This window comes from Ruegeria sp. HKCCA4008, assembly GCF_013033125.1.
Taxonomy (GTDB): domain Bacteria; phylum Pseudomonadota; class Alphaproteobacteria; order Rhodobacterales; family Rhodobacteraceae; genus Ruegeria.
On the sequence record NZ_WQDM01000012.1, the window covers coordinates 53909 to 109261 of the forward strand.

Annotated in this window: 58 protein-coding genes (2 of these 58 only partly in view); 36 read left to right on the forward strand and 22 right to left on the reverse strand. The window is 59.5% G+C overall.

Annotation, left to right across the window (positions count from 1 at the left end; genetic code table 11):
* From GOW60_RS19445 to GOW60_RS19460, 4 genes are all read right to left on the reverse strand, one after another.
* Positions 1-1133, reverse strand: partial view of a 3-deoxy-D-manno-octulosonic acid transferase gene (locus GOW60_RS19445; protein ID WP_171230588.1) — the 5' portion only. It extends 106 nt beyond the left edge of the window; 1133 of the gene's 1239 nt are visible here — the first part of the coding sequence; it begins with the start codon at positions 1131-1133; its stop codon lies beyond the left edge, outside the window.
* Positions 1130-1930 (reverse strand): 3'(2'),5'-bisphosphate nucleotidase CysQ, encoded by an 801-nt coding sequence (locus GOW60_RS19450; protein ID WP_171230589.1) that lies wholly within the window; start codon positions 1928-1930, stop codon positions 1130-1132. The genes GOW60_RS19445 and GOW60_RS19450 overlap by 4 nt, the downstream gene beginning before the upstream one ends.
* A complete protein-coding gene (locus GOW60_RS19455; protein ID WP_171230590.1) occupies positions 1917-3263 on the reverse strand; it encodes a TldD/PmbA family protein in 1347 nt (448 codons plus the stop codon). Before GOW60_RS19455 ends, GOW60_RS19450 begins: the two co-directional genes overlap by 14 nt.
* Positions 3264-3435: 172 nt before the next feature.
* A complete protein-coding gene (locus tag GOW60_RS19460; RefSeq protein ID WP_254444039.1) occupies positions 3436-4983 on the reverse strand; it encodes a DUF2125 domain-containing protein in 1548 nt (515 codons plus the stop codon).
* A 107-nt stretch (positions 4984-5090) separates the two neighbouring features.
* Here GOW60_RS19460 and GOW60_RS19465 point away from each other — a divergent pair, with 107 nt between their 5' ends.
* From GOW60_RS19465 to GOW60_RS19475, 3 genes are read left to right on the forward strand one after another with little or no spacing between them, the layout of a single operon-like run.
* Positions 5091-5834, forward strand: coding sequence for an SDR family oxidoreductase (locus tag GOW60_RS19465; RefSeq protein WP_171230591.1), 744 nt, complete (start codon positions 5091-5093; stop codon positions 5832-5834).
* Positions 5831-6439, forward strand: coding sequence for an enoyl-CoA hydratase/isomerase family protein (locus GOW60_RS19470; protein ID WP_171230592.1), 609 nt, complete (start codon positions 5831-5833; stop codon positions 6437-6439). Before GOW60_RS19465 ends, GOW60_RS19470 begins: the two co-directional genes overlap by 4 nt.
* Positions 6436-7173 carry a VOC family protein gene (locus GOW60_RS19475; RefSeq protein ID WP_171230593.1) on the forward strand — a complete coding sequence of 246 codons (738 nt, stop codon included), beginning with the start codon at positions 6436-6438 and terminating at the stop codon, positions 7171-7173. The genes GOW60_RS19470 and GOW60_RS19475 overlap by 4 nt, the downstream gene beginning before the upstream one ends.
* Here the strand turns inward: GOW60_RS19475 and GOW60_RS19480 are convergent, their stop codons facing one another.
* Positions 7174-7470 carry an HNH endonuclease gene (locus GOW60_RS19480; RefSeq protein ID WP_171230594.1) on the reverse strand — a complete coding sequence of 99 codons (297 nt, stop codon included), beginning with the start codon at positions 7468-7470 and terminating at the stop codon, positions 7174-7176.
* Positions 7471-7518: 48 nt separating this feature from the next.
* On the opposite strand from GOW60_RS19480, the gene GOW60_RS19485 reads away from it, so the two are divergent.
* Positions 7519-8703: a TIGR03862 family flavoprotein gene (locus tag GOW60_RS19485; RefSeq protein ID WP_171230595.1), complete on the forward strand. Its 1185-nt coding sequence runs from the start codon at positions 7519-7521 to the stop codon at positions 8701-8703.
* Between the two features lies 1 nt (position 8704).
* Here the strand turns inward: GOW60_RS19485 and holA are convergent, their stop codons facing one another.
* From holA to GOW60_RS19505, 4 genes are all read right to left on the reverse strand, one after another.
* Positions 8705-9733, reverse strand: coding sequence for a DNA polymerase III subunit delta (gene holA, locus GOW60_RS19490; protein ID WP_171230596.1), 1029 nt, complete (start codon positions 9731-9733; stop codon positions 8705-8707).
* Positions 9730-10221 (reverse strand): LPS assembly lipoprotein LptE, encoded by a 492-nt coding sequence (lptE, locus tag GOW60_RS19495; RefSeq protein WP_171230597.1) that lies wholly within the window; start codon positions 10219-10221, stop codon positions 9730-9732. The genes holA and lptE overlap by 4 nt, the downstream gene beginning before the upstream one ends.
* Complete coding sequence (gene leuS, locus GOW60_RS19500) at positions 10208-12745, reverse strand: leucine--tRNA ligase (protein ID WP_171230598.1); 2538 nt, start codon at positions 12743-12745, stop codon at positions 10208-10210. Before leuS ends, lptE begins: the two co-directional genes overlap by 14 nt.
* Before the next feature lie 72 nt (positions 12746-12817).
* Positions 12818-13300, reverse strand: coding sequence for a DUF3576 domain-containing protein (locus tag GOW60_RS19505; protein WP_171230640.1), 483 nt, complete (start codon positions 13298-13300; stop codon positions 12818-12820).
* A 285-nt stretch (positions 13301-13585) separates the two neighbouring features.
* On the opposite strand from GOW60_RS19505, the gene GOW60_RS19510 reads away from it, so the two are divergent.
* Both GOW60_RS19510 and GOW60_RS19515 read left to right on the forward strand, forming a co-directional pair.
* A complete protein-coding gene (locus GOW60_RS19510) occupies positions 13586-14635 on the forward strand; it encodes a porin (protein ID WP_171230599.1) in 1050 nt (349 codons plus the stop codon).
* A 101-nt stretch (positions 14636-14736) separates the two neighbouring features.
* Positions 14737-15396, forward strand: a complete 660-nt coding sequence (locus GOW60_RS19515) for a YggS family pyridoxal phosphate-dependent enzyme (protein WP_171230600.1) — start codon at positions 14737-14739, stop codon at positions 15394-15396.
* Here GOW60_RS19515 and GOW60_RS19520 read toward each other — a convergent pair.
* Together GOW60_RS19520 and ribA are read right to left on the reverse strand one after the other, a co-directional pair.
* Complete coding sequence (locus GOW60_RS19520; protein WP_171119912.1) at positions 15380-15880, reverse strand: L,D-transpeptidase family protein; 501 nt, start codon at positions 15878-15880, stop codon at positions 15380-15382. The two genes, GOW60_RS19515 and GOW60_RS19520, sit on opposite strands and share 17 nt — an antisense overlap.
* Complete coding sequence (gene ribA / locus GOW60_RS19525) at positions 15877-16968, reverse strand: GTP cyclohydrolase II (protein WP_152459261.1); 1092 nt, start codon at positions 16966-16968, stop codon at positions 15877-15879. Before ribA ends, GOW60_RS19520 begins: the two co-directional genes overlap by 4 nt.
* A 162-nt stretch (positions 16969-17130) precedes the next feature.
* On the opposite strand from ribA, the gene GOW60_RS19530 reads away from it, so the two are divergent.
* Entirely contained in the window at positions 17131-17817 is a 687-nt protein-coding gene (locus GOW60_RS19530; RefSeq protein ID WP_117872957.1) for a response regulator transcription factor, read from the forward strand.
* 217 nt (positions 17818-18034) lie between these two features.
* Here GOW60_RS19530 and GOW60_RS19535 read toward each other — a convergent pair whose 3' ends face one another.
* Positions 18035-18853 carry a DUF2189 domain-containing protein gene (locus GOW60_RS19535; RefSeq protein WP_171230601.1) on the reverse strand — a complete coding sequence of 273 codons (819 nt, stop codon included), beginning with the start codon at positions 18851-18853 and terminating at the stop codon, positions 18035-18037.
* 242 nt (positions 18854-19095) lie between these two features.
* On the opposite strand from GOW60_RS19535, the gene GOW60_RS19540 reads away from it, so the two are divergent.
* The 4 genes from GOW60_RS19540 (at position 19096) to GOW60_RS19555 (ending at position 21725) form a co-directional block, all read left to right on the forward strand.
* On the forward strand, positions 19096-19884 hold the full coding sequence (locus GOW60_RS19540) for an exodeoxyribonuclease III (RefSeq protein WP_171230602.1): 789 nt from the start codon (positions 19096-19098) through the stop codon (positions 19882-19884).
* A gap of 75 nt (positions 19885-19959) precedes the next feature.
* Complete coding sequence (trxA, locus tag GOW60_RS19545; protein ID WP_171230603.1) at positions 19960-20874, forward strand: thioredoxin; 915 nt, start codon at positions 19960-19962, stop codon at positions 20872-20874.
* 27 nt (positions 20875-20901) lie between these two features.
* Positions 20902-21543 (forward strand): LON peptidase substrate-binding domain-containing protein, encoded by a 642-nt coding sequence (locus GOW60_RS19550; RefSeq protein ID WP_152459257.1) that lies wholly within the window; start codon positions 20902-20904, stop codon positions 21541-21543.
* Complete coding sequence (locus GOW60_RS19555; protein ID WP_171230604.1) at positions 21540-21725, forward strand: Trm112 family protein; 186 nt, start codon at positions 21540-21542, stop codon at positions 21723-21725. Before GOW60_RS19550 ends, GOW60_RS19555 begins: the two co-directional genes overlap by 4 nt.
* On the opposite strand, the gene GOW60_RS19560 is transcribed toward GOW60_RS19555, so the two are convergent.
* A complete protein-coding gene (locus GOW60_RS19560) occupies positions 21722-22948 on the reverse strand; it encodes an FAD-dependent monooxygenase (RefSeq protein WP_171230605.1) in 1227 nt (408 codons plus the stop codon). The genes GOW60_RS19555 and GOW60_RS19560 overlap by 4 nt on opposite strands.
* A gap of 88 nt (positions 22949-23036) precedes the next feature.
* Between GOW60_RS19560 and GOW60_RS19565 the strand changes: the two genes are divergently transcribed.
* The 4 genes from GOW60_RS19565 to GOW60_RS19580 all read left to right on the forward strand — a co-directional run bounded on the left by GOW60_RS19565 (position 23037) and on the right by GOW60_RS19580 (position 29227).
* A complete protein-coding gene (locus GOW60_RS19565; RefSeq protein ID WP_171230606.1) occupies positions 23037-24365 on the forward strand; it encodes an amidase in 1329 nt (442 codons plus the stop codon).
* 108 nt (positions 24366-24473) lie between these two features.
* On the forward strand, positions 24474-25655 hold the full coding sequence (locus GOW60_RS19570) for an aminotransferase class I/II-fold pyridoxal phosphate-dependent enzyme (protein WP_171230607.1): 1182 nt from the start codon (positions 24474-24476) through the stop codon (positions 25653-25655).
* Positions 25656-25669: 14 nt separating this feature from the next.
* Positions 25670-28591 carry a DNA translocase FtsK gene (locus tag GOW60_RS19575; protein WP_171230608.1) on the forward strand — a complete coding sequence of 974 codons (2922 nt, stop codon included), beginning with the start codon at positions 25670-25672 and terminating at the stop codon, positions 28589-28591.
* A gap of 39 nt (positions 28592-28630) precedes the next feature.
* Entirely contained in the window at positions 28631-29227 is a 597-nt protein-coding gene (locus tag GOW60_RS19580; protein WP_170345603.1) for an outer membrane lipoprotein carrier protein LolA, read from the forward strand.
* 14 nt (positions 29228-29241) lie between these two features.
* On the opposite strand, the gene GOW60_RS19585 is transcribed toward GOW60_RS19580, so the two are convergent.
* Together GOW60_RS19585 and GOW60_RS19590 are read right to left on the reverse strand one after the other, a co-directional pair.
* On the reverse strand, positions 29242-29823 hold the full coding sequence (locus GOW60_RS19585; RefSeq protein WP_171230609.1) for a lytic transglycosylase: 582 nt from the start codon (positions 29821-29823) through the stop codon (positions 29242-29244).
* A 61-nt stretch (positions 29824-29884) separates the two neighbouring features.
* Positions 29885-30766 (reverse strand): AEC family transporter, encoded by an 882-nt coding sequence (locus GOW60_RS19590; protein ID WP_171230610.1) that lies wholly within the window; start codon positions 30764-30766, stop codon positions 29885-29887.
* A gap of 79 nt (positions 30767-30845) precedes the next feature.
* On the opposite strand from GOW60_RS19590, the gene hspQ reads away from it, so the two are divergent.
* Entirely contained in the window at positions 30846-31172 is a 327-nt protein-coding gene (hspQ, locus tag GOW60_RS19595; RefSeq protein ID WP_050604943.1) for a heat shock protein HspQ, read from the forward strand.
* 35 nt (positions 31173-31207) lie between these two features.
* Here hspQ and GOW60_RS19600 read toward each other — a convergent pair whose 3' ends face one another.
* The 3 genes from GOW60_RS19600 to GOW60_RS19610 all read right to left on the reverse strand — a co-directional run bounded on the left by GOW60_RS19600 (position 31208) and on the right by GOW60_RS19610 (position 33811).
* Positions 31208-32785 (reverse strand): gamma-glutamyltransferase family protein, encoded by a 1578-nt coding sequence (locus tag GOW60_RS19600; protein WP_171230611.1) that lies wholly within the window; start codon positions 32783-32785, stop codon positions 31208-31210.
* A gap of 216 nt (positions 32786-33001) precedes the next feature.
* Positions 33002-33451, reverse strand: a complete 450-nt coding sequence (locus tag GOW60_RS19605; protein ID WP_152459248.1) for an ATP-binding protein — start codon at positions 33449-33451, stop codon at positions 33002-33004.
* A gap of 21 nt (positions 33452-33472) precedes the next feature.
* On the reverse strand, positions 33473-33811 hold the full coding sequence (locus tag GOW60_RS19610) for an STAS domain-containing protein (protein ID WP_171230612.1): 339 nt from the start codon (positions 33809-33811) through the stop codon (positions 33473-33475).
* A 102-nt stretch (positions 33812-33913) separates the two neighbouring features.
* Between GOW60_RS19610 and GOW60_RS19615 the strand changes: the two genes are divergently transcribed.
* The 13 genes from GOW60_RS19615 (at position 33914) to rarD (ending at position 48037) form a co-directional block, all read left to right on the forward strand.
* Entirely contained in the window at positions 33914-35086 is a 1173-nt protein-coding gene (locus tag GOW60_RS19615) for an acetyl-CoA C-acyltransferase (RefSeq protein WP_171230613.1), read from the forward strand.
* Positions 35087-35159: 73 nt separating this feature from the next.
* On the forward strand, positions 35160-35615 hold the full coding sequence (locus tag GOW60_RS19620; protein ID WP_171205288.1) for a GAF domain-containing protein: 456 nt from the start codon (positions 35160-35162) through the stop codon (positions 35613-35615).
* A gap of 141 nt (positions 35616-35756) precedes the next feature.
* Positions 35757-36506, forward strand: coding sequence for a hypothetical protein (locus tag GOW60_RS19625; protein ID WP_171230614.1), 750 nt, complete (start codon positions 35757-35759; stop codon positions 36504-36506).
* Positions 36507-36839: 333 nt separating this feature from the next.
* Complete coding sequence (locus tag GOW60_RS19630; RefSeq protein WP_171230615.1) at positions 36840-37409, forward strand: XRE family transcriptional regulator; 570 nt, start codon at positions 36840-36842, stop codon at positions 37407-37409.
* Positions 37409-38032 (forward strand): LysE family translocator, encoded by a 624-nt coding sequence (locus tag GOW60_RS19635; RefSeq protein ID WP_171230616.1) that lies wholly within the window; start codon positions 37409-37411, stop codon positions 38030-38032. Before GOW60_RS19630 ends, GOW60_RS19635 begins: the two co-directional genes overlap by 1 nt.
* A gap of 4 nt (positions 38033-38036) precedes the next feature.
* Positions 38037-38417 (forward strand): GFA family protein, encoded by a 381-nt coding sequence (locus GOW60_RS19640; protein WP_171230617.1) that lies wholly within the window; start codon positions 38037-38039, stop codon positions 38415-38417.
* Between the two features lie 15 nt (positions 38418-38432).
* Positions 38433-40880, forward strand: coding sequence for an FAD-dependent oxidoreductase (locus tag GOW60_RS19645; RefSeq protein WP_171230618.1), 2448 nt, complete (start codon positions 38433-38435; stop codon positions 40878-40880).
* A gap of 16 nt (positions 40881-40896) precedes the next feature.
* Entirely contained in the window at positions 40897-41373 is a 477-nt protein-coding gene (locus GOW60_RS19650; RefSeq protein ID WP_171230619.1) for a cupin domain-containing protein, read from the forward strand.
* Positions 41374-41385: 12 nt separating this feature from the next.
* The gene (locus GOW60_RS19655) at positions 41386-42438 is read left to right on the forward strand and encodes an alcohol dehydrogenase family protein (protein WP_171230620.1); all 1053 of its coding nucleotides are present in this window, start codon (positions 41386-41388) and stop codon (positions 42436-42438) included.
* Between the two features lie 11 nt (positions 42439-42449).
* Positions 42450-43343: a homocysteine S-methyltransferase family protein gene (locus GOW60_RS19660; RefSeq protein ID WP_171230621.1), complete on the forward strand. Its 894-nt coding sequence runs from the start codon at positions 42450-42452 to the stop codon at positions 43341-43343.
* Between the two features lie 5 nt (positions 43344-43348).
* The gene (locus GOW60_RS19665) at positions 43349-44326 is read left to right on the forward strand and encodes a GlxA family transcriptional regulator (RefSeq protein ID WP_152459236.1); all 978 of its coding nucleotides are present in this window, start codon (positions 43349-43351) and stop codon (positions 44324-44326) included.
* An 89-nt stretch (positions 44327-44415) separates the two neighbouring features.
* Positions 44416-46869 (forward strand): FAD-dependent oxidoreductase, encoded by a 2454-nt coding sequence (locus tag GOW60_RS19670; RefSeq protein ID WP_171230622.1) that lies wholly within the window; start codon positions 44416-44418, stop codon positions 46867-46869.
* Between the two features lie 262 nt (positions 46870-47131).
* On the forward strand, positions 47132-48037 hold the full coding sequence (gene rarD, locus GOW60_RS19675) for an EamA family transporter RarD (RefSeq protein WP_171230623.1): 906 nt from the start codon (positions 47132-47134) through the stop codon (positions 48035-48037).
* On the opposite strand, the gene GOW60_RS19680 is transcribed toward rarD, so the two are convergent.
* Both GOW60_RS19680 and GOW60_RS19685 read right to left on the reverse strand, forming a co-directional pair.
* Complete coding sequence (locus GOW60_RS19680) at positions 48028-48738, reverse strand: SGNH/GDSL hydrolase family protein (RefSeq protein WP_171230624.1); 711 nt, start codon at positions 48736-48738, stop codon at positions 48028-48030. The genes rarD and GOW60_RS19680 overlap by 10 nt on opposite strands.
* Positions 48739-48740: 2 nt before the next feature.
* Positions 48741-49151 (reverse strand): nuclear transport factor 2 family protein, encoded by a 411-nt coding sequence (locus GOW60_RS19685; RefSeq protein WP_152459232.1) that lies wholly within the window; start codon positions 49149-49151, stop codon positions 48741-48743.
* Between the two features lie 96 nt (positions 49152-49247).
* Here GOW60_RS19685 and GOW60_RS19690 point away from each other — a divergent pair, with 96 nt between their 5' ends.
* Entirely contained in the window at positions 49248-49895 is a 648-nt protein-coding gene (locus tag GOW60_RS19690) for an RluA family pseudouridine synthase (RefSeq protein WP_171230625.1), read from the forward strand.
* A 2-nt stretch (positions 49896-49897) separates the two neighbouring features.
* On the opposite strand, the gene GOW60_RS19695 is transcribed toward GOW60_RS19690, so the two are convergent.
* Positions 49898-50089 (reverse strand): hypothetical protein, encoded by a 192-nt coding sequence (locus GOW60_RS19695; protein WP_171230626.1) that lies wholly within the window; start codon positions 50087-50089, stop codon positions 49898-49900.
* A gap of 106 nt (positions 50090-50195) precedes the next feature.
* Between GOW60_RS19695 and GOW60_RS19700 the strand changes: the two genes are divergently transcribed.
* The 4 genes from GOW60_RS19700 to GOW60_RS19715 all read left to right on the forward strand — a co-directional run bounded on the left by GOW60_RS19700 (position 50196) and on the right by GOW60_RS19715 (position 53168).
* On the forward strand, positions 50196-50888 hold the full coding sequence (locus GOW60_RS19700) for a YafY family protein (protein WP_171230627.1): 693 nt from the start codon (positions 50196-50198) through the stop codon (positions 50886-50888).
* 126 nt (positions 50889-51014) lie between these two features.
* A complete protein-coding gene (locus GOW60_RS19705) occupies positions 51015-51686 on the forward strand; it encodes an OmpA family protein (RefSeq protein WP_171230628.1) in 672 nt (223 codons plus the stop codon).
* A gap of 132 nt (positions 51687-51818) precedes the next feature.
* Positions 51819-52361 carry an NADPH-dependent FMN reductase gene (locus tag GOW60_RS19710; RefSeq protein ID WP_171230629.1) on the forward strand — a complete coding sequence of 181 codons (543 nt, stop codon included), beginning with the start codon at positions 51819-51821 and terminating at the stop codon, positions 52359-52361.
* Between the two features lie 15 nt (positions 52362-52376).
* Positions 52377-53168, forward strand: a complete 792-nt coding sequence (locus tag GOW60_RS19715) for an acyl dehydratase (RefSeq protein WP_171230630.1) — start codon at positions 52377-52379, stop codon at positions 53166-53168.
* Here the strand turns inward: GOW60_RS19715 and GOW60_RS19720 are convergent.
* Positions 53160-54194 (reverse strand): FAD-binding oxidoreductase, encoded by a 1035-nt coding sequence (locus GOW60_RS19720; protein ID WP_171230631.1) that lies wholly within the window; start codon positions 54192-54194, stop codon positions 53160-53162. The genes GOW60_RS19715 and GOW60_RS19720 overlap by 9 nt on opposite strands.
* Positions 54195-54249: 55 nt before the next feature.
* On the opposite strand from GOW60_RS19720, the gene mnmD reads away from it, so the two are divergent.
* Positions 54250-54915, forward strand: coding sequence for a tRNA (5-methylaminomethyl-2-thiouridine)(34)-methyltransferase MnmD (gene mnmD / locus GOW60_RS19725; protein WP_171230632.1), 666 nt, complete (start codon positions 54250-54252; stop codon positions 54913-54915).
* Positions 54912-55353: the 5' portion of a DMT family transporter gene (locus GOW60_RS19730; RefSeq protein WP_171230633.1), read on the forward strand. Its footprint extends 428 nt past the window's final position; 442 of the gene's 870 nt are visible here — the first part of the coding sequence; its start codon is at positions 54912-54914; its stop codon lies beyond the right edge, outside the window. The genes mnmD and GOW60_RS19730 overlap by 4 nt, the downstream gene beginning before the upstream one ends.

Below are 55353 nucleotides of genomic sequence, written 5' to 3' on the forward strand. Positions count from 1 at the left end.
AACGCCATGTCGGCAGCTTGATCCGGCGCCAGAAGCTGCACAACGGCGTCGCCCAGTTCGGTTGCCGTCTTAACCTCTTTGGCGGCGTTCACCTGTTGCAGGCTGGAATAGAATTCCTGATGGCGGTGCACATATGGTCCGAACATGATCGCAGACCCCAGCGCGATTGCTTCGGACGGGTCCTGACCGCCAGCGCCGCGTTCCAGCGAGCTGCCCATGAATGTCACTGGTGCCATGCGATGCCACAGGCCCAGGTTTTCGGGGTCCGATGTCAGGACGACCTGAGTGGTGTCTTCAATCATGTCCCCTTCATCCCAGTTGATGCAGCGCAGGTCCATCGATTCCAGCCGCCGTCTCAGCGGCGTGACTTCCGGCTCGTTTGCCACGTGCAACACCAGAACCAGCCGATGCAGCATCCGCAGCGCCTGACGGTGGGCTGTCAGAACCGAGATGAACTCCTTGTCCTGAACCCATGCTGCCAGCCAAACCGGACGCCCGGCAAGTGTATGAGTGGTCTCGATAAGTTCGTCTTCTGGCCAGGGCCGGGGGTTGGGGCTGATCCGCAAAGGCGGTGATTCCGCAACTTTTCCGGATTGGATTCCGAGGCGGCGGATCTGTCGAGCCGTCTCGGCGGATGGCGTGAGAATCTTGTGGAAACAGTCAAAGGTCACCCGTGTGATGTCCGGCAGCCAACGGGCGTTCCGGGACAGAGTGACGCTGAATTGGGCGTCGAACAGGACCAGCGGGATCGCCTTTTCGTCAGCGCGCGTGACAATGTTGGGCATCAGATCGCCACCGACCCACAACCCCATGTTCGGACGCCAGTATTCGATAAACTCGCGGGCGGCGCCACTCTGTTCCTGTGGCAGGTTGATCAAGGGGAACCTGCTGTCCGGCCAGTTGGACAGATCCTCATCCGGGGGGGCTGTCAGCAGGAAATTCAGCTTGCCCCTGATCTGCGACAGTCGACGGCAGAAGTCGGTCACAGCCCGCAGCCGATCCGGGGTGGCAACATGGATCCATAGCAACTCACCTTCGGGGCGCGGCAGGTTGGATTGCGGCGCAACCCCGTTGCGCAACCCCCATGACAACACCCTGTAGGCGGCCAGGCTGAGTGAGCGCGGTTTGCTCATGTTCCGATTCTCGGCCCGGCCGGATCCAGCAGTGCCGACAGTTGCTGATGAATCGAGGCGCTGGCGGCGATCACGCCGTTCAACCTGGGATGCAAGTTGTTGAAGATCAGCCGTTGACCCGTACGGTCGGAACACACGCCGCCGGCCTCTCGGATGATCAGGTCGCCGGCGGCAATATCCCATTCCCAACTGGGGCGCAGGGTCAGCATGCCATCGAACCGACCCTGCGCAACCAAAGCCATGCGATAGGCAAGTGACGGGCGATACGCGCGTTCGAATTCTGGCGCCTGCGCGTCGCGCCAATGCCGCGCGTCAAGATTTGGCTTGGCGGCCAGAATTTCTGATTGCAAAAGCTCTGCGGTGTCCGAGGTCGTTATCGTCTTACCATTGAGAGACGCGCCCTGACCCTGGGCCGCCGTGTACAGCAAATCCCGCATCGGCAGGTAAATGACCGCCGCCGTCACCATGCCGTTATCGGCGACGGCTATGGAATGTGCCCAGGTGCGCGCGCCTTCTGCAAAGCTTCGGGTGCCGTCGATCGGGTCGATGATGAAAGTGCTGCTGCGGTCCAGCCGGTCGGTGGAATCCTCGGATTCCTCACTGAGCCAGCCATAGCCCGGTCGCGCCGAACACAACCGCTCCTCCAGCATCGTGTTCACGGCAAGATCTGCCTCGGTCACTGGCCCGGCGCCATCGGGTTTGTCCCAGCGCTGCGCTTGCGTGCCGGAATAGCGCGTGGCGATCTTGCCGGCCTCCAGCGCCGCCTCGATCAGCAGGGGCAGATCAGTTGCCGGCAAGTGTCATTCCTTCGATCAGAAGCGACGGAACCACGCGCGACAGGTATGGGCGGGCATCGTTCGCCGGGATGATCCGGCGCAGCATGTCCCGCAGATTGCCCGCGATGGTGCATTCATTGACCGGATGCGTGATCTCGCCATTCTCGACCCAGAAGCCCGATGCACCCCTTGAATAGTCACCGGTATTGGGGTTGATCGTCGATCCGATCATGGATGTGACCAGCAACCCGGTCCCCATATCGCGCAGCAGGTCGGCGCGGCTTTGGTCACCTTGTGTCAGGCTCAGGTTCCAGTTGCTGGGCGATGGCGGGCCCGAGACCCCACGCGCCGCATTTCCCGTGGACGCCATATCCAGTTTTCGCCCGCTTGACAGGTCCAGCGTCCAGCCGGTCAGAACGCCGTTTTCCACGATTGCCCGGCGTTGTGTCGGCAAACCCTCGGCATCAAATGGGCGCGAGCCCGAAATGCGCGGGCGATGCGGGTCTTCGATCAGGGACAGGTGCGCGGGCAGAACGCCCTGCCCCAAGCAATCCTTGAGCCAGGATGCGCCCCGTGCGATCGCCGCGCCATTGCTGGCGGCCAGAAGGTGGCCGATGAGCGAGGACGAGATCCGTTCGTCGAAGAGCACCGGAAAACTTCCTGTCTCAGGTTTGCGCGCACCAACCTGTTGCACGGCGCGTTCACCTGCTGTGCGCCCGATTTCCTCCGCGCTGCGCAGGTCGGATTGGAACGTCCGGCTGTCGCCGTCATAGTCCCGTTCCATCCCTGTGCCTTCGCCCGAGATCGCAACACAGGAAACCGACCGGCTGCTGCGCGCGTACCCGCCAGTGAACCCGTTTGTCGCGGCCAGATGCACATGGTGGGTTCCATAGCTTGCGGCCGCATCCGACACCTGGGTAACGCCGGCGACGGCCAGTGCTGCGGCCTCGGCCGTCAGAGCATCCTGCATCAGGGCTTCGGCAGACGGGGCCGGGGCGGGGTCTGACAGTTCCAGTGACTCTATGTTCCAGTCTGTGACCAGCTGGTCCTTGTCAGCCAGCCCGGAAAACGGATCTTCGGGGGCCTCCCCGGCCATCGCGACAGCTCGTTCCGCCATGGCGCGCAGGGTTTCAGGGCGGCTGTCGGAACTGGACACAATGGCGGATCGTTTGCCCAGAAACACCCGCAATCCCAGATCAGTCCCTTCCGAGCGTTCGGCATGCTCCAGCGCGCCGCCCCGCACTTCGACGGAAACAGAGGATCCGTCGATAACGATGGCATCCGCCGCGTCCGCGCCTGCCTTGCGGGCCACGTCAAGCAAGTGATGGCTGATTTCTTCTGGTGAGCAGGTCATGAGGCCTCCGGGTTGATTGCCAAGGACCTAGCCTTGGACCGCCCGTCTCGCAAGACCTGTGACCAGATTGTGCGTTGAGGATCGCGGTGAACCCGCGCCGTTTCAGTGGTTTGGGCAGGGACTGGCAGGACAGAGAAAGGGCCGCATGTTGCGCGGCCCTTTCCGTTGATTGTCACTTGATACGTTGACCATTCGCCAGGATCTGGCCGTCTTCGGTGAACTCGATCTTCGAGTTCAGTGTGTCCGGTTCTTCGCCCGGCACTGCCATCAGACCCATCATCATGCGGGCACCCAGCGCGTCTTCGTCCGAGATGATTCCCATGCCGATCAGGGTGTCGATCAACTGGTTGGCGCCCACCAGCTGAAGGTTCGCCACGCCGCTTGGGCTGGGCAGGCCATCAAACTCTTCGGTATTGGTGTTGTCGAAAGCAAAATCACCGTTACCGGTCAGTTTGGCACCAACCAGCGAAACCAGCAGTTCGTTGATCTTCAGAGAGTGCAATTCCCCCGGCGCTTCGTCGGATTCGACGTCGATTTCAGGATCGAAGATATTCATCAGCACTTTCGCGGTTCCCGTCGCATCCAGCGCAATCGTCGCCGGATCACGCGGCAACGCGCCCGCAGGGTCGAAAATGCCCCACAATATGTCCGACATGGTGAAATCGGTCAGGTTCAGCCCAAAGCCGAAGGGTTGAACCTCGTCCGATTGCTGGATGGGGAATTCGAAGTTCAGGCCCGCCTTGGCCATCGAAAGTTCGATCGGGAACGGCAGGCCCGCCGTGGTAACGGCCATCTTCGTGCTGTTCTGGTCAATGTCATAGACGATACGCTCTGCATCGATGCTGGCTGCAAAACGCCCGCCTTCGGACGTGCTGTTCATCGAGAACGCCTGACCTTCGCTGGTCCCGCTCAGATCCGTGCTGCCCGCGGCATAGGTGAAGGTGCCGTCAAAGGAAAAACCGGCTTTGTAAAAGGCTTCTGGGTCCGAAAAGTCAAAATCCGGCGGGACGACGTTGGTGCCCTCGAATGCCAGTTGATCCAGTTGACCGTTGATCAACCCGTTTTCGCCGCTTTCAGGATCCTGAAAGTTCAGATCATAGGATAACGTGGCTGCGTTGAACGTCTGGCTGATGTTCCGATTGTCACCGATCTGCATCCGCGAGCTGCCGGACAGATCGCTTGCTTGGACATCGATACCAAACACATCATTGGGCAGAGCCTCACCATCGACTTCAATCGAATCCAGTTTCACGCCCAGATTGTCAGCCTTGTAGTCATAGGTCATGTCGTCCGGTGTACCTGACACGACCATGTTAAGTTGGCTATGGGAATAAGTGACAGTGGCTGCGAAGTTTTCGTCTTCGGCCTGACCGGTGATTTCCATGGGAAAGCTTTCCGGCAGGTCAATGGTAACGGTCCCGTCACCATTTTCGGTCAGTGTCATTTCCGGCATGACCATCTGAAACTGTCCGTCCTCTTCGGGAAGGGCAACTGAAAGTGTCATGTTGGAAATCGTGGTGACGTCGCCCGAGGTGCTTTCGTCTCCTGTGACGGTGTAACCCATCGAGGTGAAATAGCTCTGCCAATCGGACCAGACGTCATCGGCCGACAGATCGGCAAACGCCCCTTGGGTGGCAACGGCATAAGCCAGGGCAGCGCCGCAGCTGCGGCGAAGGAAAACGGACATAAGGTAACCCTTCTTGATCAATTTGTGGCGCATGGTCGGTTTTGTGGCGGGTATCGTCAAGGGGGCAAGGGCTGGACCCTTTCCCCGTTTACGCGCTACGGCTGTAGCCGACAGAGATTACAATGCGTGAGGAAGGGCAAATGCAGGGAAAAACTGTTCTCATAACCGGGGCCAGCCGAGGAATTGGGGCCGAGGCAGGGCGCGTTTTTGCCGCAGCCGGCGCCAATGTCGCATTGGTGGCTCGCAGCAAGGACCAGATTGACGCTCTGGCGGCCGCATTGGGCGATCAGGCCATCGCATTGGCCTGTGACGTCAGCGATTTCGCGCAGGTGGAACAAGCCGTGGCCACATGCGTGGACCGGTTCGGTGGGTTGGATGTTCTGATCGGCAACGCGGGTGTGATCGATCCGATCTTTCATCTCTCGAATGCTGACACCGAGGCGTGGAGCAAGGCCATCGACATCAACCTGAAAGGTATTTTCTACGGGATGCGCGCTGCGTTGCCGGTGATGCGGGCTGCGGGAGGGGGGAGCATTCTGACGATCTCGTCCGGTGCAGCATCGAACCCGGTCGAAGCCTGGAGCCATTATTGCGCCTCGAAGGCCGGGGCCAAGATGCTCACGGAATGTCTGCATCTGGAAGAAGCCCATAATGGTATTCGCGCCATGGGCCTGTCACCGGGGACGGTGGCCACCGATATGCAGCGGTCGATCAAGGCCAGCGGCATAAATCCCGTCAGTCAGCTGGACTGGGATGTGCATATCCCTGCGGACTGGCCCGCACGGGCGCTGTTGTGGATGTGCTCGGATGATGCCGATGAATTCCTTGGCACTGAAATTTCGCTGCGGCTTGAAGACATTCGCAAACGGGCCGGGCTGATATGATCGATTTGACCAAAGAGGACGGCCTGTGGACCGTCACGATCAACAATCCCGGCAAGGCGAACGCCCTGACCGGGGCCATGCTCGCGGAACTGGCCGAGATCGCCGAATCCGCGACAGAGGCCAAGGCGTTGATCCTGACCGGCGCGGGCAAAGTGTTCAGCGCTGGGGCAGATCTGGACGAAGCGCGCGCCGGTCTGGCCAAATCGGATGTCTGGGAAAGGCTGTCCGGCGCCATTGCCGCGTTGCCCTGTCTGACCGTTGCCGCACTGAACGGCACTTTGGCAGGCGGGGCCAACGGTATGGCACTGGCCTGCGATCTGCGCATTGCCGTGCCATCGGCCAAGTTCTTCTATCCGGTGATGAAGCTGGGGTTTCTGCCACAACCGTCCGACCCCGCGCGGCTGGCGGCTCTGGTCGGACCGGCAAGGGCCAAGTTGATCCTTTTGGCGGGTCAGAAAATCACCGCGCAGGAGGCGTATGAATTTGGCCTCGTGGACCGAATTGTGGATCCCGATCACCTGATGCAAACCGCACGTGATCTGGTGGCCGACAGCGTGAACGCCGACCCCGAGATCGCGGCGGGAATCGCAAGGTTGTGCTCATGAGGCTGTCTGCACTGCGCCTGCGGGTCGCCGACCCGGATCGGCTGGCCGCGTTTTATCGCGACATTCTGGGCATGTCCGTTGGCCCAGCAGAAACCGGCCACCGTGTCGGCTATGACGGTGCAGACGCAGAAATTGTGTTGCTGCCGGGTGGAGGAGGGTACACCCACGACACGGGGCAGCGGTACTGGAAGATAGGAATCACCGTGCCGGATGTCGATCTTGCTGCGGCTCATCTGCGCAGGTTCGACGTTCCAGTGAGCACGCCGAACCAGTTTCTGGACATCGGCTACATGTGCCATCTTGCGGATCCCGAAGGGTTCGTCATCGAGCTGCTGCAACATGATTTCGAAGGCAACCGGCCGCCGCATGCAGCAGACCCCGACGCGCCTTTCGCGCAGGCTCGGATCGGTCAAATTACCCTTCGAACCGGCGATATTGCCGCCGAAGACACGTTCTGGCGCGCCCGGGGCATGTCGTTGCTGTCAATGCAGGAGGTCGCCCCTTACGGCTTTGACCTGCATTTCTATGCCTTTACCAACGAAACCCCGCCCAATCCTGACCTTTGGGCTGTTGAAAACCGCGAATGGCTGTGGAAACGCGCCTATACGACGTTGGAATTCCAACATGTTGCGGGCGCACAATTCGCCCATGTGCCGGACTTTCAGGGTATCGAGATCGAAGGTCTGTCCGAACCATTGACGGATATTGTCGGCGGCCAGATCCTGCCGGGCTGATCAGCGCCCGCGCCGCTTGCCCGGAACTTTCGAACGAAACCCGGGTGGGCGTTTGCGGACCCAAGTCAGAAATTTCTCGAGCCTTGGATGCGCACGCAGGGCCGCGACCGTGTTGAAACTGCGTGCCAGTTCGGCTTCGGTCAGGGTGGCGTGCACCTCTTTGTGGCAGATCTGATGCAGCAGAACGGTAGGTCCGCCCTTGCCTCCTTTGAGTTTTGGGATCAGATGATGCAGGCTGCCAGCCCCGTCGGGGATCGGGCGGCCGCAAAGCGGGCAGATCGGATCGCTGTTCGTCATGATGATGTGAAACTTGCGCCTGTGACGGGCGAAGGCAAGAGGGTGCGAATGGCGCAGGCAGTGGTGATCGGAGCAGGCCCCGCCGGGTTGATGGCGGCCGAGCAGTTGGCCGCAGCCGGGCATTCCGTGTTGGTGGCCGAGGCCAAACCTTCGGTCGCGCGCAAGTTCCTGATGGCCGGGAAATCGGGGCTGAACCTGACCAAGGACGAGCCGCTTGACGACCTGATCCGCGCCTATGGTGAAGCGGCAGATTGGTTGCGTCCGATCATGTCTGACTTTGATGCCGAAGCTGTTCAGCACTGGGCGCGCGGGTTGGGGCAGACGCTGTTTGTCGGTTCGACGGGGCGCGTGTTTCCCCAAGCTATGAAGGCCTCGCCCTTGTTGCGGGCCTGGTTGGCAGAATTGGGCAAGGCCGGGGTCGAGATCAGGACCCGCTGGCGTTGGACTGGCTGGGAAAGTGATGCGCCGGTGTTCGACACTCCGGACGGGCGGCGCAGTGTTTCGACGGATGTCACCGTGCTGGCACTGGGAGGTGCAAGCTGGGCCCGCCTTGGCTCGGATGGTCACTGGGCGCAGATATTGGCCGGAAAAGACGTGGCTTTAGCACCCTTTGAACCCGCGAACTCAGCCATTTCCGTTGATTGGAGCCCACATATGCAGCCCCATTTCGGGGCCGCATTGAAATCGATCCGATGGATGGCAGGCGATTTGGAAAGCCGAGGAGAGGCAGCGATTTCCAGAACCGGTCTGGAAGGCGGAGGGCTGTACTCGCTGACACCGGCGTTGCGCGCGGGGCAGCCATTGTTTGCTGATCTGACGCCTGATCTGGACCAACAGGCTCTGCTGGCGCGGTTGTCCGCGAAACGGTCGAAAACAACGCTGTCCCAGTGGATGAGAAAATCGCTGAACTTGTCTGCTCAGAAAATCGCCCTGTTTCATGAAATGGCAAAACGCGGCGGACACTCTCAATCCGTGCAGGTGAGCATGTTGAAAAAGCTGCCTATCCGGCATGCCGGCCTTCGCCCGATGGACGAAGCCATTTCGACCGCAGGTGGTGTCAAACGGACAGCGCTGGATGACCGGCTGATGCTGACGGCCCTACCGGGTGTGTTTTGCGTTGGGGAAATGCTGGATTGGGAAGCCCCGACCGGGGGCTATCTGCTTACGGCTTGCCTGGCGACCGGGCGCTGGGCCGGTCGGTCTGCCGCGGACTGGCTGGAAAAGGCTGAGTGACCTAGCGGGATCGCGCCAACATCGCCAAACGGATCATCGCGCGTTCCACCAGCGCCATTGCGGGGGCTGTCTGCCCCGCAGACCGCAGCGCCAAATCCGTATCGGTCAGAACCGTCAGCGCGGTTTGCAGCTTGGCCGACCCCCAACCTTGTGCCTGCCGCAGGATACGGTCACGCCGTTTGCCGTAAACCGGCGGACGCAGCTTGCCGATGCCCTGCGCAGCACCACCGGGATCAGAAGCGCAGGCATAGAGTGTCCGAAAATGCCGCATCGCTCCGATACACAGAGTCACGCCATTGGTGCCCTGCGCCTGCAATCTCCGGATCAGCGGCCCGATCTCACCGGCGCGGCCTTCGGCAACGACGTTGAGAACATCATCCAGCGCCGCCTCGGTCGAGCGCGGGGCGCAGGCCTCGATATCTTCGATTGTCAAATCAGTGCTGTCACCGCGTTTGTAAAGAGACAGTTTTTCAATCGTTTGGGCGAAATCACCGGGGCTGAGGCTTACTGCCAATTCGCTGATTGCAGACATGACATCACGGGGCACGTTTTTCATACCCGACTCGGCAAGAACCCGTTCCACTTCGGCGCGTGAGGGAGGGTCGTCATAAATGCCGACGGCATAGGCGGCGGGGTGGCCTTCGAACGCCTTGCGGATCTTCGAGCTGGGTTTCAATTGCCCCGCGGTCACGATGATCTGGGCGTCTCCGGGGGCCCAATCTTCGAGCGCGGCCAGAATTGCCAGCGCCGCGGTTTCGGTTGCGTCTTCCACGAAAACGGCACGTGGACCGGGAAAGAAGCCGACCGCCTTGACCGCGTCCAGCAGCAGGGCGGGATCACCACGCAGATCGCCACCGGGCATGCGGGTCAGGCGCATTTCTTCTTCGGCTTGGGGGCCAAGCAGAGCGGCCAGCACCTGCTGCCGCTTGAGCGCAACCCGCATCGCATCCGCGCCATAGATAAGCAGCCCGGTCTTGTCCGCGTCCGGCTTGGCAAAATACCCCTCAGCCTCGCGCGGGCTCAGCTTCATGCGGCCAGATCCGGTGTGGCGTAAAGTCGGTTCATGATCTGACCCGACAGAATCATCATCAGCCGTCTCTTGGCATCGCGCTCATCCGCCAATGTGGAAACGGTCGATCCTGCGGCAGAATATGACACAAAATCCGCCACCGAGCCCGAGGCGATGATCTGACCGGTTGCGTTGGACCGCAGGTTGTATTGTGCGCTTCCGTCGATGGTGTAGCGCTGCGTTTCGTTTGTGGTGGTGATTGCTGCGCCACGCGTTACGGTCGAAACCTGAACATCCAGCTTGTAATCGTTCACCGACCCGACGCTTCGCCCCAGTTGTTGTTCCAGATTTTGGACCAGCAAATAGCTTTCCACGGTGTTGGGCGCCGACACCTCGACGCGGCCATACAAGGCCGAACCCGATCCGCCAGGTGCATAGACGGGCTCAAAGCCGCAGGCGGCCAGCGCCAGCGGCATCAGCAAAAACGTTCTGCGATCAAACGACAACATTCACAATCCGGCCCGGAACGACGATCACTTTCTTCGGCGCATTCCCTTCCAGCGCCTTTTGAACAGCTTCGGTGCTGAGCGCAATTTTTTCAACCTCGGCTTTGTCCAGATCCTGGGCCACGCTGATTTCCGCGCGACGCTTGCCGTTGATCTGAACCGGCAAGGTGACAGTGTCATCAACCAGCATTGCCTCGTCGGCGACGGGCCATGGCGCAACGGCCACAAGGCCCTCGCCGCCCTGATGGGCCCAAATATCTTCCGCCAGATGCGGTGTCATCGGCGACATCAGCTGTGCCAGCGTTTTGATGGCCTGCTTTTTGGCCGCAGCACCTGCCTTGGATTTCGCCAGGGTGTTGGTGAAGGCATAAAGCTTGGCGATGGCCGCGTTGAAGCCAAAGCTTTCAACACCCAATGTCACATCGCGGATGGTTTTGTGCATCTCGCGCAGCAGTTCCTCATCGCCTTCACCCGTGGCGTTCGGGTCCATGGCGCCGATCTTGTCGCAGAGATTCCAGACACGGTTGAGATGCTTGTACGCGGCCTCGGCCCCCGCAGCCGTCCATTCCACGTCCCGTTCGGGTGGCGAATCGGACAGCACGAACCAGCGCGCGGTATCGGCGCCGAAGGCCGAGATGATGCTGACCGGGTCGACAACGTTCTTCTTGGACTTTGACATTTTGGCCGATGGGATGATCTCGACCTCTGTGCCGTCAGCCAGTTTTCCGTCCGTGACCTCTTCGGGCAGGTGATAGACCGGACGACCGTTGGCATCGCGCGTCTGGTAGATCTCGTGCGTCACCATGCCCTGCGTGAACAACGCGTCGAAGGGTTCGATTGCTTTGTCCGGCAAATGCCCGGTGATGTTCATCGCGCGTGCGAAGAACCGCGAATACAGCAGATGCAGAATCGCGTGTTCGATCCCGCCGATATACTGGTCTACATTCATCCAGTATTCCGCCTCGGCCAGATCGGTGGGCGTTTCCGCGCGCGGAGCGGTGAACCGGGCGAAATACCATGACGAATCCACGAATGTGTCCATCGTGTCGGTCTCGCGCTTGGCAGGGGCGCCACAGTTTGGGCAGGCGCAGTCGCGCCAGGTCGGGTGGCGGTCCAGCGGGTTGCCCGGTTTGTCGAAGGTGACATCATCGGGCAGGCGAACCGGAAGGTTCTCTTTCTTTTCAGGGACCACACCACAGCTTTCGCAGTGAACGACAGGAATCGGACAACCCCAATAGCGCTGACGGCTCAAGCCCCAGTCTCGCAGGCGATATTTCGTGACCCCTTCGCCCCAACCGGCTTTTTCGGCGAAATCGATGGTGGTGTTGATCGCTTCTTCTCCGGTTGCTTCGGTCAAGCCTGCGAAATGGTTCACCCAGCGGACTTTCTCGGTCTTTGGCGGGACAAAGGCGATCTTGTCGACCGGCGTGTCGTCGTCCAGCGCAAAGAACGTATCGATCACCGGCAGATCGTATTTGCGGCAGAAATCAAGGTCGCGCTGGTCATGTGCCGGGCAGGCAAAGATCGCACCGGTGCCGTAATCCATCAGGATGAAATTGGCGATCCAGACAGGCAGTTCCCAGTTCGGGTCCAGCGGGTGCTTGACGCGGATGCCGGTATCGAAACCCAGCTTTTCGCCAGTTTCGATGGCCTCTTCTGTGGTGCCGCCCTTGCGGCATTCGGCAACGAATTCAGCGACTTCCGGGTTTTCGGCCTCAAGCTGTTTGGCGATCGGGTGATCGGGCGAGATCCCAACGAAAGATGCGCCCAGCAGGGTGTCGGGGCGCGTCGTGTAGACAGTGATCGGTTCCCCACCATCGGTGCGTTCGAACCCGAATTGAAGGCCGCGTGACTTGCCGATCCAGTTTTCCTGCATCAGCCGAACCTTGGCGGGCCAGTTTTCCAGAGTGTCCAGAGCGTTCAGCAGTTCTTCGGAATAATCCGAGATCTTGAAGAACCACTGCGTCAGCTCGCGCCGTTCCACCAGCGCGCCCGAGCGCCATCCCCGCCCGTTTTCCACCTGTTCATTGGCCAGAACGGTCATGTCGACCGGATCCCAGTTGACCACGGCGTTCTTGCGATAGACCAGCCCGGCCTCGAGCATGTCGAGGAACAGCGCCTGCTGCTGGCCATAGTATTCCGGATCACATGTGGCGAATTCACGGGACCAGTCGATCGACAGGCCCAGTGGCTTCATCTGGGCGCGCATGTCGGCGATATTGCCGTAAGTCCACTCTTTGGGGTGGCCGCCGATCGCCATGGCAGCGTTTTCCGCCGGCATTCCGAACGCGTCCCAGCCCATGGGATGCAGAACATTGTGCCCGGTGGCCAGCTTGTGCCGCGCGATGACGTCGCCCATCGTATAGTTGCGCACATGCCCCATATGGATTCGGCCGGACGGGTAGGGGAACATCTCAAGCACATAATATTTCGGCTTGTCCGCCTTGTGGTTGGCGGTGAAGATTCCTGCCTTGTCCCAGGCTTCTTGCCATTTTGCTTCGATTTCGGTGGCCGAATAGCGCGACATTGTGCGGTCCTTCGTGAATGAAAACGCCGGGTAGGAACCCGGCGTGGTATTAGTGTGATTTTCGGCGGAGTGCTAGAACTTGTTGTCCGCGATGCGCAGCTGACGCGCGCGGGACAGAATCGCATCCTCCACCGCGCGGGTTGTTGCCGCGCTTACCGGGGCGCCTCCGCTGGATTGCAGGGCGACGGACAAAGACCGCGCCGCAAGCGCCGGATCACTGATGTGTACGGTCGCCCTGTATGACCGTCCTCCGCCCGGAGGAGTGCCGTAACCCGTTACGATCACTCCGGTAAACGGATCGACCTCCTGCACAGGCAAGAAGTTCAATATGTCCAGAGAAGCTGCCCACAAGTACCGGTTTACATTGGTGGTCTGCTCGGCCGTGCTGCGATCGAAAATGTCCCACAGCGTCGAACGTTCAGGATCGTTCAGCTCGCGTTCATCGGAATTACCGCTGGCGGGATTGGGGGAATATGTCGAAGTGCTTCGATTCTGCCCGCATGCCGCAACAGTGGTGGTCAGCATGATTAATCCCAAAATCGTAGGCAGGCGCATTGTCAGCAGGTCCTGTTTCACTTGTTGTGCAGTATTCAGGGCATACTCCTAGCCAAGGACCCTCGCTGCAACAAGCCTATTCTTCTGAAATGTAAGCGTGTCAGCCTGATCCGGGCAAAAAGGAACTGTGGCATCCTTGCACCAATCTGACCCCAATGACGTGACCGGGTTTATGCCAAGCTTGCGCAATGGGGGCAAAAAGAGCGAAACGGTGTCCGTGCTGAGACATATGCCGAGGCATGTGTCGAGTAGATAACTCTTTTGAATGAAACCGAGGGAAACAAGATGAAAAAAGTTCTCTTCGCATCGACGGCGCTGATCGCGACCGCAGGCGTTGCAGCAGCTGAAGTTAACTTCAGCGGTTACGGCCGTTTTGGTATTGGCTACGTTGAAGACCGTACCGCAACCACAACCGTGAACGGACCTGGCGCAGACGGCCTGATGGGCACAGCCGATGACGTCTCCGCAACTTCGACCGCACAGTCTGACGACGCTATCTTGGTCTCGCGCTTCCGTCTGAACATCGACGGCATCGTAGAAACCGACGGCGGCGTTCGCTTTGAAGGTCGTGTTCGTCTGCAAGCTGACGAAGACGCCAGCACCGGTGAAGCAAACTCGGCCGGCCTGAACGGCGCACGCTTCTCGGTCATCTACGGCGGTCTGCGTGTTGACGCGGGCAACGTCGCAGGTTCGTTTGACAACCTGGCAAACTACTATGGCAACGAAGTTGGTCTGGAACTGTTCGCAGGTCAGTACTCGGGCGTTGACTATAGCTTCCTGGCTTACTCGTCGACCGGTTCGGGCGCGAACGCTGTGTTCTTCCAGTATTCGGTTGGTGACTTCTCGTTTGGTGCATCTTATGACCAAGCGCAGGTTACAACTGTTGCAGCTGGTGGTACCACTTCGACCACCGTTGACGCAGACCGCTGGGACATCAGCGCAACCTACACCTTCAACAACATCACTGCCGCTCTGGCCTATGGTCAGACCGACGGTGGCGCAGGCAGCGATCCGAGCCTGACCGTTCTGACCCTGGGTGGCGAATGGGGTGATTTCTCGGGTACTCTGTTCGTTGCAGACGACAAAACCCGAGTCGCAGCAACTGACGGCACCGCATGGGGTCTGTCGGCTGCCTACAACCTGGGCGCTGCAACCACCCTGCTGTTCACCTACGGTGACGGTAACGCCTCTGCTGACACTCAGCAGGTTGCTATCGGTGCGATCTACGACCTGGGTGGCGGTGCATCGCTGCGCGGTGGTATCGGCCGTGACGATTGTGACAGCTGCGCAAGCGACACAATCCGTGCCGACTTCGGTGCTCAGTTCAACTTCTAAGCTGATCTGAACCGTAAGGTTTAAGGGCGGGTCTTCGGACTCGCCCTTTTCTTTTCTGGCGACTTGGTGTTTTTCTGCGCCAAAGACAGATTGAGGGCCCCATGTCGTTGCAAGAAATCACCGCACGCATTGCAAATGCCGAAGCCAGATCGGACCGCCCTGCCGGTTCCGTCAAACTGATCGCTGTATCCAAAGTACAACCGAATGAGCGGGTTGAGGCGGTGCTGGAGCAGGGCCACAGGTGTTTTGGTGAGAATCGCGTACAGGAGGCGGCCAGCAAATGGCCCGCTTTCAAAGAGCAATTCGATGCCGTCGATCTGCATCTCATCGGCCCGTTGCAGACCAATAAGGCCAGGCAGGCGATGGAACTGTGCAATGCGATCCATTCGGTCGACCGCCCCAAACTGGCCAAAACCTTGGCGCGGCTGGCGCAAGAGGTGGGACACTGCCCCGACCTGTTCATTCAGGTCAATACGGGTGAAGAAGCGCAGAAGGCAGGCGTTCTTCCTGCGGATGCGGACGGGTTTATCGCGGAATGCCGATCGCTGGACCTTCCGGTGCGCGGATTGATGTGCATCCCGCCGGTCGATGAAGAACCCACTTTGCATTTCGCCCTCCTAGCCAAGATCGCCGCACGCAACGGGCTTGAGGGGTTGTCGATGGGGATGAGCGGTGATTTCGAGCAGGCCATCGCCTTGGGCGCAACCCATGTTCGTATCGGGTCGGCCATTTTTGGCGAGCGGGTCAAACCTCAGGGATGATCAGGCGCGTTCCAAGGGCAATTCGCCCTGCAATCCAGTGCAGATGGTCCCGACGGAAGGCAATGCAGCCCTCGGTGGGGTAGCCGGGCCTGCGCCACTGGTGCAGAAAAATCGCCGATCCCTTGCCGGGAACGGCATTCGGCCAGTTCCAGTCGGTCAACAGGACCAGATCATAAAGCGGATCAGCCCGGCGCAGTTTCTCATGACTGAACGCATAAGGGGCCGGCACCATGTGATTGTAGTGGCCGTCCTCGACGTCATCCGACCACAAGTCCTGCGGTCCAATCGGGATCGCCCAGAAGTTGGGGGCGACCAACCGGTCGGGCCGGTAGAGCATGCCGACGATTCGATGGCATCCGGTAGGCGTCGCCCCGTCACCCTCGTGTTTCGTGTTGCTCAATCCGCCTTTGCCAATCGAGCAGGGGAACGTCCTGCCAAGAAAGCGAACGCCACGCGGGGTGAGCACAAGATCGTCTGGGGTCACAACAGGTGCCCGGATTTCGCGGCTTTCGTGGCCAGGTATCCGCGGTTATGCGCGGTTTCACCCACTTTCAAGGGAACGCGCTCGGTCACGGCGATCCCCGTGCGTTCCATCATCGAGATCTTGGCAGGGTTGTTCGTCAGCAGGCGCACCGAGTTGAAACCCAGAGATTTCAGGATATCCGAGCCGAGTCGGAAGTCGCGCTCATCATCCTCGAAACCCAGCCTGTGGTTTGCTTCTACCGTGTCAAAACCCTGATCTTGAAGAAAATAGGCGCGCATCTTGTTGGCTAGCCCGATACCACGCCCTTCCTGGTTCAGATACAGAAGAACGCCAGCCCCTTCGGCCCCCATTTGTGCCAGCGCGCCGCGCAATTGCGGACCGCAGTCGCATTTCAGGCTGCCCATCAGATCGCCCGTGAAACAGGCGGAATGCAATCGGGCCAGCACCGGTTTGTCCCGATCCGGGCGGCCTATTTCGACCGCGTAATGTTCTTCTCCGCCATCTTCGGGGCGGAAAACATGCAGGCGACCGGCCTCGGATACTTCCATCGGAAGACGTGCGGCAACCACCTCATGCAGGGCGCTGCGGTCCGCCAGATGCGGGGCGGCGCGCGTGTGGTCAATGCAGGTCAGGCCGTGCGATACGGCAAAGGCCCGACCGTCTTCGACCGGCACGACGACCGCGGCGGGAAGAATGCGCGCGGACTTGGCCAACGCAATCGCGATGCGGTGCAAATTGGCGTTGCCATGGCGCTCGGTCATCAACGGACCTTTCATCGGCGCGTTCAGATCGTCAGAGGGATCAGCAACCGCCTGCACCCAAGTGATATCTGCATCGGCGGGAATCGAAACGCGCGCGAGATCGCCGTCATAGGCCCGCGCCTTGAGTGTTTCGGCCCGCCGCCCGGTAATGGCCACCACCGGGTCTCCGAGCTTTTTTAGATCGGCCAAGCGCTGCGGGTTGAGCGTTTCCGCAGAGATCGCCACAACGCTAAAGCCACTGTCATCGGTCAGCACCACTGGAACGCCCATGCGCAGATCGGCCCGTGCCCGGGCAAGAAGTTCGGTGATATCGGGAATGAGGCTCATCTATGTTACCCTATAACGCTCAGCCCTTCTCCTAGCTGTTTCGAAAGGAAATGTGAAACATTTCTGCCAACTCTGACACGAAGGCGTGAAACCGTTGCAGCAAATCTTGTTGATTGCATATTCCGCGCGCAAGTGATGGAAAAGCGTTTGGAGGATCGGGAAATGGCTCAACTCAAGAAAATCCTGTTGGTGGACGATGACGAGGATCTGCGCGAGGCGCTCAGCGAGCAACTTGTCATGACCGAAGACTTTGACGTTTTCGAAGCGTCAGACGGCCAGTCCGCGATGGAGCGTGCACGCGAAGCGATCTATGATCTGGTCATTCTTGATGTGGGTTTGCCGGATACCGACGGGCGGGAACTGTGCCGCCTGATGCGCAAGCAGGGCGTCAAAAGCCCGATTCTGATGCTGACCGGTCATGACAGCGATGCCGACACGATCCTGGGCCTGGACGCCGGCGCGAATGACTATGTCTCCAAACCGTTCAAATTTCCGGTATTGCTGGCCCGTATCCGCGCTCAGCTGCGGCAGCACGAACAATCCGAGGACGCGGTATTTGTTCTTGGCCCCTATACGTTCAAGCCGGCGATGAAGATGCTGATCACGGAAGAAGACCGCAAGATCCGTCTGACCGAGAAGGAAACCAACATCCTCAAGTTCCTGTACCGATCAACCGACGGTGTCGTGGCACGGGATGTGCTGTTGCACGAAGTGTGGGGATACAATGCCGGGGTCACGACCCACACGCTGGAAACCCACATCTATCGCCTGCGTCAGAAGATCGAGCCCGATCCGTCCAATGCGCGCCTTTTGGTCACAGAATCGGGTGGATATAGGCTCGTGTCTTAACTGGTTGTGGATTGATGTGGATCAAAGTGATACTCTGCACTCATAATTAGGTTACTCCCAACCCGTGCATGTCCGGGTTATGACATGTACCTCCCTGTTGGACTGCCGGGCCGAATGGCCCGGCTTTTTTTCGTTGCTGAGGGGCGGTTTCCACACGAAGGCAGACAGCAGCACTGACCGGTATTCGACCAATGGTGGAGGTGAGTTCTGCCGCGGTTCACCCTTCCGCCGGGGCAACGGCGCGCTGGTAAAGGTGCCACGTGGTGTGGCCTAAGATCGGAAGGGTAAAGATCAGGCCCAGAAACGCCGGAACCAGCGACAGCAGTATGGTGACCGAGATGATCGCCGCCCAGCCGAGCATGACCGCCGGGCTTTCGGATACGACGCGCAATGAGGTCAACATGGCAGAGATGAAGTTGGTGTCCCGGTCCAGCAGCAAGGGCATGGCGACGACGGTCACCGAAAACAGCACGGCTGACAGGAACGCGCCGACACAGGTGCCTACGGCAAGGAAGATCCAACCCTGCGGCGTAAAGAAAACAGTGTTCAAAAACCCGTCGAAGTCCGAGAAGGATGCGTTCTGGAGGATGATCGCCAGCCAAAGCCGAACCTGGTAGATCCACACCCAGAAAATGAAAAGTGTGACAAAGGCCATCCAGCCCAATTCACGTTTGCGTTGATTGGCCATGACGCTGAGGATTTCAGCCCAGCCAAAGCTTTCGCCTTTCTGCAAGCGGCGCGACATTTCATAAAGCCCGGCGGCGGCGAAAGGTGCGACCAGCGGAAAGCCGACAATGGCGGGAATGACCATCCAGATCTGGCCAAGCCAGATCAGAGCCCAAACCAGCAGAATTCCGAACACTGCATAGAACAGACCGAAAAAGCCGCTCAGGACAGGGCGGGCCAGAAAGTCGGAAAACCCGGCTTTCAACGACGCCCTGATGTCATCCGTCGTGATCTTGTTGACCTGCGGCATGTCCCGCTGCTGCGGCGTCAGATTCTCCGGTGGCGTGGAACCTGCGGTCTCGGATGCCATGACACACTCCTCCCAAAGCATGGTGCCGGGCCGGTCTGTTCGCGAACAGACCCAGCGGTGAAACAGACATTCCTCATTCGCAGACAAGTCTGCATCAGGCGAGATATCAGGGCAAGGGAAAGCACGAATGTGACGCCCGCCTAACTGCCGGCCTGTGGTCCTGGCGTCGGGCCGCCTTTTCTCGTGGCAACTGGCGTTGTGCCACGCTAACCTGCGCCAATCGCGACAAAGGAATCCCCGATATGCCTTTCACCCTTGCCACCTGGAACATCAATTCTGTTCGCCTGCGCGAGCCTATCGTGCTGAAATTGCTGCAAGAAGAAGCCCCTGATGTATTGTGCCTGCAAGAGTGCAAATCACCGGTTGAGAAAATCCCGACCGAAGGGTTTTCCGAGCTGGGCTACACCCACATGATCGCGCGCGGGCAGAAGGGGTATAACGGTGTCGCCATCCTGTCGCGCCTGCCGATGGAAGAGGTGGGCGACAGGGATTTCGCGGGTCTCGGACATGCTCGCCATATTGCCGGGCGGTTGGAAAATGGTGTCACGATCCACAATTTCTATGTCCCGGCGGGCGGCGACGTGCCGGACCGGAACGTAAATGAGAAATTCGGCCAGAAGCTCGACTATCTGACTGATATGCGCGATTGGTTCCGTGCGGAAAAGCCGGCTAAATCCATCCTTGTCGGCGACCTGAACATCGCCCCGCGCGAGGATGATGTGTGGTCACACAAACAATTGCTGAAGGTCGTCTCGCACACGCCCATCGAGGTCGAGCATCTGGCCGAGACACAGGAAGCAGGCGGCTGGGTCGATATCACCCGTCAGGACATCCCGGAAGGTCAGCTTTACAGCTGGTGGTCCTATCGCGCCCGGGATTGGGATGCGGCGGACAAGGGGCGCCGGCTGGACCATATCTGGGCCACGGCCGATATCTCGAACGCGGGCCATTCCAGCCGCATTCTGCGGAACGCCCGTGGATGGGAAAAACCCAGCGATCACGCTCCGGTCTTTGCCAGTTTCGACGTCTGATCCGCAACTCAGCCCTTGGTTTCCGCGGCAAGCGGCTGCATATAGGGCGCAAGTTCGAACGAAAGAGTGATTGCCATGGACCTTCTGAACGGCGGAAACGCCCCAGCAACCGATCTGATCAAAGACGGGACCGAGGCCACTTTCATGGCCGATGTGGTGGAAACCTCGCAGGAAACACCTGTGATCGTCGATTTCTGGGCACCTTGGTGTGGCCCGTGCAAAACCCTTGGGCCGATGCTGGAAGAGGCTGTGACAGCCGCGAAAGGCGCGGTGAAGATGGTCAAGATCAATGTGGATGAGGCGCAGACAATTGCCGCGCAAATGCGCATCCAATCGATCCCGACCGTCTATGCCTTTTTCAAGGGGCAGCCTGTGGACGGGTTTCAAGGCGCGTTGCCGGGATCCGAGATCAAGGCTTTCGTGGACCGTGTGATCGAAGCCGCAGGGGGGGAAAGCCCGGGGGGCCAACTGGATGATGCCGTGCAGGCTGCCGAGGAAATGCTTGCCGAAGGCGCGGCTGCGGACGCGGCTCAGACCTTTGTCGCAATTCTGGGCGAAGATCCGAACCACGCCGCGGCGTACGGTGGGCTGGTGCGGGCGCATATCGCCACCGGTGATCTGGAGCAGGCAGAAGCGATCCTGAACGGCGCTCCGGCCGAGATCTCCACATCGGCCGAGCTGGAGGCCGCACATGCGCAGCTGGAGCTTGCCAAGCAGGCGGCAGATGCCGGCCCCGTCGCCGAGCTGACGGCAGCGGTCGAGGCGGATCCGGACAACCATCAGGCCCGCTTTGATCTGGCGCAGGCGCTGCACGCGAACGGCAATGTGGAAGAAGCCGTGGCACAATTGCTGGAACTGTTCCGCCGGGATCGTGAATGGAATGAAGGCGCAGCCAAGACACAGCTTTTCACCATCTTCGATGCGCTCAAGCCCAATGACCCGATTGTTCTGAACGGACGTCGCAAACTCAGTTCTATGATATTTGCCTAATCTCTCATCAGAGCTAGAGTCGGGAACATGATGCATCCCGCCGACCTGCCGGAAACGGTATCAGTTTTTCCCTTGCCCGGGGCGCTGCTGCTCCCGCGTTCGCGCTTGCCGCTTCACATATTCGAGCCGCGCTATCTTCAGATGCTGGACGACGCGCTGAAAACCAAGGAACGGTTGATCGCAATGGTTCAGCCGAATCCTTCGGTCAATGACGAAGACAAGTTGCACCGTATTGGATGCGCAGGGCGGGTGACGCAGTTTTCGGAAACCGAAGATGGCCGGTACCTGATCACGTTGACCGGTATATCCCGGTTCAGGGTCATGTCAGAGCTGGACTCGTTCACGCCCTACCGGAGGTGCGCGGTCTCGTGGGACGGGTTCGACCGTGATCTGGGAAAGGCCGAGAAAGACAACGGGTTTGACCGCAACGCGTTCCTGACACTGTTGGAGCGTTTCTTTTCATCCCGTCAATTGTCCACCGACTGGGATTCGCTCAAGGACGCAGAGGATGAGCTTTTGGTGAATTCCCTGTCGATGCTTCTGGATTTCGACCCCGAGGACAAACAGGCCCTGCTGGAAGCCCCCTGCCTGCGCACCCGGCGCGAAACGTTGGTGACGCTGATTGAATTCGCCTTGCGCGGCGGATCAAACGAGGAAAAACTGCAATGACCGACCCTCAACACGCCTTTGATCGCCACATGCTCGAGGCGATGATCTGCCCGAAGACACATACGACCCTGCACTATGACGCCGAAAAGCGAGAGCTTGTTTCAAAAGCGGCGGGTTTGGCTTTTCCCATCCGCAACGGCATTCCGGTCATGCTGGTCGATGAGGCCCGGCAGCTGGATTAAATCGGGCGCCCTTGCAACAGCTTGGGCAGATCACCGGTCAGCCCGGCCGCTTCGCGAACGAAACCGCGACGGAGGCCGGGCAAAGCACCGACAACCCCCATACCAATGTCACGTCCAAGCCGCAGCAGCGGGTTGTCGTTGGAAAACAGCTTGTTGAAGACATCCGTCGCCATCGCCAGCGAGGCCGTGTCGAAACGGCGCCATTCCTGATAGCGCTCCAGTACCATCAACGAGCCGATATCCTCGCCGCGCCGTCCCGCCAAAGTCAGAACCTCAGCCAGAGCGCCGACATCGCGCAGGCCAGCGTTCAGGCCCTGACCGGCAATGGGGTGCATTCCGTGCGCGGCATCCCCGACCAGCGCCATGCGATCGCTGATGAAGGAATTGGCGATGGTCAGGTTCAGCGGATAAGTGAAACGATCACCCGCCAGACTGATTTCACCAAGAAAATCGCCAAATCGCGGGCGCAGCACTTGCACGTAGTCGTCCTCGGGCAGGGCGTTGATGTGCTGTGCGGTGTCGGTGCGTTCGCTCCAGACGATGGAACTGCGATTGCCGGTCAACGGCAGAATCGCCAGCGGACCCGGTGGCATGAAAAACTGATGCGCAATGCCATTATGCGGCAGCTCATGTTCGATGGCGCAGACCAATGCCGTCTGGCCATAATCCCAACCGGTGCGTTTGATGCCGGCCCGAGACGCGGTTCCGCTGCGGCGACCGTCACAGCCAACCAGCAGGATGCCGCCCAGGGTTGTGCCGTCATCCAACGTCACGGTCACGTTGGCAGTGTCGGCCTGTTGCGAAACGACGGATTTACCGCTTACCTGGGTGATGCGCGGCTCTTCGGCCATCGCGTCCAGAAAAGCACGGCGCAGGTGGCGATCCTCGACCATATACCCCATCGGGCCTTCTTCGATCTCGGCATGGTCGAAATGCATAAAAAAAGGCGATGGCCCCGTTCCGGCATGGCCATCTGTGACCTTGATTTCCAGCATCGGTTGGGCGTGCTGCGCGACGCGGTCCCAAATGCCGATGGCATCCAACAACCGCTGTGAGGCCAGAGCCAGCGCATAGGCGCGCCCGTCGAATGCCGCGTCCTTGCGCACCTTTTCGGCCAGCGCATCGATCACCGTGACCGAATGACCGGTTTGTGCCAGTGCCAGCGCCAAAGCAGGGCCGTTCAACCCGCCGCCCACGATCAGAATGTCAGAAGCCTGTGTCATGCCCTGCAATATGCGCGCCCTTTCGGGATTGTCCATGTGCAGTCCTGTCGCTACCGTCACCCAAAGCCGAAAAACCAGGAGGGATGAGATGCAGGATTGGTTGACAATGACCGCGTGTGATTTGGGCCGTGGCATTGGCATGGGTCAGATCGATCCGGTCGAACTGACGGAAACCTACCTGTCCGCTATTGACGCTCATCCGCATCGGGACCGCATCTATGCCCGCGTCACCGATGACCGCGCCCGGGCCGAGGCTGAAGCCGCTCGGCAACGCGCGCAACTGGGCCTGCGCCGGTCGTTGCTGGACGGGGTTCCGATCAGTTGGAAAGACCTGTTCGACACCGCCGGCACCGTGACCGAGGCGGGTTCGGCTCTGCTGAAGGATCGCGTGCCGGATGCGGATGCGCTGGTGCTGCGCAATGCGACTCAGATGGGCACCGTTTGCCTGGGTAAAACACATATGAGCGAGCTGGCCTTTTCCGGCCTTGGGTTGAATCCGATCACCGAAACCCCGCCCTGCATTCATGACGAGGCAGCAGTGCCCGGGGGGTCGTCTTCGGGGGCGGCGGCCTCGGTCGCCTGGGGGTTGGCGGCGTGTGGCATCGGCTCGGACACGGGTGGTTCGGTGCGTATCCCGGCGGCTTGGAATGATCTGGTGGGGCTGAAAACCACTGCGGGGCGGCTCAGCCTGGAAGGTGTGGTGCCGCTGTGCCTGCGTTTCGACACGGTTGGACCTGTGGCGCGTTCGGTCGAGGACGCGGCGCATGTGCTGGCTCTGCTCGAGGGGGGAACGCCTGCCGATCTGCGTGGCGCTTCGCTGAAAGGACGCCGTTTTGCCGATTTGCAGAACATTGCCAAGGACGACCTGCGCGACACACCGCGCAAGGCGTATGACGAAGCCGTAGCCAAACTTGCGGACGCGGGGGCCGAGATCGTGCCGTTGGAAGTGCCCGAGTTGAACGAGGCCATGACGTTGACCAGCGTCGTATACACGACCGAGGCCTATGGGCTGTGGCGCGATGTCATCGAAGCCAATCCCGAGGCAATGTATCCCGAGATTCTCGAACGCTTCCGCATTGGCATGGGCTATTCGGGCCCCGACTATGTGGCGGCCTGGGCCAAACTCAAGGCATGCCGCAGCGCCTGGGACGCGGCAACCGCCGGGTTTGACGCGGTTCTGGCGCCGACAGCGCCGATTTTACCGCCCAATCTGGAGCGCTTGCTCAGCGATCACGACTATTACGTAACCGAGAATCTGCTGGCCCTGCGGAACACGCGGATTGGCAATCTGATGGGGCTGGCGGCGCTGAGCCTGCCCACCGGAACACCCGGCTGCGGGTTGATGATGCTGGGCTATCCCGGCTCGGAAGAGGCGTTGTTGCGGCTTGGTTCAGCAGCAGAAACGGTGCTGGCCTGAATGCCACAATCCCCTGATTCGGAACCTCTTTGTCTGGACGAAGAGGCGCACGGACTGTAATCTGCCAAAAAAACGGGGCGCCAATGACCCCGATATTGAGGCAGTATTATGGTTTTCCCCGAGCGGTTTTCGAACCTACCGGCTTATGCATTCCCGCGTCTGCGCGCCCTGCTGGATCATCACCAGCCGGGCGGTGACGTCGTTCATATGACCATTGGTGCGCCGACACATGAATTTCCGGCCTGGGTGACGGATGTCATCATGGAAAACGCCGCCGGGTTCCAGGGATATCCCCCGAACGAAGGGTCGGATGACCTGCGCAGTGCGATCACGGGCTGGATCAAGCGGCGATATGGGGTTCAGATGGACCCTGATACCAACGTAATGGCGCTGAACGGCACGCGCGAGGGGCTATACAACGCCGCCATGGCTTTGTGCCCGGAACAGAGGAACGGTCAGCAGCCGATCATCCTGTGCCCGAACCCGTTTTATCAGGTCTACATGGTCGCCTCGCTGTCGGTGGGCGCGCAGCCTTATTTTGTGCCCGCCACCGCCGCGACGGGCCATCTGCCGGACTATGCCGGCCTGCCTCCGGACGTGCTGAACCGCACCGCCGTGGCCTATATCTGTTCACCCGCCAATCCGCAGGGGGCCGTTGCCTCGCGCGAGTATTGGGCTGACCTGATCCGTCTGGCCGAGCAGTACGATTTCCGTATTTTTGCGGATGAGTGTTATTCCGAGATTTACCGTGAAGAAGCCCCGACAGGTATTCTGACTGTCGCGCAGGAGCTGGGCGCTGATCCTGAACGGATCACGCTGTTCAACTCGCTGTCCAAACGTTCGAATCTGGCCGGTTTGCGGTCGGGGCTTATCGCCGGTGGTCCAAGGACGATCAAACAGGTCAAGCAGCTGCGCACCTATGCCGGGTCGCCTCTGCCTCTGCCCTTGCAAGCCGCCGCAGCAAAGGTTTGGGCGGATGAGGAACACGTTCGCGAAAACCGCGCGCTGTATCAGGAAAAATACGCCATTGCGGATGAGGTATTCGCAGGCGTGCAGGGCTATATGCCGCCCGAGGCCGGATTCTTTCTGTGGCTGCCGGTCGAGAATGGTGAAGACACCGCATTGAAAGTCTGGAAGGAAACCGGTGTCCGGGTCCTGCCGGGCGCATATCTTTCACAAGGCGATCCGGGAAAGAACCCGGGCACAGGATTTATCCGGGCTGCATTGGTGGCCCCAAAAACAGAGTTGCAGCGTGGTCTGATCACACTCCGCGACTGCATCTATTCGTGAGGTACGAGGGCAAAATGGCATCATATAACGCGCGCAACCGCGATCCATTGCTGGACAGCACAACGCAGGCAGCCCTTGAGCGACGCAGCAAAGAGTTGATCGGCATCGCCCTGATCCTGCTGGGTTTGGCTGCGGCCGCGATGATCTGGTCCTACACGCCCGATGATCCAAACTGGATGGTGTCCACCGACGCGCCGGTGCAAAATTGGATGGGGCGGATTGGGGCCTCGATCGCCGCACCCTTGTTCATGATCGTCGGCTGGGGAAGCTGGGGCATCGCATTGGTTCTGATCGGTTGGGGTTTTCGGTTTGCGGGCCATTTCGGGGAAGATCGCGCCATTGCGCGTCTGATTTTTGCGCCGATCTGGATCGCCGTCGTCTCGGTGTATGCCGCAACCCTCGTTCCTGATGCAGACTGGCGCGCGACCCACAGCTATGGTCTGGGCGGTTTGTTCGGCGATACGGTCATGGGCGCGTTGCTGACGCTGCTGCCGATTTCGTCACATTTTCTGGTGAAGCTGATGTCGCTGGCCATGGCGGTCGGGATGATTGCGCTGGGTATTTTTGTGCTGGGTTTCACCAAAACCGATGTCAAGCGGGGTTTCAGAGCCTTCCTGCTGGGGCTTGTGATGGCATATGACATGCTGATGACCCTGATGGGCCGTGGTGCGGCCTCGGCTGCGCAGGCAGCGCGAGATCGTCGCGCGCAATGGGAAGAGCGCAAACTTGCGCGAACCGCAGCGGCCGAGGCCGTGTTCGAGGATGATCTGGCTTATGCCGATCCAATCTTTGAAGAACCTGAACCGGAAAGTCCCGAACCTCCGGTCAAGTCCGGTCTGTTGGCGCGCATGCCGTCACTCATCCGGCGTCCCGATCCCATGCCCGAGCCAGAGCTGGTCGATCCGGAACCAATCGCGGGTTTCGACGAAATGCCGGGCGAGGACCGCATCCGTTCGAAAATCTCGGCCGCTGTGCGCAATCGCAAAGTGGCGACCGGTGAGTTGACACCCGAACCCGACCCGAACCTTCCGCTGACCAAGGGCCGTGGTCGTCGCCCTAGCCCGCTGATCCTGAACGCAAGTCAGTCGGATGACCTGCCAATGGAGCCGCCGGTGACAGCAGCAGGACTGCCGCCCGAGCCGCCCGTAACAGCGGGTGACATGCCAGACTGGCAAGAATCCACGCCGTTTGAAAATGCGCCCGAACCCATGCGGAACAACTATGCATCCGAGCCGGATCTGGAGGACGAGGTATTCGAGGATGTCGAAGAAGCAGTTTTGCAACCACGTCCGGCGATGAAAATCCCGGTTGCCGAACCGCGCAAGCCCGTGGTCGCGCAACCGGTACGCCGCACACCGCAACCGTCTCGCCGCGCACAGGCCGAGGCACAGCCTGCATTGTCCTTTGAAGAGCGGCACTCGGATTTCGAACTGCCACCTCTGGGCCTTTTGTCGAATCCGGCCAGCATTCAGCGCCACCATCTGAGCGATGAAGCCTTGGAAGAAAACGCGCGGATGTTGGAAAACGTTCTGGATGATTACGGCGTGAAGGGTGAGATCGTCAGCGTTCGCCCCGGCCCGGTCGTCACCATGTACGAACTGGAGCCTGCTCCGGGGTTGAAGGCAAGCCGCGTGATCGGCCTGGCCGATGACATCGCGCGTTCGATGTCGGCCCTGTCGGCGCGGGTTTCGACCCTTCCGGGCCGTTCGGTGATCGGTATCGAACTGCCGAACGAAAACCGCGAAATGGTGGTTCTGCGCGAAATCCTGGCCAGCCGCGATTTCGGCGATGGCAACCAGGCACTGCCGTTGGCCTTGGGCAAGGATATCGGCGGCGAGTCCGTCGTGGCGAACCTCGCCAAGATGCCTCACCTACTGATTGCTGGTACAACCGGTTCCGGTAAGTCGGTGGCGATCAACACCATGATCCTGTCGCTGCTGTACAAGCTGACGCCGGATGAATGCCGCCTGATCATGATCGACCCGAAGATGCTGGAACTGTCGGTCTATGACGGTATCCCGCATCTGCTGTCGCCGGTTGTGACCGACCCGAAAAAGGCGGTGGTTGCCCTGAAATGGGTCGTGGGCGAGATGGAAGATCGCTATCGGAAGATGTCCAAAATGGGTGTCCGCAACATCGCGGGCTATAACGGCCGGGTGAAGGATGCGCTGGCCAAAGGCGAGATGTTCAGCCGCACGGTGCAAACCGGGTTTGACGATGAAACCGGCGAACCCACATTCGAGACGGAAGAATTCGCGCCCGAAGCGATGCCCTATATCGTTGTTATCGTCGATGAGATGGCCGACCTGATGATGGTGGCGGGAAAGGAAATCGAAGCCTGCATCCAGCGTCTGGCGCAGATGGCGCGGGCTTCGGGCATTCACCTGATCATGGCCACACAGCGCCCCTCGGTCGACGTGATCACCGGTACGATCAAGGCGAACTTCCCAACGCGGATTTCCTTCCAGGTGACGTCGAAGGTCGACAGCCGCACCATTCTGGGTGAAATGGGGGCCGAACAGCTGCTGGGGCAGGGCGACATGCTTTACATGGCCGGTGGTGCCAAGATTACCCGCTGCCACGGGCCGTTCGTGTCGGATGAAGAGGTCGAAGAAGTCGTCAACCACCTGAAACAGTTCGGCCCGCCGGATTACGTGGGCGGTGTCGTCGACGGTCCGGCCGAGGAAAAGGCTGACAATATCGACGCCGTACTGGGCCTGAACACTGGCGGCAATACGAACGGAGAGGACGCGTTGTACGATCAGGCGGTGGCAATCGTGATCAAGGATCGCAAATGCTCGACCTCGTATATTCAGCGAAAACTTGCCATCGGCTACAACAAGGCTGCGCGGCTGGTTGAGCAAATGGAAGACGAAGGTGTTGTTTCGTCAGCAAATCATGTCGGGAAACGCGAAATCCTCGTCCCCGAGCAATAGGATATTTAATAACAAGGGCAGAAGACCTATCTGTACGGCATGAAACAGATTGCTTTTGCCCTTGCTTTGACACTGGCCGCACCCGCCGCATGGGCGGCGGAGAAGCTGCCGCTCTCGCAGATTTCCAATTACCTGAACGGGTTGAAGACGGTTCAGACGACATTCACCCAGGTGAATGACGATGGCTCGCTGAGCACCGGCAAGCTGTGGATGCAGCGCCCCGGCAAGATGCGGTTTGAATATGACCCGCCCAACAGTGCCGTGGTGCTGGCGAGATCCGGAAGTGTTCAAATCTTTGATCCGAAATCGAACCAGCCGCCCGAGCAATACCCGCTTAAGCGCACACCACTGTCCATCGTGCTAGCGCGCAACGTGAACCTGAGCCAGGCGAATATGGTTGTAGGTCACAGTTTTGACGGCACGGCCACCGTCGTCACCGCGCAGGATCCCAAGAACCCCGAAGCGGGCCGGATCGAACTGATGTTCACGGACAATCCGGTCGAGCTTCGCAAATGGGTGATACACGACAATGCGGGCAGCCAGACAACGGTATTGCTGGGCGCCCTGAATGAAGGCGGTCGCCTTGATCAGAAGCTGTTCTCGGACAAAAAGAGAAGCGGGTCAGGCAATCGCTGACCCACTTGTACGTATCAATACCGGCAGTTCGCCAACTGTGCCTGATATAGTTGTGCGCGTGCGTCCACGTCATTGGCAACGTTCAACAACCAAGATTTGCTGTTGTAGGTGCCACGGGCGTACCCTGTATGGCCTTCGTGATAGGCCAAGTATTGATTGCGTGTATCTGCCGGGTGGATTCCGTTACGCTCGTAGCTTTTGTTCATGTACCAGCCGATAAAATCCGAGGCGTCGCGGATGCGATCGCGCTTGGCCCGGCGTTTTCCTGTTTCACGCTGGTACTGTTCCCATGTGCCGTCCAGTGCCTGACCATAGCCGTAAGCGCTGCTTTGACGGCCCATCGGGATGACGCCCAATACGTATCTATGCGGAGTGCGCGCATCATGCCGATAGCGGCTTTCCTGATAGATGGTCGCCATCTGAACGTGAACCGGAACGCCCCATTTGCGCTCGGTGTTCTTGAAGGCTTTGATATAGTCGGGTTTTTCACGCGCAATACTGCACGCATCGTTTAATCTGCTGGGCGGCTGTTTAGAGCCGCCCCCACAGGATGCCAGAAGCAGCACCCCTAGGAGTACGAAAAGAATTCTGCTCATGTGCCTCGTGCCTTTTTTTGTTTATTCTAGCGCAGATTGAGCGCTGAGGAAATCACAATCGCTATAAAATGATAGCCAGAACAGCCGGTAACGCCGCTACGGAAAGCACTGTGGACACCATGACCATGCCGGCTACGGCGTCGGAATCGGCCCCAAACCGTTCGGCCAACAGGTAAGAGGTTACGGCAACCGGCGTACAGATTTGAAGAACCAGAACGCCAAATGCGATCGTATCCAAATCAAACCATCTCCCGATTCCCCATCCCAGCGTAAAGCACACCGCCAGTTTCAGCGCTGACAGCCACAGCGCCCGCCCCAAGCTGTGCGAGGTCAGACGGGCGATTGCCACACCCAACGTGACCAACATCAGCGGGACAGCCATTTGCCCCAAAAGCTCCAGCGTGTTGGTCAGAAATGTCGGCGTCTTCCATCCTTGCCACAAAAACACTGCGCCAAGGATCGTCGCCCAGGCCATAGGTTGGCGCGCAACCTGTCCCCACGCCCCTTTCCCAGCGACCAGATAAATCCCGTAAGTGAAAGAAAACAGCGCGGTTACTGACAGAAAGACAACAGCATATCCCAGACCAATCTGACCAAAGGCAAAGATGCACAGCGGCAGACCCAGATTGCCTGTATTGCCGAAGATCAAAGGTGACAGGTTAGTTCGCGGGTCCAGTCTCAGTCCTCGAACGATCAACCAGAACACAACCACCAGCAGCAGATTTGCGACCAGCGTCGCCATCGTGAAGCGCGAGAGATCATTGCCCGGGATTTCGGTTTGCATCAGGGCAACAAAGATCAGACTGGGCATTGCCAGCATCGTTGCAAAGCGCGTGACGAATTGCAGGCGGTATTCGAAACCCAGCTTAACCCATGTAAAACCAACAGCCGCCAACAGAAAAACCGGCGCCACGATTTCGAACACTGTCAGTATAAGGTTCACAGACTGTTTCCCTGATTTTCACATCAATGATTGGCTTTTCCGCCCGGAAACGGGTAAAAAAGCGTTGGGGGCTGATACAATGCTAAAGACACGTGCAAAATACGGCTTGGGCCAGGTGGTTCGTCACAAGAAACACCCTTTTCGAGGGGTGATTTTTGACGTGGATCCCGAGTTTTCGAATACCGAAGAATGGTATCAGGCCATTCCGGAAGACAGCCGCCCAAGGAAAGAGCAACCGTTCTACCACCTGCTGGCCGAGAACGACCAATCCTTCTATGTTGCTTATGTTTCAGAACAAAATCTGGTTGCAGACTATTCAGGCGAACCGGTCGAGCACCCGGATATTCCCAATATGTTCGGACCGTTCGAAGATGGTGCATACCCCCTGCATTTCCACCTGAACTAGATGGGCCGAACCGGCGGGCATGGGTCTGCCGCAGATCAGTATCCAAGCGCACAGCCATCCTTGCGTGGGTCGCTGGCGCCTTCCAAAACGCCGTCGTTTCGGATTCGGATCGCTTGCGCTCCGCCAAGTGGTGTTTCCGGCACTTCAATATTGTGGCCGATATCGGACAATTGTTTCGCGATGGCCTCGCTGTAGCCACGTTCCAGTTTCAGAGCCGATCCGTCAAAGAAGGCGCGCGGCGCATCGATGCTTTCCTGCAACCCAAGCCCGAAATCGACAAGATTTGACACGAAACGCGCGTGTCCGGTTGGCTGATAGGCACCGCCCATGACACCAAACGGCATCGTGACCCGACCGTTCTGCGCCAACATTCCCGGAATGATCGTGTGCATCGGGCGTTTGCCGCCGCCCAGTTCGTTGGGGTGGCCGGGCTGCAATGTGAATCCTGCCCCGCGGTTTTGCAGCAATATGCCGTATTTTTCCGACGCGATACCGGACCCAAAGCTGTGAAAGATCGAATAGATCAACGAAACAGCCATTTGGTCGCGGTCGACGACGGTGATGTAAACCGTGTCCCTGTGAACTGCTTCGGTCAGAGGCGCCGCAGCAGGCATCGCCTTTTGGGGATCGATCAAAGCAGCCAGTCTGGCAGCGATATCCGGATCCAGAAAGCGCTCCACTCTTGCCATGTGGTCGGGATCCGCGATGAATCGGTTTCGCGCGTCATAGGCCAGTTTGGTGGCCTCGGCTTCGATATGAATACGCTCCGCTCCGAATGGATCCATCGCGGCCATGTCAAAATGCTTGAGGATATTCAGCAGCAAAATCGCCGTTGCGCCCTGGCCGTTCGGCGGATGTTCCACCAAATCCACACCTTTGTAGGCCCCATGTATCGGCTGCGTTTCAGTACATCTTGTGTGATGAAAATCCTCAGCGGAATGGACACCACCCCTTTCCGAAAGTGCGGTGATCATATCATCGGCGATTTCACCTGAATAGAACGCGTCGCGCCCGTGGGCTGCGATCTGGCGCAACACCTCCGCCTGTCCAGGCGCACGGAAAACCTGTCCGATCGACGGGGCTTGCCCGCCGATCAGATAGTGGGCGCGGGCGGCGCCCTGAAGCGTTGCGGCACCCGATTTCCAATCGAAAGCGACCCGAGGAGCCACCGGAACACCCGCTTCAGCATAGTGAATCGCCGGTTTCAAAATCGCGCCCAGCCCCAGGCGACCCTCGGTCTGGGCCAGGTGGCAGAAGGCATAGACGGCTCCGGGAATGGTCACGGCATCCGGCCCATTCAAAGGTACGGATGACAGGCCCTGATCGCGCAACAACTGGGATTGCGCGGCAGCCGGCGCGCGACCCGATCCGTTGAGCGCGCGTATCCTGCTTTCGCCGGCACGATTGAACAGAACGAAGCAATCGCCGCCCAATCCGGTCATCTGAGGTTCGCAAATCCCCAAGAGAACAGCCCCGGCAATCGCGGCATCCATCGCGTTGCCGCCCTGGCCCAAGATATCGATGGCCACTTTGGCGGCCAGCGGATGCGACGTTGCGCACATGCCTTGCGTGGCAAAAACTTCGGATCGGCCCGGACTATGCAGATCACGCATGGCGAATTCTCTCTCGTTGGAACAAGAGAAAGCTATTCACTGATCAGCGATTGTCCAGCGATTTCAGGATGGGAAGTTCCTCGGCGCCATTCACTGGGTGGGGGCTGTGATATGTGGCGCCGAGGGAAGCTATCTGAGCTACGAGTCACTGTATGGCGGTTGTTTGCGGCGCTACAATGTTTCGAAAATGACCTTATTGTGACCAATTGTGGTCGATCACCCGTTGGGTTCAAAGTCAAACCGCAGGGACAGACGATTGCATCCCCCGCGCCGCTCGTACCGGATATCACTGGTGAGGCGATGAATCAGGAACCAGCCGAACCCACCTTCGGGGAGGTCTTGCAGATCCGTTCCAATCGGAGCAGGGGTGCCATCCGGCAGTCGGTATCCAGGCAGCGGGCGACCCGTATCCGAGATCAAGATGTCCAGAAGATCCCTGTCCAATCGGCAGGTGACCTGAACCTTGGCCGCGGCGATGCCATTGTAAGCGTGTTCCACGACGTTGTTGATGGCTTCAGCCAAAGCAATCTTCACATCACCGGCTTTATGCGGGGGCAATCCCCGTTCCGCCAGACCGACGCTGAGCTTTGCAATGCCCTCGCTGGCCTCTGATTCCGTCGCAGGGAAGGTCAATTCCAGACAGGTCTTGTTTTCAATCGGCTCCACGCCATCTATCCCCTGCTGCCGTCAGGCGTTTGTCTCTGACAACGCGTCATCCAGTGTTTCAAAAAGCCTGAAAACCGTATCCATGCGTGTCAGGCGAAAGACCTTTTCGACCACTGGCTGCAATCCGGCCAGATCAAGCCTCCGATCCTTGCCCAGCTGCTTCATTGAGGCAACGATTGCACCCAGACCGCTGGAGTCAATGAACTCGACATCGGACAGATCCAGCACAACGCGATGAGCGCTGTCCTCGGTATTGGCGCGCATGTCTTCCTTGAACTGAATGGCCATTGCAGCATCGATCCGGTCGGCATGAACGGTGATGATCTGAGTTTCGCCGGTTGTCTTGCTGGTCAGCCCCATGATCCTGCCGCCTTCCAAACTGAAATTGAGTCGTAGAAATACGCTAGACGGCAATTCTTACCATTCGGTATTCAAGAGCCGGAAAGAAGGAGGAAAACCCGGATGAGAGACGTTGTTATAGCAGGGGCCGCCCGTACACCGATGGGCGGGTTTCAGGGCATGTTTGACGGTGTTGCTGCGGCTGACCTCGGGGGCGAAGCAATCCGCGCGGCTTTGCAGCAGGCAGGGGTGCAGACGGTCGACGAAGTGCTGATGGGCTGCGTTTTGCCGGCGGGGCAGGGCCAGGCACCTGCGCGGCAGGCCGGATTCGCGGCGGGATTGGGCGAAGAGGTTCCCGCCACGACGCTGAACAAAATGTGTGGTTCGGGGATGAAGGCGGCAATGATGTCCTTTGACCAAATTGCATTGGGTCACGCAGATACGATGGTTGCGGGCGGCATGGAGAGCATGACCAACGCGCCGTACCTTCTTCCCAAGATGCGCGGCGGCGCCCGCATTGGCCACGGCCAGGTGGTTGATCACATGTTCCTCGACGGCCTTGAAGATGCCTATGACAAAGGCCGCCTGATGGGGACTTTCGCCGAAGACTGTGCCGAGGCGTATCAGTTCACCCGTGAAGCACAGGATGAATACGCGCTGCAATCTTTGTCCAACGCGCTGTCTGCGCAGGAAAATGGTGCATTCGATCAGGAAATCACGCCCGTTACCGTCCGGACGCGCAAGGGTGAAATTCTGCTGGAGTCAGATGAGCAGCCAAAATCCGCCCGCCCCGAGAAGATCCCGACGCTGAAGCCTGCGTTCCGCAAGGACGGTACGGTGACGGCGGCCAACTCGTCTTCGATTTCGGACGGCGCGGCGGCGCTGGTTCTTGCGTCGGCAGAAACCGCCGAAGCGCAGGGCATGACGGTTCGGGCCCGGATTTTGGGGCATGCGAGTCATGCTCAGGCGCCCAGCCTTTTCACGACGGCTCCGGTTCCGGCGGCGCAGAAGCTCTTGTCACGCATAGGCTGGAGCAAGGATGACGTTGACCTGTGGGAAGTGAACGAGGCCTTCGCGGTTGTCCCGATGGCATTCATGCACGAGATGAACCTTCCGCGTGACAAGGTGAATGTGAATGGCGGCGCCTGCGCCCTGGGCCATCCCATCGGTGCCTCTGGTGCCCGCATCATCGTTACGTTATTGAATGCGCTGGAAAAACGTAACCTCAAACGGGGCGTCGCGGCGATCTGCATTGGCGGGGGGGAAGGCACGGCCATTGCCATCGAACGCGTTTGACCCTTCATCTTTTTCCAAATACTCCGGGGGGTTCGGGGGCCGTGCCCCCGACCATCCGAAGGGGTTGCAATCAATGACTGCCGATTATGAAACGCTTGCCAAAACCATCGCGGCCCTGACTGAAGGCGAAACGGACCAGGTTGCTCTTATGGCCACAGTCGCCTGCGAGGTTCACCATTCCGACGATCGTTTTGACTGGACCGGGTTTTACCGTGTCACCGAACCGGGCGTTCTGAAGATCGGCCCCTATCAGGGTGGGCATGGTTGTTTGGTCATCCCGTTCGAACGGGGCGTCTGCGGTGCTGCGGCAAGAACGGGCGAAACGCAACTGGTGCCGGATGTCGATGCGTTTCCGGGTCACATCGCCTGCGCCAGTTCAACTCGGTCCGAACTGGTTCTGCCCGTGCGGGATTCGTCGGGAAAAGTCATCGCCGTTTTTGACATTGACAGCGACCAGCCGGATGCTTTCACGCAACAGGATGCGCGAAATCTGGAAGGCATTTTGACCGCCGTGTTTGCCGGGCACTGACCGTTGCGGTCGTTGCGGATGTGCATCAACCCAAGGGATTCCCGGGCGATTGAACGGCCCGGCTGACTTCGTCTTGCAGGCTTCGAAGCGATCTCCTATCAAAATCCTTAGCGAAGTTTCGTTTTGGGGTGTTTCTCAGGGATGCAAGAGTCTGACATCAATCCGACGGTCGCGGATGAAGCGCCTCCAAAAGGGATCAGACGCGCCCATATGGCGACATTCCCGGATCGCATCGGCGTATTGCCCCATTCGGTGGCAAGCATCGCGCATCAGGTCGACAGAGTTTTCATCTGCCTGAACGAATATCAGGAAGTTCCCGATTTTCTGGGCGAGTTCGACAACGTCACCGCCGTGATCCCTGACCGGGATTACAAGGATGTCGGCAAGTTCATTTTCCAGCCGGATCCGGCAGATACCGTTTTTCTGGTCGACGATGATATCGAATATGCGGACAACTATGTCCGTCAGACCATACGCCGGGCGCGGGGGGTCGGACTGGAAAAACGTGTCTTCGGCTATCATGCCACGACGTTCACAAACCCGACGCCCAGGTCGATACGGCAGCGCACGTTGTTGCGTATGAACCAACGGCTGACCTACTCGACCAGGGTACACCAGCTGGGAACCGGAACCGTCATGGTGTCCGGGTCGCTGTTCCCGACACTGGAATACATGGAAGGCAGCGAGAAGTTCGTCGACGTGCGTTTTGCCCGTTACTGTTTCGAAAACGGCATCGAAATGTGGACGCTGCCCAGAAATCGCCGCCGCTTTCCCAGCTTGCTTGCCGGGCTGGAGCCGGAAAAGCGTGAAACGATCGCCGACAGTTTCACCCGTCGTTGGCCTCAACATGTGTTGGATGAAGTGAAGGTTTTTGCCGGCCTTCAACTCTAAAGCCAGGCGGGCTTTGCACGATTCAGGCTTTTCCAGATCTGCCTCTGTCGCGAAGGTTTTCCCATGTCGCCGCAGCGCCACGGGGGAGCGATATGTGCTGTCTTTTTGAAATGAAGTCCTTGTACGGCAAAAACTGAAATTCGGCTGCTGCACCCCTGCGGTTTTTCTGGTGTTTCAGGGGCCTGTGCGCCTGCTGGTCCTCAATTCTGTCTTTCGCACACGATGATGATCGACACCCAAATGAAACCGAGCGTGAAAAAACGCTTGGAAATTTCACCAGCTTGCTCCATCGTGAAAAACGAAGGAAGAATTTCACGAGATTCGGAGCGGCCTGTGAACAGCCAAGCCCCCCAAAGCGCAACCCTTGGTGCTGACCTGAGGGCCTTGCGCAAGGCCAGAGGGTTGACCCTGACCGAGATTGCAACTCGGCTGGATCGCTCTGTCGGTTGGTTGAGCCAGGTAGAGCGCGATTTGTCCGAGCCTTCAATCTCGGACCTGCGCCAGATTGCAGAATGCCTTGGCGTGCCAATGTCGATGCTGTTTGCGCATTCCGCTGCCCCAGCAGACGAACAGGGCTACGTCGTGCGCGCCGGGTCGCGTCGCCCGATGGGGTCGGGCGAAGAAGGGCTGATCGAAGAGTTGCTGTCGCCGGATCTGACCGATGATTTCGAAATGGTGCATTCCACGTTCGAGCCAAATTCACGTATGCAGACACCGGCCAACCGCCCGACCCAGGAAGTGGGCTATATGATTTCAGGTCGATTGAAACTGACGATCGGGTCGCGTGAATTCCTGGTGGGGCCAGGCGACAGTTTTCGGATCAAACATGAACCTTATCAATGGGCCAACCCCTATGAAGAGCCTGCTGTGGCCATCTGGGTCATTGCTCCGCCGGTGTACTGATGAGCTTCGAGGCCTGGACCATATTCGCGCTGTTCTGGGTGGTATTCGTCACCACACCGGGGCCGAACGCGGTCAACTGCATCTCGAACGGGATGAGCCTGCCGTTCCCAAAGGCCATGATGGTTGTATTGGCCATACTGACGCAGGCCAGCATGTTTTTGATTCTGTCCGCGCTGGGCGTCACAGCCCTGATTGCCGCTTCTCCGACCGGGTTTTTCGTGGCCAAGCTGGTCGGCGCGGGCTTTCTGATCTGGTTGGGCGTGCGGGGATGGATGAATGCCGGCAAGCCCGCTCCGGTCTCGGAACGCCCGGCCCGGCACGTTTATCTGCACGCGCTGGCAGTGGCCACGATCAACCCAAAAAGCGTCGCGGGCTATCTGGCCGCGTTTTCGCAATTCGTGCAGCCGGACGTGCCGATCTGGCAGCAGATGGTCGTGATCATGCCAACCGCACTTTTCATCACAACGCTCAGCTATACCGGTTTTACCGCGTTGGGCGCTTTGATGGGCAAGGCGGCGCTGGGCGCAGTGTTCAACATCTGGGTGCGCCGGGTGATGGCGGCCTGTTTCATAATCTACGGCGTGTTGTTGGGAACCAGCACCGCGCCTGCGGCAAGGGGATAGCCTTATGTACAGAGGGTCCTGCCTTTGCGGTTCAGTTGCTTTCACCATCGACGGAGACCTTTCTCCGCCTTCGGTCTGCCATTGCGGGCAGTGCCGAAAGCAATCCGGCCATGTCTGGGCCTCGACCACGACCCATCAGGACAACCTGAGTTTCTCGGCCCGCGACACGCTGAACTGGTTTCGCGCATCAGACATCGCACGGCGCGGGTTTTGCATCAAATGCGGTTCATTTCTCTTCTGGCAACATACCGAAGAGGACACGATTTCGATTGCCATGGGCGCGTTCGATGCGCCCACGGGCCAAAAGCTCTCGAGGCACATCTTTGTGGCTGACAAGGGCGACTATTACGACATCACGGACGATCTGCCCCAACGGGCACAGTAACAGGGACCAAGACACATGAGTGATTTTCCGACAAAAGCCCGCGTGGTCATTATCGGTGGCGGTGTGGTGGGGGCTTCCTCGCTATATCATCTGGCCAAGAAAGGCTGGACCGACTGTGTTCTGCTGGAAAAGAACGAACTTACCGCAGGCTCGACCTGGCATGCGGCCGGTAACGTTCCGACCTTTTCGACCTCGTGGGCGATCATGAATATGCAGCGCTATTCGACCGAGCTGTATTCGCGTCTGGGCGAAGAGGTCGACTATCCGATGAACTACCATGTTTCGGGGTCGATCCGTCTGGCGCACAGCAAGGAACGGATGCAGGAGTTCCAGCGGGCCATGTCGATGGGCCGCTATCAGGGAATTCCCATGGAGATGTGGACGCCGGAGCAGGCCAAGGAACGCTACCCTTTCCTGGAAACTCATGATCTTGAGGGAGTCCTGTATGACCCGACCGATGGGGACATCGACCCGGCGCAGCTGACGCAGGCACTGGCCAAGGGCGCGCGTGACAAGGGCCAGAAGATTATTCGGTTCTGCCCTGCCACAGGCGTGAGCCAGCATGACGACGGCACCTGGACCGTCCATACCGAAAAGGGCGATATAGACTGCGACTATGTCGTCAACGCCGCCGGCTACTACGCGCAGCGTGTGGGTGAATGGTTCAAGCCCTATGGTGGCCGTACCGTGCCAGCGATGGTCATGAGCCACCAGTATCTGCTGACTGACGAGATCCCCGAGGTCGAGGCCTGGTCGAAGGAAAACGGCGGCAAGCTGCCGCTGCTGCGCGACGTGGATATTTCCTACTACCTGCGGCAGGAAAAGCATGGCTTCAACCTTGGCCCCTACGAACCCAACTGCAAGGGGCACTGGATGACCGAGGACGACCCGATGCCCGAGGACTTCAGCTTTCAGCTGTGGAACGACGATCTGGACCGGATCGAGGATATCGTCACCGACGCGATGGAACGGGTGCCGCTGATGGCGACCTCGGGCGTAGGGCGCGTGATCAACGGCCCGATCCCCTATGCGCCCGATGGCCTGCCGCTGATCGGTCCGATGCCCGGCGTCAAGAACGCCTTCGAAGCGCATACCTTTACCTTTGGCATCGCCCAGGGCGGCGGCGCGGGCAAGGTACTGGCCGAATGGATCGTGGATGGCGCCACCGAATGGGATATGTGGGCCGTCGATCCGCGCCGCTATACCGACTACACCGATCAGGACTACTGCAACCAGAAGGGCATGGAAGTTTACGGCAACGAATACGCCATGCACTTCCCCCATCACGAATGGCCCGCCGCGCGCGACAAGAAGCTGTCGCCGGTGCATGCCAAGGTCAAGGAACTGGGCGGTGTCATGGGCGCCTACAACGGCTGGGAACGCGCCAACTGGTTCGCGCAGCCGGGCGATGACACTTCCGAGGAAAGCACCCACACCTGGGGCCGCTCGGGCCCGTGGGAGCAGCGCATCAAAGAAGAATGCGAGGCCGTGCGTGACCATTGCGGCGTGCTCGATCTGCCGGGCTTCTCGCGCTTCGTCGTCAAGGGGGAGGGCGCGGCCGAGGCGCTGCGCGGGCTGGTCACCGGCGGCCTGCCCAAGGTGGGCCGGATCAACCTCGTCTACATCGCTGACGACCGTGGCCGCATCCTGACCGAGATGTCCTGCATGCGACTGGGCGAGGATGATTTCGTGATGATCACCGCCGCCACAGCGCAATGGCACGACCGCGACATCCTGATGAACGCGATGCCCGCGGGCGTCACCGTCGAGGACGTGACCACCACCCGCGACACGCTGATCGTGACCGGGCCGAAATCGCGCGAGATCCTGTCGGGTCTGACCGATGCCGACCTTTCGTTGGGCTGGCTGACCCATCAGGCCGCCACCGTGGCCGGGCAACCCGCGCACCTGATCCGCGTGTCCTTCGCCGGTGAACTGGGCTGGGAGGTGCACGCGCTAAACGAGCACATGCCCGCGATCTATGACGCGATCCTCGCCGCCGGGGCCAAGCCGTTCGGCATGTATGCGCTGAATTCTCTGCGCATCGAAAAGGGCTATCGCGCGTGGAAGGGAGATCTGAGCACCGACTACTCGCTGCTGGAAGCGGGCTTGGAGCGGTTTGTCAAACTGGACAAGCCACAGGACTTCCCCGGAAAGGCTGCAATCCTGAACGAAAAGCAGCAGGGCGTGAAAAAGTCGTTCGTCACCCTGACTGTCGACGCAGGTGATTGCGATGCGCCTTACATGTCGTGCATCTGGCAGGGTGATCAGATCGTGGGCGAGACCACTTCGGGCGCATGGGGTTACCGCGTCGGCAAATCCATCGCGCTGGGCATGATCAAGTCAGAACTCGCAAACCCAGGTACCGAGGTCGAGGTGGAAATCTACGGCCAGAAGTGCCGCGCCGTGGTACAGGAGGATCAGCCGCTGTGGGATCCCGCAAATGAGCGGCTGCGCGCCTGACAAAAAGGAGGCCCGCATGCGCCCGCGATATTCCAAGATGGGACCTGGTGAAGGTCCCAACTATGACTGGGAAAACGACCATACCTTCGTGAAAGTTTCCGGTCAGGACACGGGCGGAGCCTACACACTGATGGAAGACAACTTGAAGGCCAGCTTCGCGCTTGGCCTTCATCGCCACGACAGCCATGCCGAGACGTTCTATTTCCTGGAGGGCGCCGTGGATTTCTATGTCGACGGAGACTGGCACCTGTGCACGCCGGGCACCACCATGCATGTTCCGGCGGGTGTGCCTCATGCCTGCCGGGTTGCCGACAACAAACCGGCACGGATGCTCATGATCTTTCAACCATCCGGGTTTGATGGTTTCCTTGCGGAACTGGCAACCATGACCCCGGCGGATTTCGAGGACGAGGCCAAGATGGCCGACCTGAATGCCCGATATGACATCGTGCCGATGGGACCGGTTCCGCCCCATCCCGACGACCAGACCTGAGAAGCCAGCGAAATGAATGCTCCAAAGACGATGTCCGGTGTCTATCTGACGGGTCACGGTGGCCCCGAAGTTCTGGAATGGCGAGATGATATCCCGGTTCCTGAACCTGGTGCAGGGCAAGTTCTGGTTCGGGTCGCCGCCGCAGGCGTGAACAACACGGATATCAACACACGGGTCGGTTGGTATTCCTCGGACGTCACCGGCGCGACGGATGCCGTTGATCAGAAGGTCGAAGCGGGCGGCTGGGGCGGTGCATTGCACTTTCCCCGCATTCAGGGCGGAGATCTTTGCGGCATCGTGGAACAGGTTGGGCCGGGTGTTGCCTTCAAACCGGGTCAGCGCGTGACCTGTCCGATAAACCTGCCGCGCCCGCGCCCGGCAAACCCGCAGGGCTTCATTGCGCTGGGTTCCGAGATTGACGGGGCTTTTGCGCAGTATTGTCTGGTTGAAGCCGATGATCTCTATGACGTCAGCGCCTCGCCCCTTTCGGATGTGGAAATCGCCGCCATTCCCTGCGCCTTCGGGACGGCGGAAAACCTGCTGACCCGCGCCGGCGTGACAGCCGGGCACAAGGTGCTGATCACCGGCGCCTCGGGTGGCGTCGGGCTGGCGGCGGTGCAACTGGCCGCCCTGCGCGGGGCGTCGGTTTGGGCTGTAACAGCGGGCACGAAAGCCGAGATCGTGAAATCCCAGGGGGCCGAGAACACGTTTGACCGGAACGACCCGCTTCCGCAGGATATGTTCGATGTGGTGATCGACGTTGTGGGTGGCCCGGCCTGGCCATCGCTGATCCTTTCCCTGAAACCCGGCGGGCACTATGCCGTTTCGGGGGCCATAGCAGGCCCGATTGTCGAAGCTGATCTGCGGGACATCTATCTGCGCGACATCACCATACATGGGTGCACGCACCAGGCACCCGAAGTCTTTGCCCGTCTTGTGGAACTGGTGAATACCGGACGGATCAAGCCACTGGTTTCCCGGACCTATCCGTTGAAGGATATTGGTATTGCACAGGCTGATTTTCAGTCAAAGACTCTTCCGGGAAAACTGGTATTGGTGCCCTGAGGAGTAATGACATGGCAGATATCACTCTTTTGGACGGCTCTATCGGGCAGGAACTGGTAAAACGCAGTGGCGATCAGGCGACACCGCTGTGGTCGACGCGCGTGATGATCGATCACCCCGATTTGGTCGCGGAAGTGCACCGCGACTATTTCAGCCGGGGTGCGACGGTCGCAACAACCAATACTTATGCCGTCCATCGCTCTCGTCTGGTGCGGGTGGGGATGGAGGATCAGATGCCCACCCTGATCGACACCGCCCTGACACAGGCCGAACGTGCCCGCGCGGCAACCGGGGGGCGGATTGCGGGTGCACTGGGGCCATTGCTCGCTTCATATCGCCCCGACCTTAACCCAGACCCTGCGGATGCGGCTGAAAAGTTCGCCGAACTTGTGGCCATGATGGCCGCGCGGGTCGATCTATTTTTGATCGAGACCGTCTCGTCGGTGCAAGAGGCCGAGGGCGCATTGCGTGGCACGGCAGGATGCGGAAAACCGGTTTGGCTGTCCCTGTCGGTCAATGATGACGATGGCAGCCTTCTCAGGTCCGGCGAACCGTTGGCGGACATTGCTCTGCTGGTGGAGGAGTTTTCGCCCGATGCCGTGTTGATCAATTGTTCGTGCCCCGAGGCGATCCCGGCGGCGCTGGAGGTTCTGTCCGGCATGAATCGGCCCTATGGGGCCTACGCCAATGGCTTCACGCATATTTCGGATGATTTCCTTCAGGATGCGCCGACCGTGGATGCGCTGCAAAAACGGCATGACCTTGGCCCTAGGACTTATGCGGATCAGGTGATGCGGTGGATCGATCAGGGGGCAACGATTGTTGGCGGATGCTGCGAAATCGGGCCGGATCATATCGAAGAACTGGCGAACCGGTTGCGGGCCGCCAGTCATAACATCGTTTAAAGAAAATGGCGGCAAAATCTACTTCGGACGCTCCAAAACAGGCCATCCGGCATTTCGACATCCTTGTCGCGCCGGGCTTCGTGCTGTTGGAGCTGGCGTCGTTGGTAGAGGTATTGAGGCTGGCCAACCGTGTATGCCCAAGCCCTCCGTTCACCTTCACCTATCGCTCGCTCAAAGGTGGCCCGATTGCCAGCAGCAGTGACGCCGTGGTTCAAACAGAAGCAGTGCCGTCACAGCCAAGGGCGGATTACCTGTTCGTAATTGGCAATTCAGACCCGGACCATCCGGATTTGTCTTTGGGGCGGGTGGTGTCGGACTATACCTTCCGGGACGCCAAGGTGTTCCTGCTGGCCGAAGCCGCCAGCCGCTATATCGACGAGCAGGGAACGGCCGACCTGGCAACCCATTGGGAAAACGCATCGTTCCTGCGGGAACGCGGTGCCCGGTTCGAAGCCAAACTGTCGATCGCAACCGAACAGGGCGCGGTTGTGACATGTGCCGGGATGGAGGCCACGACGGATATCGCCTTGGCGGTGATCGGGCGCCATATCTCGGGGCCTGCGAAGATGACCGTGGCCGACATCATGCTGCATGAGAACATCCGCGATTTCGCTTCGATGCAGCCATTCTCGGGCGCCAAGTTGACGGCGACAGGCGACTCGAAGCTGGATCAGTGCATAAAGCTCATGCAGGCCAATATCGAAGACCCTCTGCCGATCAATCAGATCGTCGAATCGCTGCACCTGTCGAACCGGTCCCTCGAGCGCAAGTTCAAAACCTTTTTTGGAACCACTCCCAACGGATTCTACCGGGAAATGCGACTGGCCAAGGCAAATAACCTGTTGCTGAACACCACGATGAGCGTTCGCGAAATTGGTTTGGCCTGTGGTTTTCCGAACGGGTTTTCGTCCGTTTACAAAAGCTTCTTCGGGGTCACGCCCTTTGTCGTACGCCGACAAAAGCGAGCGGCATCACATCGGTGAAAACTGCGAATTCTGTGACGCTTTTGGTGCATTTGTTGTCGATCTTTCATGGCAACCTACGCCAAACCTGACACAGCGGAGATTTCAGGATGGTTGATCTTCCCAGCAAGGCCCGAGCGGTCATCATCGGCGGTGGCGTCATCGGATGCTCGGTCGCTTATCATTTGACCAAGAAGGGTTGGAAAGACGTCGTGTTGCTTGAGCGAAAGCAGCTGACAAGTGGCACCACCTGGCATGCAGCGGGTCTGATCGCACAGCTGCGCGCCACCGCAAACATGACCAAGCTGGCGAAATACAGCCAGGAGCTGTATGGCGCGCTGGAAGAGGAAACCGGTGTCGCCACGGGCTTCAAGCGCTGCGGGTCGATCACCGTGGCGCTGACCGAGGAACGCAAAGAGGAAATCTATCGTCAGGCTGCGATGGCGCGGGCGTTTGGCGTCGAGGTCGAAGAAATCTCGAATGAGCGCGTGCAGGAACTGTATCCGCATATCAATCTCGAGGGCGTCAAGGGTGCAGTTTATCTGCCGCTGGACGGGCAGGGTGATCCGGCCAACATCGCGCTGGCTCTGGCCAAGGGCGCCCGCCAGCGCGGCGCCATCGTCAAGGAACGGGTAAAGGTCACCGATATCGTCAAACAGGGCCGCAGCGTGACCGGCGTGGACTGGGTGGCCGATGACGGCAGCGCCTCGGGCCATATCGAGTGTAACATGGTGGTCAACTGCGCCGGCATGTGGGGGCACGAAGTTGGCCGAATGGCGGGCGTAAACGTCCCGCTGCACGCCTGCGAACATTTCTACATCGTGACCGAGAACATCGACGGCCTGACGCAGCTGCCGGTGCTGCGGGTGCCGGATGAATGCGCCTATTACAAGGAGGACGCCGGGAAAATCCTGCTGGGCGCCTTCGAGCCCAACGCCAAGCCTTGGGCGATGGCGGGCATCCCAGACAGTTTCGAGTTCGATCAGCTGCCCGAGGATTTCGACCATTTCGAACCGATCCTCGAAGCCGCCTGCAACCGCATGCCGATGCTGGCCGAGGCGGGCATCCACACCTTCTTCAACGGCCCTGAGTCCTTCACGCCCGACGACGCCTATCACCTTGGGCTCGCGCCCGAGATGGACAATGTCTGGGTCGCCGCCGGCTTCAACTCGATCGGGATCCAGTCGGCGGGCGGCGCGGGCATGGCGCTTGCCGAATGGATGGACAGCGGCGAAAAACCCTTTGACCTGGGCGATGTGGACATCAGCCGGATGCAGCCGTTCCAGGGCAACAAGCAGTATCTGTTTGAACGGTCCAAGGAGACGCTGGGCCTGCTCTATGCCGACCACTACCCCTATCGCCAGAAAGCCACCGCGCGCGGCGTGCGCCGGACGCCGTTCCACCACCACCTGAATGAACACGGTGCCGTCTTCGGCGAGCTGGCCGGGTGGGAACGCGCCAACTGGTTCGCCAACGAAGGGCAGGAACGCGAATACAGCTACAGCTGGAAACGCCAAAACTGGTTCGAGAACTCGGCCGCCGAACACCGCGCGGTGCGCGAGAACGTAGGCATGTATGACATGTCCTCCTTCGGCAAGATCCGGGTCGAGGGCCCCGATGCCGAGAAGTTCATGAACTATATCGGTGGCGGCGACTACGCGGTGCCCAATGGCAAGATCGTCTACACGCAGTTTCTGAACCGTTCTGGCGGGATCGAGGCGGATGTCACCGTCACCCGCTTTTCCGAGACCGCCTATCTGGTGGTCACCCCGGCGGCGACGCGCCTGGCGGACCAGACGTGGATGATGCGCCATGCGGGCAATTTCAACGTCGTCATCACCGATGTCACGGCGGCCGAAGGAGTTCTGGCGGTGATGGGTCCGAATGCGCGGGCCTTGCTGGAGAAAGTCTCGCCCAACGATTTCTCGAACGCGGCAAACCCCTTCGGCACCGCGCAGGAGATCGAGATCGGCATGGGCCTCGCCCGCGCCCACCGCGTCACCTATGTGGGTGAGCTGGGCTGGGAGATCTACGTCTCGTCCGACATGGCGGGCCACGTCTTTGAAACGCTGCACGAGGCGGGGCAGGACATGGGGCTGAAGCTGTGCGGCATGCACATGATGGACAGCTGCCGGATCGAGAAGGGCTTCCGCCATTTCGGCCACGACATCACCTGCGAAGATCACGTGGTAGATGCCGGGCTGGGCTTTGCCGTCAAGGTGGACAAGGGCTGTGACTTCATCGGCCGCGAGGCGGTGATTGCGCGCAAGGAAAGCGGCCCGAAATCGCGCCTTGTGCAATTCCGCCTGACCGACCCCGAGCCGCTGCTGTTCCACAATGAACCGATCATCCGCGATGGCGAATATGTGGGCTATCTCAGCTCGGGCAACTATGGCCACACGCTGGGAGGCGCGATTGGCATGGGCTATGTGCCTTGCGAGGGGGAGAAGGCAGCCGACGTTCTGGCCTCGACCTACGAGATCGACGTGTGTGGCACGAAAGTTCGGGCCGAGGCGTCGCTCAAGCCGATGTATGATCCGAAATCCGAACGGGTAAAGGTGTGACCACGGGGTTTGGTGGGGGCTCTGCCCCCGCCGCCTTCGGCGACTCCCCCGGGATATTTTCGGCCAGATGAAGAGCGGGTCCCTTGTCCATCTGGCTACAAATATCCCGGAGCGCGAGGCAGAGCCTCGCATTTCAGACCTCACCTAAAAAGCGTGGTCTGACAACTCATCAAACACTGTTATGTGACACTTCACTGTTTTCAGAGTTTTCAACCCGTTCATTTCTGCCTTAAACCGAACCGGTATCAACCGGAGACCCGATGTGGCAGACGCGCTTCTACCTTCACAGAACACGGACACACCAAAGGGGCTTGCGCTGGCAGTCACGGCCTATGTCCTGTGGGGGTTCTTGCCTCTGTACATGAAAGCGCTGGATCATATGGGCGCGGTCGAGGTTGTGGCGCACCGTGTTATCTGGTCAGTGCCTGTGGCCGGGTTGTTGCTGGTTGTCCTGGGCCGAACCCGGGATCTGAAGGCCGCGCTTGGCAATCCGAAGATGTTGGGTATGGCCGCTTTGACCGCTGCGCTTATTTCCGTGAACTGGGCGATTTACGTGTGGGCCATTTCCACGGGCAACGCACTGGATGCGGCGTTGGGTTATTACATCAACCCCCTATTCAGTATCGCGCTGGGGGCAATCCTGTTGAGGGAACCCCTGACGCGGACACAATTGTTCGCGGTCGGATTGGCCGCGCTGGGTGTGGTGGTACTTGTGGTGGAAGCCGGTCGTTTGCCTTGGGCAGCTCTTGGGTTGATGATCAGCTGGGGATTCTACGCGTTCTTCAAGCGCTCGCTGCCGATTGGGCCGAACCAGGGTTTCCTGCTTGAGGTCCTGATCCTTTTGATTCCGGCGCTGGTCTACGTAACTTTTCTGGGTGTGCGGGGCACTGGTCATTTTGGTGTCGCGATGTCGGACACCTTGTTGTTGTCCTGTGCAGGGGTCGTGACGGCGGTGCCGTTGCTGGTCTATGCAAACGGCGCCAAACTGGTGCGCCTGTCCACGATGGGCATCCTGCAATACATCGCGCCGACCATGATCTTCATTACAGCGATAACCCTGTTCGGCGAGAAGATAGACACGGGCCGGATGATTGCATTCCCACTGATCTGGGCGGCTCTGGTCGTTTACTCGATCCCTATGATCCGGCAGGCGCGCGGTCAGGCCTGAAGCAACAGACGCGCGGCCGCATCCGCCCAAAGCGCATACGCCCGGGGGCTGGGATGATAGCCATCCGGTGCAGCCAATGCCGGGTCGTCCGGCAGATCGAGGGGCAGGTGTTGTACATGCGGAAATGCAGCCGCAACCTCTTGCAACCCCTGATCCAGGCGCGCAGCCTGGCATCCAAGCGCCCAGGCCAGCGGCTGAGGCAGGGCCGGAAACCTGTTCATCTGCGGGACTGCGGTTACGACGATGCGACGAGCCCCCAGGTTTTCTGAAAGCAAGCGGATAAGGCGGGTCTGGCGGCGCGCAAATTGCTGGCGTGTCACAGCCCGGGTGACATCATTGACGCCGAGTGCCGTAACGACAGCATCGAATTCGCCTTCCATTTGCGAAAGACGCTCGATCGTGTCCTGGGTGGTGTGCCCGGTTGTCGCTTCCAGCCGCCATTCGACCGCATAGTGCCCGGCCAGACGGTTGACCAGATGGCCGGATAACGCCTGATCCTGCGTGCCTGCGCCCACTCCGGCTGCCGAACTGTCACCGGTGATCAGAAGCCGCAGACGCGGCCCGCGCCCTGTGCGGCCTTCGCGCGGGCCTGTCGGTTCCGGCAGCAACTGCGCGTTCCTGCGTACCGATAGGCCCTGCGCGGCAAGCACGGGAAGCAACGGAACCCGCAAAATCTGATCGGCAGCCAGTGAACGAGGCATTGTCAGCTCAGCGCGTTTTTGAATTCCAGAAAACGAGCGTCTGTCATGACCCGCGCCATCATGGCATCCCGCAAGGCACCTACCGTTTTGTAAGGGCGCATGACGACCTCGAAAACCTGGATCAACCCATCGTCGTTCAACGTAACAAGATCCACGCCGATACCATCCAGATCACCGACTTTGCATTGAAACTCCAATGCCCAGTCTTTCCCGTCGCCCATGACGCGCCGATAACGAAAGTCTGAAAACACCTGCCCGACATGCCCCAGAACGGCAGCGACCGGTGCGCGCCCTGTCCAGGTGCTGTAGTATGTGGGCGGCAGGAACTGCACATCTTCGGCCAGGAGCTGATGGATCAAGGCCTCATCGCCCTTTGCGACAACCTCTTGCATGCGTTCAATTGTCGGGTGCATGGCATCTCCTCCGCTTTTGAAGAGAAGGTCACCGAACATGGGCGGGCATGCAAGGACGACGTTGCGGGAGGTCACGAGCTGCGATAGGCACCCTGCATGAGCGACACCTATGAACCCCCTCAAACCCCACTGGATGTGTTGCATGAAGATGCACAGCTGATCGTGGTGAACAAACCATCGGGCCTGCTTTCGGTTCCGGGGCGGGGCGCGAATCTGTCAGATTGTCTGTTGACCCGGGTGCAGGATGCATTTCCACAAGCACTGCTGGTGCACCGGCTGGACCGGGACACGTCCGGCGTCATGGTCTTTGCCCAAACGCCGCACGCGCAGCGCAACCTGAGCATGCAATTCGAGCAGCGTCAGACCCGCAAAACCTATGTCGCCCGTGTCTGGGGGCAGCTGGAACCCAAGACCGGCACCGTGGACTTGCCTCTGATCGTGGACTGGCCCAACCGGCCCAAACAGATGGTTTGCCATGCGACGGGCAAACCTGCCGTGACGGACTGGCGTGTCGTGAAGACCGAAGGCAATACGACGCGTGTGCGTCTGTTTCCCAAAACGGGCCGGTCTCATCAACTTCGCGTTCATATGCAGGCGCTGGGCCACCCGATCCTGGGCGATCCATTCTATGCGACAGGCGACGCGCTGGACTTCCCCAGATTGATGCTGCATTCAGAAGAGCTGCGCCTGAAACACCCGGAAGGTGGGGTTTCGATGAAGTTTCGGGCCCGGCCCGAGTTCTGATCTCAGGCCGTGCTGGTCCAGAGCATCTTCAGATTCCCCAGCGAAAAACGTTTGGATCGTTTCTTTGATACGGGCTGCTTGCACTGCCGGGCCATGGCGATTTCGCGCTCGATCTCGAAGGCGCGCAGGGTATGGTCCTGAGACCATTGCCCCAACCTTAGCGTCATCATGACATGGGTGTCGAGGTATGGCATTTTTCGTGCTCCTTCTTTCGATGCCATTCCAATCTGGCCCATCACTCCTGACACCCTCTTGTCAGTGGGGTGTGCTAGGATGTCAGCATGTTGACAGGAGGATGTAATGCGCCGTTCGACCCGATTGTTTGAAATCATCCAGATCCTGCGGGCTGCGGGCGCTCCGGTCACGGCAGAGGCTCTGGCCGCAAGGTTGGAGGTGTCCGTGCGCACGATTTATCGGGATATTGCCGAGTTGCAGGCGCAACGGACGCCCATCGAAGGTGAGGCCGGTATCGGGTACGTGATGCGGCGCGGCTATGATCTGCCACCGCTCAATTTCGATGCAGAAGAAGTTGAGGCCTTGTGGGTCGGCCTGTCTCTTCTTGCGCGTACCGGCGACAGTCACCTGCAAAGGGCCGCCAGCCGGATATGCCAGAAGATCGACGCATTGCATTGCCCAGCGGATTGGTTGCAGGTTGCCCCATGGGGTGCCCCAGCGGATGACCCAAACAAGGGTTGCGTTTCGATCGCGCATTACCGCGAAGCCATCAGGGCAGAGCGGAAAATCCGTATCACCTATGAAGATAGCGCAGGCAAACGCACGGTTCGGGTCGTGCGCCCTTTGGCGCTGATCTATCACATCGAATGCACGATGCTGGCAGGCTGGTGCGAATTGCGTAACGGGTTTCGCCATTTCCGCACCGACCGTATCTGGTCCAGTGAATGCACCGAAGATAGCTTTTCAGGACAAAGCAGGTCGTTGCGCGAGCTCTGGCAGGAACAGCAGAATGCAGAAACGTTCGTTGAAGCGGTTTGAATACGTGTTTGGCGGGTATTCGCCGACTTCACCGCATTGTTGCTTGAGCCGCCAAGCCTGCACAGTGATATACTGAGGAAAACGAAGCACGCCCGAATAACGGGTGCTGGAGCAGAAGGTGATATCATGACGATTTCCAAGTTTTTCGTGGCCACAGGTTTGTGTTCAGCCCTTGTGTTGGCGGCCTGTACCGACCCGGGCACGCTGAAAGTACAAGACGACCCGAACCAGAACGCCAAACAGGGCGCCGTTCTGGGTGGGCTGGTCGGCGCTGGAATCGGGGCGATTGCCAATAATTCGAACCCCGGTCTGGGCGCGTTGGCCGGTGCTGCAATCGGTGCTGCCGGGGGCGGCGTGATCGGCAACCAACTGGACAAGCAGGCTGCGGAGCTGCGTCAACAGCTGGCGAATGACGGAATTACAATCGTCAACGCAGGCGATCGCCTGATTGTGACTGTCCCGAATGACATCACCTTTGACACCGACAGTTCGACCGTGCGCCCGGCGTTGCGGTCTGATCTGGTGAAAGTGGGCCAGAACTTGGTCAACTACCCGAATTCGAACGTGCAGATCATCGGGCACACTGACAGCGACGGAGACGCAACCTACAATCAGGGCCTGTCAGAGCGTCGCGCGAATGCCGTGGCCGACATCCTTCAGGCCAACGGTGTCAGCTACAACCGTATTCGCACGATCGGGCAGGGCGAAAACAACCCTGTCGCGTCCAACCTGACGCCCGAAGGAAAATCGCAAAACCGGCGTGTCGAGATTGTCGTGGTGCCCAGCGGAAACGCGTAACCACTGCGCGGCGTGAACAGCGGGGCCGCCCAATGGGCGGCTCGGATTGCGCAATGACTGTGCGTCAAATGGGGTTTGGATCGGGGTGATCTCGGTCTAACTTGCGGGAAACACAGAAACGGAGTTTTCCCGATGTCCCAACCGACCCTTCTTGGCCTGTCCGGGTCCCTGCGCCAGAACGCGACCAACCGCAAGCTTCTGCGCGAGGCGGCACGGTTGTTCGATCCGGCAAGCTTTGTCGAAGCGGATTTGAACCTGCCCCTCTACGATGGTGATCTGGAAGACGGAGAAGGGATTCCCGAGGCGGTTCAGACGCTGGCCAATCAGATCGCACAGGCCGATGCAGTGATCATTTCGACACCTGAGTACAACAAGGGTCCATCAGGCGTTCTGAAGAACGCGCTGGACTGGGTCAGCCGAACGGAAGGCAATCCATGGGCCGACAAACCGGTTGCGGTAATGTCGGCGGCCGCTGGTCGTGCGGGCGGGGAGCGGGCGCAGATGATCCTGCGGGCCTGTATGGTTCCATTTCAGCCGCGCATCCTTCAGGGGCCCGAAATCCATCTGGCGAACAGTTCGAACGAATTCGACGATCAGGGAAAGCTGCGTTCGGACCGGTACGAAAAGTCTTTGCATGATTTGATGCAGAAACTCCGGGCCGAGGCCGGCTTCTGATCGCGGGTCAGGTAAATGACGCAAGAGCGACAGACCGATCTCTTGGATCCGGCCCGCGCGGCGGCATTTCAGGTGGCGCTGGGCGGTGTGGCAACGATCGCCAGTGGTTCGGAATTGCCGCCCTTCTTCCATCAGCTTTATTTCTGGACCCCGCAACCGGCCGCCGAATTGGGTCGGGATGGGCATCCCAAGGTTGGGGGCCTGATCCCGGATATGGGATTGCCGCGCAGAATGTGGGCCGGCGGGCGGTTGACCTTTCACGTTCCTCTGATCGCAGGGATCACCGCCGAAAAGAAATCGGTTCTTGAAAGTCAAAGCGCCAAGGTGGGGCGGTCCGGCCCGTTGGGCTTTGTCACTTTGCGGCACGAGATCTGGCAGAACGGTCAGTTGCGCGTGACAGAGTGGCAGGATCTCGTCTATCGCGAAGATCCTGCGCCGGATGCTGAAATGCCCCAACCGCCCAAAGCGCGCACCGATGAGACCGAATGCCGCGAAGTCGGGTTCGATTCAACGTTGTTGTTTCGATACTCGGCCCTGACCTTCAATGGCCACCGTATTCACTATGATCTGGACTATGCGCGCGATGTGGAAGGATATGACGGGCTGGTCGTGCACGGGCCGCTTCTGGCGCAGCTTCTGATGTTGTTCGCGGTTGACTTGACCGGTCCGCTAACCTCGTTTTCATTCCGCGCGACTTCGCCATTGATGCATTTCGAAAATGCCCAGTTGTGCCGGAGGGGTGAAAACATGTGGGTGCGTGGCCCTGACGGGCGGCAATGTATGCAAGCCGTCGCGCAGTCACAATGAGGCTTCGGGCCGGAACTCATCAGGGATCGTATCCCGATCTTCAAGCATAAGATCGGCCATGACCTCGGCGATTTTGGGGGCCATGCCGAAACCGATTTTGAACCCGCCATTGGCGATGTACTGCCCTTGATGCAGGGGATGGGCGCCCAACATCGGCGCTCGGCTTTTGCTGCGCGGGCGCACACCAGCCCAGCGTTCGATCACCTCGGCCCCGTGCAACAGGGGCAGGACGCGCGTGGCGCGGTCTATCACTTCGTCCAGAGCTTCGTCCGTGCTGGTCGGGTCCTCATAATTCCGTTCCGAGGTCGATCCGATCGCAAGTGTTCCGTCAGCATGCGGGACAATGTGAATCGCGTCGGCGAATAGTTGCGGCACTTCCCCCGCGTCGAAGCGCAACAGGGCGGCCTGCCCTTTGACACCATTTCCGACGGTCTTGCCGTAGGCGTCGTTCAGTTCCTGCAATCCTGCAAGGCCCGTGGCGTGGATGACCTGCCCCTTGTCCCTGGCTTCACTGACAATGTGAACGCCCATGACCTCCAGGGCTGCGACCAGCGCGGCACAGGCCCGCCGGGGGTGCATTCGTGCCGTCAGCGTATCGCGAATGACAAAGCCTGTGGGGCTGGGTGGGCACCAAGAACCCGCTTGGGCCGTGGTGATGACACGCCATTCCGCCCGACCTTGCCAAAGCTCATCTGCGGTGCCTTCGCGCTGGCGGGCCCGTTCCAGACCACGCGCGTCCGGGATCGGCTGAAGGCGGCCCAGCCGGCCATAGCCGGGAGAAACCCCGCCGGTGTCTTCGATCTGTCGCCAGAACGGTTCAGCCATGATCAGACTGTCGAACTGAAATGCTTTCTTGGCGTTCCAGTTTTCCGGCACATGCGGGGCCAATGCGCCGACCAGACCTCCGCTGGACCCGGCGCCGGGACCGGACGGATCGACAACCTGCACTTTCGCACCGCGGCGCGCACAAATCCAGGCGATGGACAGGCCGAAAATTCCTGCGCCGCGAACCGTCACATCGACCATTGCCAATTCCCTTTTCCTTGTTCAGTGTCGCGCCGCTTAGCTACAGGATTCCCCAATGGCAGACCAGCGCGCCGAATTGACGTGGACCGAAGATCAGATACCGGTCTCGGACCGCTTCGACGACCCATATTACTCGTTGCAGAACGGGCTGGAAGAGACGCGCCATGTGTTTCTGGCGGGAAATGATTTGCCTGCGCGGTTTGCACCGGGGTTTCATATTGCCGAGTTGGGTTTCGGCACCGGCCTGAACCTGCTGACCGCCTGGTCGGAATGGGAGGCATCCGGTCACAAAGGGCCATTGCGCTTTACCAGTTTCGAAGCCTTTCCCATGGCACCGGACGACATGCAGCGCGCGCTTGGGGCCTTTCCCGAATTGCATCCGTGGAGCAGTCGGTTTTTGGCGCATTGGACAGGGCGCACATGTATGTTGGATTCGCTTCGGTTTGAGGTGGTGATCGGCGATGCACGCAAGACATTGCCGAACTGGGACGGAATGGCAGATGCCTGGTTCCTCGACGGGTTTTCACCAGCCAAGAACCCTGAATTGTGGGGCGCGGACCTGTTGCAGGACGTGGCAAACCACACTGTCACGGGCGGTACCGCGGCCACGTATACGGCCGCGGGTTTCGTGCGCCGGGGACTTGAGAGTGCAGGTTTCAACGTAACCCGCATGCCCGGCTATGGTCGCAAGCGGCACATGACACGGGCACACAAAGCATGACCCAGAAGAACAATGTCGGCGCGGGCATCGCTTTGATGGTGGGCGCGACAATTGTCTTTGCGTTGCAGGACGGTATCTCGCGCCATCTGGCCGGAACCTACAACACCTACATGGTGGTCATGATCCGCTATTGGTTCTTTGCGGCTTTTGTCATCGCTCTGGCCGCGCGGGCCCCCGGTGGGCTGAAGGCGGCCACAAAGACAAGTCAGATGGGTTTGCAGATCCTGCGGGGCTTGTTGCTGGCGGCCGAGATCTGCATTGCGGTGTTCGGCTTTACGGTCCTTGGCCTGATCGACAGTATGGCGGTTTTCATCTGTTATCCTCTGCTTGTCGCCGCGCTGAGCGGGCCGGTGCTGGGCGAAAAGGTCGGATGGCGGCGATGGGCTGCGATCGGTGTCGGCTGCATCGGCGTTCTGATCATCCTGCAACCGGGCGCCG

What these genes read in the sequence shown, in the direction of transcription:
- GOW60_RS19655 (WP_171230620.1), top strand. Translation starts at nt 41,386, where the DNA reads ATGAATGCTCCAAAGACGATGTCCGGTGTCTATCTGACGGGTCACGGT.
- holA (WP_171230596.1), bottom strand. Translation starts at nt 9,733, where the DNA reads ATGAAGCTGAGCCCGCGCGAGGCTGAGGGGTATTTTGCCAAGCCGGAC.
- GOW60_RS19720 (WP_171230631.1), bottom strand. Translation starts at nt 54,194, where the DNA reads ATGGTCGATGTGACGGTTCGCGGCGCAGGAATTTTCGGCCTGTCCATC.
- GOW60_RS19690 (WP_171230625.1), top strand. Translation starts at nt 49,248, where the DNA reads ATGAGCGACACCTATGAACCCCCTCAAACCCCACTGGATGTGTTGCAT.
- GOW60_RS19615 (WP_171230613.1), top strand. Translation starts at nt 33,914, where the DNA reads ATGAGAGACGTTGTTATAGCAGGGGCCGCCCGTACACCGATGGGCGGG.
- GOW60_RS19565 (WP_171230606.1), top strand. Translation starts at nt 23,037, where the DNA reads ATGCAGGATTGGTTGACAATGACCGCGTGTGATTTGGGCCGTGGCATT.
- GOW60_RS19560 (WP_171230605.1), bottom strand. Translation starts at nt 22,948, where the DNA reads ATGACACAGGCTTCTGACATTCTGATCGTGGGCGGCGGGTTGAACGGC.
- ribA (WP_152459261.1), bottom strand. Translation starts at nt 16,968, where the DNA reads ATGAGCCTCATTCCCGATATCACCGAACTTCTTGCCCGGGCACGGGCC.
- GOW60_RS19660 (WP_171230621.1), top strand. Translation starts at nt 42,450, where the DNA reads ATGGCAGATATCACTCTTTTGGACGGCTCTATCGGGCAGGAACTGGTA.
- mnmD (WP_171230632.1), top strand. Translation starts at nt 54,250, where the DNA reads ATGGCAGACCAGCGCGCCGAATTGACGTGGACCGAAGATCAGATACCG.
- GOW60_RS19600 (WP_171230611.1), bottom strand. Translation starts at nt 32,785, where the DNA reads ATGCGTGATCTGCATAGTCCGGGCCGATCCGAAGTTTTTGCCACGCAA.
- GOW60_RS19505 (WP_171230640.1), bottom strand. Translation starts at nt 13,300, where the DNA reads ATGCGCCTGCCTACGATTTTGGGATTAATCATGCTGACCACCACTGTT.
- GOW60_RS19580 (WP_170345603.1), top strand. Translation starts at nt 28,631, where the DNA reads ATGAAACAGATTGCTTTTGCCCTTGCTTTGACACTGGCCGCACCCGCC.
- GOW60_RS19465 (WP_171230591.1), top strand. Translation starts at nt 5,091, where the DNA reads ATGCAGGGAAAAACTGTTCTCATAACCGGGGCCAGCCGAGGAATTGGG.
- GOW60_RS19620 (WP_171205288.1), top strand. Translation starts at nt 35,160, where the DNA reads ATGACTGCCGATTATGAAACGCTTGCCAAAACCATCGCGGCCCTGACT.
- GOW60_RS19650 (WP_171230619.1), top strand. Translation starts at nt 40,897, where the DNA reads ATGCGCCCGCGATATTCCAAGATGGGACCTGGTGAAGGTCCCAACTAT.
- GOW60_RS19640 (WP_171230617.1), top strand. Translation starts at nt 38,037, where the DNA reads ATGTACAGAGGGTCCTGCCTTTGCGGTTCAGTTGCTTTCACCATCGAC.
- GOW60_RS19695 (WP_171230626.1), bottom strand. Translation starts at nt 50,089, where the DNA reads ATGCCATACCTCGACACCCATGTCATGATGACGCTAAGGTTGGGGCAA.
- GOW60_RS19705 (WP_171230628.1), top strand. Translation starts at nt 51,015, where the DNA reads ATGACGATTTCCAAGTTTTTCGTGGCCACAGGTTTGTGTTCAGCCCTT.
- GOW60_RS19475 (WP_171230593.1), top strand. Translation starts at nt 6,436, where the DNA reads ATGAGGCTGTCTGCACTGCGCCTGCGGGTCGCCGACCCGGATCGGCTG.
- GOW60_RS19715 (WP_171230630.1), top strand. Translation starts at nt 52,377, where the DNA reads ATGACGCAAGAGCGACAGACCGATCTCTTGGATCCGGCCCGCGCGGCG.
- hspQ (WP_050604943.1), top strand. Translation starts at nt 30,846, where the DNA reads ATGCTAAAGACACGTGCAAAATACGGCTTGGGCCAGGTGGTTCGTCAC.
- GOW60_RS19470 (WP_171230592.1), top strand. Translation starts at nt 5,831, where the DNA reads ATGATCGATTTGACCAAAGAGGACGGCCTGTGGACCGTCACGATCAAC.
- GOW60_RS19585 (WP_171230609.1), bottom strand. Translation starts at nt 29,823, where the DNA reads ATGAGCAGAATTCTTTTCGTACTCCTAGGGGTGCTGCTTCTGGCATCC.
- GOW60_RS19535 (WP_171230601.1), bottom strand. Translation starts at nt 18,853, where the DNA reads ATGGCATCCGAGACCGCAGGTTCCACGCCACCGGAGAATCTGACGCCG.
- GOW60_RS19480 (WP_171230594.1), bottom strand. Translation starts at nt 7,470, where the DNA reads ATGACGAACAGCGATCCGATCTGCCCGCTTTGCGGCCGCCCGATCCCC.
- GOW60_RS19645 (WP_171230618.1), top strand. Translation starts at nt 38,433, where the DNA reads ATGAGTGATTTTCCGACAAAAGCCCGCGTGGTCATTATCGGTGGCGGT.
- GOW60_RS19635 (WP_171230616.1), top strand. Translation starts at nt 37,409, where the DNA reads ATGAGCTTCGAGGCCTGGACCATATTCGCGCTGTTCTGGGTGGTATTC.
- GOW60_RS19610 (WP_171230612.1), bottom strand. Translation starts at nt 33,811, where the DNA reads ATGGGGCTGACCAGCAAGACAACCGGCGAAACTCAGATCATCACCGTT.
- GOW60_RS19540 (WP_171230602.1), top strand. Translation starts at nt 19,096, where the DNA reads ATGCCTTTCACCCTTGCCACCTGGAACATCAATTCTGTTCGCCTGCGC.
- GOW60_RS19515 (WP_171230600.1), top strand. Translation starts at nt 14,737, where the DNA reads ATGTCGTTGCAAGAAATCACCGCACGCATTGCAAATGCCGAAGCCAGA.
- GOW60_RS19485 (WP_171230595.1), top strand. Translation starts at nt 7,519, where the DNA reads ATGGCGCAGGCAGTGGTGATCGGAGCAGGCCCCGCCGGGTTGATGGCG.
- GOW60_RS19625 (WP_171230614.1), top strand. Translation starts at nt 35,757, where the DNA reads ATGCAAGAGTCTGACATCAATCCGACGGTCGCGGATGAAGCGCCTCCA.
- GOW60_RS19570 (WP_171230607.1), top strand. Translation starts at nt 24,474, where the DNA reads ATGGTTTTCCCCGAGCGGTTTTCGAACCTACCGGCTTATGCATTCCCG.
- leuS (WP_171230598.1), bottom strand. Translation starts at nt 12,745, where the DNA reads ATGTCGCGCTATTCGGCCACCGAAATCGAAGCAAAATGGCAAGAAGCC.
- GOW60_RS19555 (WP_171230604.1), top strand. Translation starts at nt 21,540, where the DNA reads ATGACCGACCCTCAACACGCCTTTGATCGCCACATGCTCGAGGCGATG.
- GOW60_RS19575 (WP_171230608.1), top strand. Translation starts at nt 25,670, where the DNA reads ATGGCATCATATAACGCGCGCAACCGCGATCCATTGCTGGACAGCACA.
- GOW60_RS19710 (WP_171230629.1), top strand. Translation starts at nt 51,819, where the DNA reads ATGTCCCAACCGACCCTTCTTGGCCTGTCCGGGTCCCTGCGCCAGAAC.
- trxA (WP_171230603.1), top strand. Translation starts at nt 19,960, where the DNA reads ATGGACCTTCTGAACGGCGGAAACGCCCCAGCAACCGATCTGATCAAA.
- GOW60_RS19670 (WP_171230622.1), top strand. Translation starts at nt 44,416, where the DNA reads ATGGTTGATCTTCCCAGCAAGGCCCGAGCGGTCATCATCGGCGGTGGC.
- GOW60_RS19460 (WP_254444039.1), bottom strand. Translation starts at nt 4,983, where the DNA reads ATGCGCCACAAATTGATCAAGAAGGGTTACCTTATGTCCGTTTTCCTT.
- GOW60_RS19510 (WP_171230599.1), top strand. Translation starts at nt 13,586, where the DNA reads ATGAAAAAAGTTCTCTTCGCATCGACGGCGCTGATCGCGACCGCAGGC.
- GOW60_RS19680 (WP_171230624.1), bottom strand. Translation starts at nt 48,738, where the DNA reads ATGCCTCGTTCACTGGCTGCCGATCAGATTTTGCGGGTTCCGTTGCTT.
- GOW60_RS19685 (WP_152459232.1), bottom strand. Translation starts at nt 49,151, where the DNA reads ATGCACCCGACAATTGAACGCATGCAAGAGGTTGTCGCAAAGGGCGAT.
- GOW60_RS19550 (WP_152459257.1), top strand. Translation starts at nt 20,902, where the DNA reads ATGATGCATCCCGCCGACCTGCCGGAAACGGTATCAGTTTTTCCCTTG.
- GOW60_RS19665 (WP_152459236.1), top strand. Translation starts at nt 43,349, where the DNA reads ATGGCGGCAAAATCTACTTCGGACGCTCCAAAACAGGCCATCCGGCAT.
- GOW60_RS19700 (WP_171230627.1), top strand. Translation starts at nt 50,196, where the DNA reads ATGCGCCGTTCGACCCGATTGTTTGAAATCATCCAGATCCTGCGGGCT.
- lptE (WP_171230597.1), bottom strand. Translation starts at nt 10,221, where the DNA reads ATGTTGTCGTTTGATCGCAGAACGTTTTTGCTGATGCCGCTGGCGCTG.
- GOW60_RS19455 (WP_171230590.1), bottom strand. Translation starts at nt 3,263, where the DNA reads ATGACCTGCTCACCAGAAGAAATCAGCCATCACTTGCTTGACGTGGCC.
- GOW60_RS19530 (WP_117872957.1), top strand. Translation starts at nt 17,131, where the DNA reads ATGGCTCAACTCAAGAAAATCCTGTTGGTGGACGATGACGAGGATCTG.